Raw genomic sequence first — 56778 nt, 5'->3', positions numbered from 1 at the left:
AAGCTTCGTCTCCTGCGCCGTCGGACGGATGGACACGCCTTCGGCATAACAGTTTACGCATTTGCCGTTATAATGCCCTATGCACATACTACTCCTCGAAGATGACACTGTTCTGGCCGATATCTTGAAGGACTATCTTCAAGAGCAATATCAGGTAACGCATACCTACAGCATGAAAGAGGCAATGCGTCTTTGTGACGAGAACCGGTACGACCTCTATATCTTCGACATCAACGTTCCCGACGGCGACGGTATTACCCTCTTAAAAGAGCTTCGCGCCTTCCGCGATGAGACCCCGGCTATTTTCATTACCGCTTTTCATGACACAAAGCATCTTACCGAGGCTTTTCAGTCCGGCGGCAACGACTTCATCAAAAAACCGTTTGACCTTGAAGAACTGAACGTCCGCATCGACAACATCAAACGTCATTTCGGTCTGGACATGCAGATCACCCTCTCTGACGACACCGCTTTTGACCCGCAGACCCATACGCTGAACATCGCAGGTGCACTCCATAAACTCAGCGCCAAAGAGAGTGAATGCCTTCACTACCTCTATAAGAACCGCAACAGGGTCGTCAGCTCGGACGAGTTGCTGCAAAATCTCTGGGCCTATGATGAGATTCCCTCTGAAGACACCATCCGCACCCTCATCAAGCAGCTCCGCAAACATATCGGCAAAGAGCACATTATCAACATCAGAGGCGAAGGGTATCGCTATGAATGATCTCGAAAAACGCTCATTTTACTCATTTTTGAGTCTCTACGTCGGCTCCTCTTTTCTCTTTCTGGCACTGGCCGGTTTCTGGTATTACACCGCCCAGAAAAATGCCCTGCAAAACAACAACTATTTCCAGATGCAGCACTACAGCGACAAGGTGAGCGCGGCCATCATCAACGCGCACATGCATGGCGGCGGTCTGCACCTGCCTGCCCCGCCGCAAAAGACAGAGCTCACCCTGGTCTCGACACAGAACGACGTTGTTTACGGTGCACTGCCCCAGGATATTGAGACATTGAAAAATGACTTTTTGCTGCTCGACAACCGTACTATCCTCATCTCCGATGCCCCGCAGGAACACCTCAATATCAGATATGTCATCGTCGAGAGCACGACCTATCCCGAAGAACTCGAAGCGCTGCTGGCCTATCTGCTGCTGGTGATGATCGCTATTTCCCTCGGCATCGTCACTGTCGCATGGGTGCTCTCCAAGATCTTTATGCGTCCCATCCACCAGAAAGTCGAACAGATCGAACAGTTCATCCAGGACATCTCCCACGAACTGAACACCCCCGTCACCGCACTGCAGATGAGCTCAAAACGGGCCCTGCAGAAAGGGATCTATGACGAGAAGATCCTCACCAATATCGTCATCAGCACCAAACAGCTCTACAGCATCTACCGCTCACTGGCCTACCTCAACTTCGCTACCCCAAAAGAGGAGCCAAAAGAGCTTAACCTGCGGCCGATACTGGAGGAGAACATCGCCTACTACGGCGAACTGAGCCGTGCGAAAAAGATCGTCTTCAAAACCGAGTTGAGCGATGCCGCGCTGCGTATCACCGAAGAGAGGGCCGGGCTTCTCTTCTCAAACCTCATCGCCAACGCCATCAAATACTCCATGCCGAACACCACCGTTACGGTCACACTTAAAGAGCACCTCTTCAGCATCAAGGATGAGGGCGTCGGCATCAAAAAAGAGAAACTGGAGACGATCTTCAAGCCCTACGAACGGGGTTCGCAGATCGCCGGCGGTTTCGGGATCGGGCTGAGCATCGTCAAGCAGATCTGCGACGAATTCAAGATCGAGATCACTGTTGAATCGGAGTTAGATAAAGGGAGCTGCTTTACATTGACCTGGCAATAACTGTACCTCGCTATTCGCCACGCTGTTTCTCACCCTCTTTTGCCTTTTCAGGCACATTCACCTTCTCCAGGACCTTCTCAAGCGACCTGACCGTATTCATGATGTTTCCGACGGTCTCGGAGCCGGTAGAGACAATGGCGCGTACTTTCCACAACCCGTACCAGAGCAGGCCGAACAACACGGCGGCGATCACCAGCACCAAGATCAGGATCCTCGTCTCGATGCGGCTAAGCGTCGGGTCGATCAGATCGTTTTTAGACGAACTGAGCACCTCCTCTACATTCACCTTGGCATGGTCCAGAAGCGCATTGATGCCGCCCTGCACCTCTTCAAACTGTTTCGGCAGCGCATCGGCGACCTTGTTGATGGCATCGGCGTTGTTGTTCAAAGCTTTGGTCAGAGCGGTGATGAGCGCATGGTCCTGATCGGTAAAATCCTCTTTGTCGGAGAGCCGTTCGGTCAGTGCAGCGATCTGCTCGGAACTCTTTTGTATGGAAGCAACCGTCTCCTGAACACCCGCGACGGTGATCACCACCTCGATGCGGCTTGTCGCCGTGCTGTTGTGGTCGGCGGCCAGAGCGTCGGCCGAAACCAAAAGTATCAAACTGAAAAACAGAAGCGTGAAACGGTATCCCATAGATCTTCCTTTGATTTATCAAATTTTGCGTTCACGTTCATAACACCTTGAACAAGATTCATATTGGGACAATTCTATCACGTTTAACTTTGTCCGATTTTCAAGGCGTCCCCCTGTTTGGCGACAGCTTGCCTTGATCGTAAAACCTTCGCAACCCGCTTCGCCAGGGAGGGGAAGGTCGTCAGTTTGCCGCCGTAGACATGAAGCACCCTGTTCTGCCCGATGCGGTGGAGATCGAGCTTGTATTCGCGCGACATCCGGGTCGGGTCTTTTGCACTTTTGATGATCGGGCGGGTGCCGATGAAGACCTCTTTGATATCCTTGCTTGTCAGCGCTTTTTTCAGGTAGGCGTTGCTCTCTCTGAGCAGGTACTCGATATCCTCGTTGTTGACCTTTATCTTGTCCACCTCGACCGTTTCGCTGCGTTCCGTCGTGCCGATCAGCGTCGTCGCCTCTTCGGGAATGATGAAAAAGATCCGTTTGGATGCGGTCTCGAGAAAAAGCGGGTCGGGCACCAGCACCCTGTCGATGACGAGGTGGATGCCGCTCAGTTTTTCGATGGTGTAGGATGAGGGGAGCCCGAAACGGGCATTGACCTCGTCCACCCAAGCCCCGGTCGCGTTGACGAGCACCCCGGTCCGGACGGGGCCCCCGTCCAGTTCGATCCTGACCTCTTTATCATCTATCCTGATACTCTTTATCTCGGTATCTTCTACGATCTCCGCGCCACAGGCTTCCGCCTCATCGGCGATCCTGCATGTCAGGGCATAATCGTCTGTCTTGGCGTCGGAGTAGCGGAAGACCGCCTTGAGGTTGTCTGCCTTGAGCAGGTTGAACTGCTGCAGAAAAAGCGCTTTGTCGACCTCCTGCGCCTTCTGGCCGTGCCCCGCAAGAAGAGTGTAGAGCCAAAGACCCAGACGGATCATCCAAACCGGGCGTCGGGAGTGTTTGTAGAGAGGAAGATAGAATTGGCGCAGCCTCACAAGATCGGGGTAGTTCTCCAGGAGATATTTCCGGTCATGCAGGGCCTCTCGGACCAGGGAAAACTCGAAGTTCTCAAGGTAGCGCAGCCCGCCGTGAATAAGCCGCGACGAGTGTGACGATGCCCCGGATGCAATGCGCCTCTTCTCCAGCACCAGCACGCTCTTTCCCTCTTGCGCCAATGCTTTGGCAATCGCCGACCCGTTGATCCCGGCACCCAATACAACGACATCGTATCGGTCCTGCATCTTCCACCTCTTTTGGACAAAACTCATGTATGCCCATTGTAACCAAGATAAGGAGAGATACCATTGAATTATAATTGTACTCACGCAGCGCTATGAGACCTCTCACTATACTTGGAGAGTTGCATCAATATTGATACGGTGCGAAGATGTGCTATGATTCTGAAAATTCATTTCGAGGAGATCTTATGGACGATATCAGGTTCCCTTTTCTGGAACATATCGGAGCGCGGCTGATCCGCGCCGAAAAGGGGGAGGCCGAAGTCGCCCTCAAGACAGAGTCCTACCACCTTCAGCACATGGGCTTTGTTCACGGCGGCGTCATCTCGACGCTTATGGACAACACCGGCTGGTATGCGGCCGTCTCCAATCTCGATGAGGGGTTCACTTCCGTCACCATGGAGATCAAGATCAACTACCTCAAACCCGCTTCGGGTAAAGAGCTCAAAGCCATAGCAAAAGTGAAGCGTCAGGGACGGAGTACATCGTTCGTAACGATCGAGCTCTTCGACGACGCGAAACTCGTCGCCTATGCGACCGGCACCTACGCCGTTTTGCAGGAGCAGTAGAGGCCAAAAACGCCTATCTCCCTTTGGCCGCCTCTTCGGCAGCCTTCTTTTCCCTCGCTCTGTCCTTTTTGCTCTTGCCCTTTCCTTTAACAGGGGCCGGCCCCTTTACTTTTTTCGGCGCCTCGCCTTTGCGCTCAAAACCCGCTATCTGCTCGCGTTCAAGCCTGATGCCGCTGCGTTTTTCGATCAGGGCGAAGTGCGCCATGTCATCGTGGTCGATAAAAGAGACCGCTATACCCGATTTTCCGGCCCTCGCGGTGCGTCCTATGCGGTGGATGTAGTCTGCCGGTGAACGGGGAAGATCGAAGTTGACGACGCAGCTGATGCCGTCGATGTCCAGCCCCCTCGCGGCGATGTCGGTGGCGAAGAGGATCCGGATCTTCTTTGCCTTGAACTGCTCGAGGGTGTAGTTACGTTCCTCCTGATCGAGGTCGCCGTGAAACGACTGCGCCGAGAAGCCGTACTTCTTGAACTTCATCGCGATGTTGTCGGTGGCTCTTCGGTTGGCCATAAAGACCAGCACCTGTTCCCACTTCTCGGTATTGAGCAGATGCCTCAGCAGAGGCCCCCGGTTCTCGTGGTTGACCTCGATGACCCGCTGGAGAATGCTCTGTACCGTCGGCGTCTCCTCCTCGATCGTCACTTCGACGGGGTTGCGGGTGATCTTGGCGGCAATGTCGCGTATCTTCTGCGGATAGGTGGCCGAAAAGAGGAGGTTCCGACGCTTTTCAGGGATCGCTACCAGGACAAGGTCAAGCTCCTCGGCAAACCCGAGGTTGAGCATCTTGTCCGCTTCGTCCAGGATAAAGAACTCCAGATTAGAGAGGTTCATCTGCTTTTTTCTCAGGACATCGAGGAAGCGACCCGCGGTCGCCACAAGGATGTCGCACCCCTGCTGGACCCTGTAGAGTTGATCGCCGATGCTTTCGCCGCCGATGAGACTGACCACCTTCGGCTTTTTCGCCAAAAATGCTCCCATCGTCTCGAAAGTCTGCGCGACCTGAAGCGTCAGCTCCCTTGTCGGCGTCAGTACCAGTACCCTGATCTTCGCCTTCCCTTCACCTCTGCGTCCGGATAGAAGCTCCAGCACCGGTAGGACGAAGCTCGCGCTCTTGCCGCTGCCGGTCTGTGCCCTCGCCATCACATCATGCTCTTCAAGCACGAGCGGGATCACCTTCGCCTGAATCGGCGTCGGTTCGCTATAGCCGCTCGCCTGAAGCGCGCGCAGTATCGGCTCAGAGAGCCCGAAAATTGAAAACGGCATGGTGTCCCCTTATAATGTCTCGTTGATAGGCGAGAGGTCTATTTCTCTCCCCTTTTTGTATTTTTTCATGTACTCCACGATCATACCGTGAAAAAGGGCCAGTTCACGTGCGAGCCCGTCACTCTCCTTAAAGCCTTCCCTGCACCAGGCCTGAAGGTCGTGGTAGTCTTCGAACTCCCTTCCGAGAGCGGCCGCCAGCTGCTGTGTGTACTTGTCGACCACCATCACCGCGCGGCCGCAGCCGTAGCAGAGAATGGCGTCGGCGCTCTCGAACCCGATGCCGCGCTGTTCCAGGAGCCACTCCCGGTTCACCCCGCAGCAGAAATTTTCGAAACCGCCGAAATCCCCGATGATGTTTCGACAGAGACACTGGATATTTTTGGATTTTGCCTTGAAAAATCCGCTGGGTCTTATGCACTCTATCAGCAGTTCCATTGGCGCTCTAGCGATGGCCTCAAGGGAGAGAAGGTCATTGTTTCGGAGGTTGTCAAGCGACTGTTCGACTCGCTGCCACTGGCTGTTCTGCGTCAGGATGGCCCCGACAACGACCTCAAAGCTGTAGGCGTTCGGCCACCAGAACTCCGGCGACGCTTTCAGAAGGTCGAGCTTTTGCAGTGTCCGGTAGAGATCGTAGCCGCTCTCGATCATGACTCCGGCCACGCCTCGCTCTCCAGGCGCCTGCCGTCATCGAAAATCTTCAATTTTCTGGCGCGGACACACTTGCCCTCTTCGAGCTCCATGATCACGATCTGCATGATCTTTTTGCATTTATCCGGCACATTGAAATGGCCGCCGATCCCGGTCAGAAATCGCTGCAGAGGTATCTTTGGATCCATGCCGATGACATTGTCTCGGCACCCCGTCAGACCGATATCGCTCAGGTAGGCCGTGCCGTTAGCGATCTGAAAGTCGTCGGTGCCGACATGGGTATGCGTCCCGATGATACCGCTCACTTCGCCCTGCAGCAGCATCATCATCGCCCGCTTTTCGCTGCTGGCTTCGGCATGGATGTCGAGGAAGACCGCCTCAGCACCCTGCTCTTTGAGGCTTTCGACACTCTTTTGCGCGCAAATAAAGGGGTTGTCCACCATCGGCATCGTGTAATGGCCCATGATGTTGATCACACCGAGTTTGGTGCCGTTGACCTCGTAAAGCTTCATCCCGGTTCCGGGCGTCTCGTCAGGGTAGTTGTGCGGGCGCAGCAGTTCCATCTTCTCAAAGAGCGGCAGGATCTCTTTTTTATCGAAAGAGTGGTTGCCGCCAGTCATGACGTCGATGCCTGCATCAAAGAGCTCTTTTGCATTTTTTTCCGTGAGCCCGAAACCGTGCGAGGCGTTCTCGTAGTTACCGATAACGAAGTCGATACCGAACTCTTCGCGCAGAACTTTCAGATGCGTCTTGACCATCGAACGGCCTGGACGACCGACGATATCACCGATAAATGCCAGTGTCAAATTGTTACGACTCGGCATTTAGTGCCTCCCTGCATTGTGCTTTAACACTGATATGACTCGGCATTTATTACTGCCCTTTTGTAATGAACTGTTACTTCTAATCATAATCGTATTGTATCGACAGATGCGTTAAACTCCACTCGACTGCTCCAGCTATCGCAATTCCTGCTTGAGCTGCTCGAGCCGGTCGATGCGGTTCTGGGTACTCGGATGGGTGGAGAAGAGCTCTTTAAAAGAGATATCGTGCCCGCTGAAGGGGTTGATGATGAACATATGCGCTGTCTGTTGTGTGGCATGCGCCAGATCGCCCCTGCGGGCATAGTTGTCCAGCTTTGCAAGAGCGCGCTGCAGCCACTCGGGGTGCCCGGTCAGCCGAGCAGCCCCCTCGTCGGCAATGAACTCGCGGTTGCGGCTCACCGCCATCTGGATAACGGTCGCCACCAACGGCATGATGATCATCAGTGCGATCATTACGATCGGGTTTTGGCGGTTGCTGTTGTCACGAAAGAAGATCCCGAACTGCGCCAGCAGTGCTATCGCCCCGGCCATCGTCGCGGCAACGCTGCCGATGAGGATGTCGTAATGCCTGACATGGCTGAGTTCATGGGCCAGCACCGCTTCGACCTCCTCCTCATCAAGCAGCTCCAACAGCCCCTCCGTCACCGCCACGGCAGCGTGCGACGGATTACGCCCGGTCGCGAAAGCATTAGGCGTGCGGTCGGGAATGATATAGACCTTGGGCATCGGCACCTCGCCTTTGTGCGAGAGTCGCTCCACGATCGCATAGAGACCAGGCGCTTTGGCGCGGCTTACCTCGACGGCATTATAGTGGTGAAGCACCAGCTTGTCGGAGTTGTAATAGCTGAAGAAGTTCATCCCCAAGGCAATAAGAAAAGCGATTGTCATCCCCTGCTGACCGCCGAGCATTCCGCCCGCCCAGACCAAAAGCAGCGTCATCGCACCCATCAGAAAAAATGTTTTGAATAACTCCATTATCTCACCTCTTTTTCTATCCTATACCTGTATAAAATTTTACCAGAGAAGGACAAATAAGGACAAATGATGGACAAGGGGGCAACCGGGTTCCCCCTCTTAAAGTACCTTCGGTTTCGCCGTACGCAGGTAGTGCAGCACCTCTTTGATGATATCATCGTCGTCTTTGCTCGCCGCCTTCATACTCTCTTTAGAACCGTTGGCGTATTCGACGGTGATGTTTTGGCCATAGTTCATGATCTTGACGATCTTTTTCCCGATCGAAAGCAGTTTGATGACCATCAGTTCAAAGAACTGCTTGGTCGGCTCGTCTAGCTTGCCGAAACGGTCAATTGCCTCCTCCTCGATCTCGTAGATCTCGGTCGGCTCCTCGCACTGGCTGAGACGGCGGTAGAGTTCCAGACGCAGACGGTCCTCTTTGACCACCTCGTCCGAGATATAGGCAGAGATGGCCAGCTTGATGTCCACCTTGGCGCGCGCTTTCTCCTGCGTATTGCTCAGCTCTTTGATGGCGTCTTCGAGCATCTTCAGGTAGAGCGAATAACCGATGTTCTTGATGTGGCCGCTCTGCGCATCGCCGACCAGGTTCCCGCCGCCGCGTATCTCAAGGTCGTGAAAGGCCAAAATGGAGCCGCTGCCCAGGAAAGAGTTGGACTCCAGGGCCACGAGTCTTTTTTTCGCCTCGTCGGTCAGGTTCTCTTTGTTGTCGACAATGAAATAGGCGAAGCCCTCGGTGTGGCCCCGTCCGACGCGTCCGCGGAGCTGGTGCAGGTCGGCGATGCCGAAGCGGTCTGCCCCGTCGATCAGCATGGTGTTGACCTGCGGCATGTGGATGCCCGACTCGATAATCGAAGTGGCCAGCATCAGGTCGTACTTGCCCTCCTGGAAATCAAGAAGCGCTTTCTCGGTCTCGACGGCCGAGACCTGCGAGTGGAGCATCAGGATGCGCAGCTCAGGCAGAAGCTTTTTCAGCTCCCCCTCTTTGATCGGCATCATATTGATGTTGTTGAAGACGTAGAAGACCTGGCCGCCGCGACGGAGTTCGCGCAGGATCACCTCTTTGACCAGCTTCTCGTCATAAGCCTTGACAAAGGTGCGTACCCCCTGGCGTTCGCTCGGCGGTGTAAGAAGCTGGCTCATCGTCTTGATTGAGCTGAGCGCCTGGTTGAGCGAACGCGGGATCGGCGTCGCACTCATTGAGAGGAGGTGCACCTTCTCATAGAGCTGCTTGAGCTTCTCTTTCTGCTTCACCCCGAACTTGTGTTCCTCGTCGATGATGACGAGGCCGAGGTTTTTGAACTCGGCGCCAAAAAGGGCATGCGTCCCTACCACCGCGTCGATGCGCCCTTCTTTCAGTGCCGTCAGGGTCCCTTTTTTGACCTTCGGCGTGGAGAAACGGTCGAGCTTGGCGACCTTGATATCGAGCTCCTTGAACCGCTCTTCAAGAGAGTGATAGTGCTGCGAGCTCAGCAGGGTCGTCGGTACGATCAGTGCCGACTGGAACCCCGCCTTGGCTACGGCGAAGATCGCGTTCATCGCCACCTCGGTCTTGCCGAAACCGACATCCCCGCTCAACAGTCGGTCCATGATGTGGCCGGAGGCCATCTCCTCGAGTATCTCCCGGATAGACTGGTTCTGGTCGTCCGTATAGTCGAACCCGGCCATCGCCTGGAAGTTCTTGACCTCCTCGGCATCGTAAGCGATCACCGGCGCTTTGATCAGCGCACGCGACGCGGCAGTGTTGATGATCTCGGAGGCGATCTCAAAGAGCCGTTTCTTCACCTTCTCTTTAAGGCGTCCGAAACTCCCTTTACCCAGTTTGTCGAGCACCGGCAGTGCCCCGCCGCCCGCCATATAACGGTCAATGGTCTCCAGGTTCTCTACCGGCAGCAGCACCTTGTCGTCGCCTTGATACTTGATGGTGACAAAGTCCTTGACCCCGCCCAGTATCTCAGCCTGTTCGATCCCCTCAAAGATACCGACACCGTAGTCCTCGTGCACGACATAGTCGCCCTTTTTCAGATCATCGAGGATAATGCTGCTTTTGCGGCGGCGGCGTCTGGCAACCGGCTTGTTGAGCGAAATGACGATCTCCTCGTCGCTGATGACATTGAGGATAATGGGCGAATAGCGTATCTCAACGGCTGTCGTGTCGAAGATATTGGCCTGTTTGACCTGTGCTTCGTTACTGGCAATGATCGTCGTTTTTTTGCCTTTATGCACCGAGAGCAGCGTAGGGACATTGGTCACGGCCAGCTCTTTACAGTGCTGCTCCTCCGCCATGACATCTATCGCAAAGTTCTCACGCGGTACCTGAGGCTCGTTGATGATATAGACCTCATCCAACAGAGCCTCCATCGGCTTGATAAAGAGAGCCTTTTTCCCCTCTGTAAAAGTGTCTGCCAGAATATCAAGATACCAGAACCCGAGAGAAGCCACATCTTTGACAAAACTGTCGCTCCCGCTCTCCTCGCACTTTTTATTCAGCGCCTCGAACGCGGTCTCATTCAATGCGTACAGGGCGGGCGATATCTCTATGGTATCAATCGTATCGCCGATCGTACGCTGTTTTTCAAGGGTAAAGTGCTTGATCTCTTCGATCTCTTCATCAAAAAGGGAGATGCGGTAGGGGTTTTCGGAGTTCGGGGTAAAAATATCGATGATATCGCCGCGAAACGAGATTTCACCTTCGACCTGCACCATATCGACAAAGCTGTAGCCCCAGAAGAGCATCTTCTCTTTAAAGGCTTTGAGATCGATGGTCTGCGCGTATTCTATGCTCACTACCTCCAACAGTTCCGGCTTAGGCAGAGGGAAAAGCAGGGTTTTAAGCGGCGAGATGATCAGCGGTTTGTTGTTGGCGGAGTAATAGCTTCGAAGCGCTTTAAAAAGTTCCTGCATCTCCTCTTTGAAAGGACGGAGGTCATCTTCGTAACGGGCACGAAAATCGGGGAAGACCAGAACTTCGCGTTCAAAGAATCTCGCGACATCGGCTAAGTGGTGGCTCTCTTTTTCATCTTCGCAGATCAAAAGCTCAAGATCATCTATGTTGTTTTTACGAAACTGTTCGAACAGGCGGCTTTGGAGCATTTTTCTTCTTTATTGGGCAGCTAAAAGTATTGGTAACATTGTACCAAAGCTTTATTGCTATAGAAATTTCAAGGGCAAACAGTCAGCCAAGGTTAAAGTTTCCGCATATCCGGCAGGTCATTGACGCCGCTACGTCTATTGTTTACACATTCAGAAACAAGGTCGCCGCTGACCCCGCCTGCGACCAGCTCGAGCAGCGGTTCCCAGGGCACATGTTTCTCTTTTTTGAAGATCTCTTCATAGTTGCTCATCGTCCATTTGATAAACCAGTAAGGGTTCAATGCCCGCTGCATGAAACGGATCTCGTAGTGCAGGTGCGGGCCGTTACTGAGGCCACTGTTTCCGGTCAAACCGATCAGATCCCCCTTCTGGATCACCTGGCCGTGCTTGACATTGATCTTGCCCAAATGGGCAAAATAGCTCTTGAACCCATAGGAGTTGTCGATGATGATCAGCCGTCCGTAGCCGCTCGCCCGGTGGTATCCTGCGTATTCCACCACGCCGTTGGCTGTCGCATAGACCTCGGTAAAGAGCTTGGCTTTCATATCACTGCCCTTGTGAAACTCCCGTTTTCCCATGGTGGGATGGGTACGGTAACCAAACTTGCTTGTTATACCGTGATACTCGATAGGCGAACCGTTTGGAATGATGTCGAAGATAAGAGAACGCTCTTTCGAAGTGAGCTGAGCCACATTGACGCGCTCACTCAAAGGGGCATCATCGCGAACATCCATACCGATGAGTTCTTCTATAGATTCGAGACGCTCATCAAGCTGGGCGAGTTCGAGTTCTTTGTTTTGGATCGTCTTCTCCAGAACGAAGTTCTGTGCCTCGAGCATACCCTTTTTTGCCTCGATGCTGCCCAGCTCTTTGGTAAGATAAAAGACCGTATAGACACTCGCGATCAGCACCAAGATCACCGTGGCTAGTGTGTAAAAAACAAAATGTTTGACGCGTTTGTGAAAGGTGAACTCTTTGACCCCTTTGACGTCTTCAACAGTGATGGTGATGTTATGGTCCACACTCACTCCTTTTTAAAGCTGTATCCTGCGTAAAAAAGCCTCTGCTACACTGAAAGAGCCAAAGACCAGGTAGTTTTTGTTTTTATCTATTGTAGCGAACTTGGAAAGGGGGATACCTTCGGCTTTGATCACCGCATCGAGCCGTGATCGCTGCTCTATACGGACATCATCGACATCGATCAATTCGATACTCTCGATTATAGGCTTGAGTGTCCGTATGATGACGGCATAATCTTTATCGCGGTATGAGTTGTAGACCAGGGTGAACTTCTGCCCCTTCAGTGTCGAGGCGATCGCCTCGGCAGCCAGGACATTGTGGCCGACGTCAAGCAGCACATTCTGGCCTATTTTGGTGAGTCGTCCAAAAAGCGGTGCCTTGGCAAGAGCCGAAACATCTGCCTTGAACCCCAGGAGTTTCAATCCGCTCAGGGCCAGAAGAAGGTTATCTTGCAGATAGCTTACCAACCCTTCTTTTGAGGCTATTGAACGTATCTCTTCTTCTTCATGCTTGCTTAACAGGTCATCGATCTGCTTTGCATCACACCCCTTTTGCTGCGCGATCTCATAGTAGATCTTCTCAACTTCCGGATGGGGCTGTCTGGCTGAGATCGCAACATTCTGCATGGAACGAAACTTCGTTTTGGCAATACCCTCGATACTGTCGCCCAGAAAGGCCTGGTGGTCTCTGTCAATCGGGGTGAAGAGGGAAAGTACTTTTTCAAAGACGTTGGTCGCGTCAAACTCGCCCCCTAGTCCCGCTTCGAGTACCACATAGTCGCACTTTTCATAAACGACCATCGCCAGAAAGGTGGTGTACTCAAAATAGCTCAATGCATCGGCCTGCTCTTGTGTAAGAAGCCCAAAAAGCTTTTGATGCGCCGCTTCCAACACACGTTCATCTACATTCTCGCCGTTGAGCCAGATGCGTTCATTAAAACTCAGAATATGCGGTGAGGTGTAGTGACCGACATTTAGGCCGTTTTGTAAAAGCGCACTGGCCAAGAAACGGCCTGTCGTCCCTTTACCGTTGGTACCGACAACATGAATGATCTTTGGTGTTGCAAGCTGTTCTTTCAGAACCTGGTAGGTTCGGGGCATCCGCTCCAGATCAATCTCGTCATAGTAAAGCGGTTTACGGTCTAAAAATGGTTGCAGTTTCGGCATCACTCTGACTTTTGGCGTGTGCCCTCGGCCGCCACCTGCGCCACGAAACTGTCGAGAGCTTTCGTCGCACTGTTGGCTATCGCTTCAAAACGCTGCTGGTCGGTGATGATCGCATTGGGGCTGATCGAAAAATCGTAGTTTCCCACTGCTCTGTACATTTTGGTAAGCGCCTTGGTCTTGCGCATGACAGAGAGGTTGATGGTCGTCCGATAAGCGATGACATATCCGTTGGCGTCGAACTGCAAAGCGCTGAAACCGACATTTTTCAACTCGATTCTGAGATGGGTCTGTGCATTGCCACGGTTGCGGAGGTTTGTCTGAAAACGGCGTATGACCGCTTCATTCAAAGCGTCTTTAAGGACCACTGTGTTTTCAGGATCGGTCATCGATATGATGACCTGGGTACTGACCGATTCGCCCATCACTTTTTTAGATTCATGTGCACTCGGGTGGTAACCGCAGCCACTTAGTAGCGCCAAGAGAAGAGCATGAAGTATAAAAAGGAGCGTATATCGTTTAGAAAACACGCTGCTCCCCTGACCCATGACTTAGCCTTTTACGACGATGTTGACAAGCTTGTTCGGCACAACGATCTCTTTGACGATCTCTTTGCCTTCAAGCCATTTGGCAAGGACCTCTTTCGCCTGAGCGATAATCACCGACTTGTCGTCATTGACGCCTACCTCAATCTCGGCGCGGCGTTTTCCGTTGACCGCCACACCCAGCGTGACGGAATCAACAGTGAAGACCTCTTCTTTGACTGCATTGGGCACAAGGTTTCTGCGTTCAAACAGCTTGGTCGAGATCTCCCAGGCAAGATGCGGTACAATCGGCTCCAACACAGCACACAGTACCCAATACCCCTCTGTCCAGACATCTTCGTTTTTCTGGTCGTTAAGCGCATTCATCGCTTCCATAACACCTGCGATCATCGTGTTGAAGGTGTAACGTTCGCTGAATACCTCGTGCGAGCGCTGAAGTGCCTCATACACTTTTTTACGTGCTGCCTTTTCCTCTTTTGAGAGGGAAGCGTGATCGATCTCAGGCAGGGAACTTGTCGTTCTGGCATTCTCGCTGCGTTCTGAAAAACGTTTCAAAAAGCGGTAAGCCCCTTCAACCGCACTGTCGTTCCACTCCAGCTCCTGCGTCGGCGGTGCGGCGAAGAGTATAAAGAGACGGGCAGTGTCTGCCCCGTACTTTTCGATCAGGGCATCCGGATCAACGGTATTGCCCTTTGATTTTGACATCTTGGCACCGTCTTTAAGGACCATTCCCTGTGTCAGGAGTCTCTCAAAAGGCTCATCGGTGTCGATATAGCCGATATCACGCAGCGCTTTGGTAAAGAAGCGGCTGTAAAGCAGGTGCAAGATGGCATGTTCGATCCCGCCGATATAGTGGTCGACATTCATCCAGTACGCCAGTTCCTCTTTGTCGAAAGGCTTCTCCTGCTGGATCTTGGGACTCGCCGTATAACGAAGAAAATACCATGAGGACTGGATAAAGGTGTCCATCGTATCGGTTTCACGCTCTGCATCACCGCCGCATTTTGGACATTTGCAATATTTCCAGGTCGGGTGATGTTCAAGAGGATTCCCCTCCCCGGTGATCTCTGCATCTTCAGGCAGTGTCACCGGCAGGTTCTCTTTTTTCTCAGGGACAATACCGCAGCTCTCACAGTGGATCAGCGGGATCGGTGCACCCCAGTAGCGCTGACGGCTGATCCCCCAGTCTTTCAGACGGTAGTTGGTCACCTTTTTGCCGAGCTTCTCTTTTTCAAAATGGTCGATGATAGCCGCTTTTGCCTCGGCAGAGTTCATCTCGCTGAATTCCCCCGAGTTAAAAAGCATACCCGGCTCCGTCATGGCGGCGCCTTCAACAATGCCGCCCGCTTCTGAAGCGATCACAGGAATGATCGGCAGTTCATACTTGGTCGCGAACTCAAAATCGCGGTCGTCATGTGCCGGTACCGCCATCACGGCGCCCGAACCGTAATCCATCAATACAAAATTCGCAACCCATACAGGAATCGGTTTCTGCGTCAGAGGGTGGATCACTTCGATACCCAGCGCAACGCCGTGTTTGTGTTTCTGACGATCGATCGAACTGGCATTTTTCATCGCCTCGATCTCCGCAGCGACTTTTATATCGAGCATACCGTTCTCGATCATAAAAGTAACAAGTTCATGCTCCGGTGCCAGTGCCGTATAGGTGACACCGTAGATCGTATCCGGACGGGTGGTGTAGACATCAAAACCTTCGAACTTGTCGCGCAGCATTTTTCTGTCATGTTCCGCAAGCTGCAAGGTAAACTCAAGCCCGTTCGAACGGCCGATCCAGTTCTCCTGCATCGTGAGGACCTGTTTCGGCCACCCTTTTTCAAGCACCTTGAGATCTTCGATCAATTCATCCGAATAGTCCGAGATCTTCAGATAGTACTGATTCATCTCTTTTTTAACGATCGGCGTATCACAGCGCCAGCAGCAGCCGTCGACAACCTGCTCGTTTGCAAGAACCGTCAGATCGTGTGGGCACCAGTTCAGATAGGCCTTTTTACGGTACATCAGCCCTTTCTCGAAAAGATCAATAACAAAGGCCTGTTCAAACTTGGTATAGAGCTCATCCGAAGTAGCGAATTCACGCTCTTTTGAAAAAGAAAGTCCTAAAGAAGAGAGTTCCTTGCGCATATAGTCGATGTTCTCATAGGTCCATTTTTTCGGATGCACGCCGTTTTTAATCGCAGCATTTTCCGCCGGCATACCAAAACTGTCCCAGCCGATCGGGTGCAGGACATTCATCCCCTGCTGACGGTAATAACGGGCGAAGGAGTCGCCGATAGTATAGTTGCGTACATGCCCCATATGCAGGCGTCCGCTTGGAAACGGGAACATGCTTAAAATATATTTTTTCTCTTTATCAAAAGAGTCGTCTGGCTCAAAACTGCGGTTTTCATCCCAATATGATTGCCATTTTTTTTCGATCTCTGCAGGATTGTAGTGCAAAAAGTTCTCCTAAATATATAATAATTGTTCTCTTACCGTCAAAATCACTCCACTGTCTGTGAAGCCTTTGCCCAGAGGTATCAGCAAGGTACTAATGCTGCGTCGTAAAAGAACCTAGTGTTAAGGTAATCAAAGAAAGGCGTTCCTTTGATGATAAAATTTTAATACTCTTCTCTTGTTCTCGAGCTCTCTATCAGGACCAGTGCCATAGAGAAGATGTTGGCCAGAAGCGCACCGATCGCCAGGGCGATGGCCCATTTGACGTTGCCGGCCAATTCCAGGTAGACAAAGGCAGGGATCAGATGCAGATCCGCAACTAAAGAACTGGCAAGCAGTTCTGCTGCAAGCAGGTTGCGTACGCCCAGTTTCAAAATAGTCGAGACCAGGTTCAGACTTGCCGCTACAAAGAGGGCAACCGACGAATGTTCAAATAAAAAACCTGCTGTCGATGTTAGACTCATCAATGTAAAAAAGACGTATACTACTTTTCCCCAATCCATAACTTTCTCCTAAAAATTTCAGCTAGGTTGCCGTCGGCGGTGCTGTTAGCTATTAAGATAACTTTATCCGCTGAACTATGCCATTTAGGCATTCTTCAACGGCATATCATCGCCTCAGGTCCCGAGTGACTTCTTACAAAGTCCCCTGTTCAAATTGCGCACGCATCTTCTCTTTTTCCGCCTTGCGTCGTCTCTTTTCTGCCAGTTTTGAGTGGTAACTTCTAATATCAAATCCAAGCCACATCAAGATTGGTGATGCAACAAAGATCGATGAATAGGTACCGACGATGACACCGACAAGCAAGGTGAATGCAAATGAGTGAATGATCTCTCCGCCAAATATAAAGAGGGTCAAGACCACAAAGAATGTGGTCAATGAGGTCAGTGTGGTACGTGAAAGGGTCTTCGTGACCGATTCATCAATAACCTCACTCAACACAGCACTTTTTGCGTCAACTATCCCTTCACGTATGCGGTCAAATACAATGATCGTATCATTCAAAGAGTACCCTAAAATAGTTAAAAGTGCCGCCAGTACATCGAGGTTTACATCGATCTGCGTCAATGCGAGTGCGCCCAGGGCGATCGAGACATCATGCACCAATGCAAAGATCGAAGCGACCGCAAAACGCCACTCGAATCGAAATGCGACGTAGATCAAAATACCGATCATTGCCAGCAGCAGCGACATCACCCCTTTTTCACGCAGTTCGTCTCCGACTTTCGGCCCGACGATATCGACACGACGAATCGTGTAGTCACCCGTGCCTTTAAGCGCTTCGCGTGTCACATCCCCGACATCTTTGCTGACATCTTTAGAACTGCTCTTAAGACGGATGATCACCTCATCGGGTGAACCGAACTCCGTGATCGATGCGCCTTGAAACATCTCGTTGCCCGAGAGCTGCTCACGCATCGCATCGATAGGTGCCGTATTTTCATACTTTACCTGAACGATGGTACCGCCGGCAAAGTCGACACCGAAGTTCAATCCCTTGGTAAAAAGCAGTGCATAAGAGCTGAGGACAAGAATGATCGAAATGGCTATCGCCAATTTCGACCCGCCCATAAAGTTGATGGTCTTTGTCTGTTTAAAAAATTCCATTAACCTAACCTCTTTTTGCTGATACCAAACCAGAAGCTTGGATTTTTACTTTTATTGATCTTGCTTTCAAGCAGCGTGTAGATACCGTGTGTACCCAGGATAGCTGTCAGCATTGACGCCAGAATACCGATACTGATGGTAATGGCGAAACCTTTGATCGCACCGGTACCGTAAGCATAGAGCACGACGGCAGCGATCAGCGTGGTGATATTGGCATCCAGGATCGCGCGCATCGCATTGGCATACCCCTCTTCGATCGCTTTATGCAGCGATTTGCCTTCGTAAAGCAGTTCACGGATGCGCTCTGAGATGATGACATTGGCATCCACCGCCATACCGACGGTGAGGACGATCCCCGCCATACCCGGCAGGGTCAGGGTGGCCCCGAAAAGCGCCATCACCGCCAGAATGATAAAGAGATTCGCGATCAACGCGATATTGGCAATGACACCCGCCGCTTTGTAATAGACGATCATGAAGATGAAGACCAGAACAAAGCCGCCGATCAGGGCGATAAGCGAGTTACGAATACTCTCCGCACCGAGGCTCGGACCGACAGAACGTTTCTCCATCATATAGATCGGCGCCAGAAGTGCACCGGAACGCAGGGCGATCGCCAGGTCATTGGCTTCATTGACCGTATAGTTTCCGCTCACCTGGACATGGCCGCCGCCGATACGCTCATTGATCACCGGTGCCGAGTAGACCTGGCCGTCAAGAACGATGGCCATACGCTTTCCTACATTTTTACCGGTAAAGTCGCCGAATATCTGTGCCCCTTCGGAGTTGAGGGCAAAGTTGATGACTGGACGGTTGTTCTGGTCAAACGCTACAGTCGCATTGGTCAACATGCCGCCGTCAAGGATCGGGATCTCTTTAAGCAGGTACTTCTCATCCGGACGTTCTTTGTCCGGCAGGATCACATCACCGTACTGAGCGGCTTCTGCTGCACTCATGTTGTAGACGCGCATCGCGCGTTCCTCGTCTACAGCGATCAGTTCCAGTTTAGCCGCGCGCGAGATCAATTCGCGCGCCCGCTGTTCATCTTCCTGTGTCTTGATACCCGGAAGTTCGACCAGTATCTTGTCGGTTCCCTGGCGGGCAACGGTCGGCTCGGCAAGACCGAACTGGTCCAAACGGTTTCGGATCGTTTCGATCGCCTGAGAGATCGACTGTTTCTTCGTCTCTTCGACCGCTAGCGGAGTCAATGTCAACGCATAGTCTTCACCGCTGTGGTTGACGGAGACCCCCTCGATATCTTTCAGCATCAGATCGATCGATGCGGCATCATCGCTGTCTAAAATAGCGAAACGTACCTCATCCTCATTTGCGGAAAGCGTGTCGAGCAGGATATCATTATGGTCGGTATAGTGCTTGACACTCGCAGCTATCGATTTCATGCGTGATTTGACAGCCTCTTCGGTCTTGACACCAAGAAGCATATGCAGTCCCCCCTGAAGATCGAGTCCCAGCGTGATCTTGGCACCTTTTTCTGTCTGCAGTAGCGAAGGCACGGAGAAAAAGACGCCGAAAACAATAGCGCCGATCAGTATGACAAAACGAAAATTAAGCTTCATCCTCATACTTCCGTGCAACAGCATCTTTTACGATCTTAACGATGACATCATCATTCATCTTCACAGAGAAGAACGCCTCTTCAACCTTATAGATCACAACGATAAGTCCGCCGTTTGTGACGACTTTGTCACCTTTTGCGAGGTTTGCAAGCATCTCTTTGTGCTGTTTGGCTTGCTGCTGTTGCGGGCGAATAATAATAAAGTACATAATCGCGATTAAAAAAACGAACGGTAAAAGTTGGCCTAACATATCCATCGGTATCGATCCTTCGAAAAAAAATTAGTGCATTATACATTTTAAGACCTCTAAAAGAGATGAACCCTTTAAATCTCTGTATAATACGCGGATGAACAACACAAACAGTAATTTTTGGACACTGGGCTATACGCTTTTTCAGGGCCTTGGTATTGCACTCCTTTTTTCCTATTTTATCTACGCCGAGCACTTCAACCTGACCTTTGAACTGATCAACTCCATAACGGCCTTGGCCGCTTTCTACCTCTTTTTAAAAGCGCCGACACGTGTCATCTTAAGCGCCGGTTTTTTTATAGGCCTGCTCTGGTTCTACTGGATCGGCTACAGTTTCAAGTATTATCATGTGGGTTGGATGGCCCCCTTTATTACCCTCTTTTTTGCCCTGCTCTACACCCTCTTTTTCGGCGTATTGGCCTTGACAAAAAACCCGCTCTATCGCGCACTCATACTCTTTGCCATCAGTTTTGTCGAGCCGATGGACTGGAACTGGCTTCAGGCTGAGCTTCCTTTTATCAACACCTTTTTCGGCATCGAAAAGTGGCAATATGCCCTGATCCTTACAGCCCTCGCTCTGTTTCTCTACTTCTCGGAGCACAAAGAGATGCGTAAGTTCCGCTACGGCGCGCTTCTGCTGCTCGTCGGTGCGCTCAACTTCACCACTCCCGAGTACATCAAACCCGACCTGAAGATAAAACTGTATGCGCCGGAACTTCTGCAGGAAGAGAAGTGGCTGCCGCAAAACCGCCGGGCGATAGTGACGGAAAACATGAAGGTCATAGAGCATGCGATCCAGGAGAAATATGACCTCGTCGTACTGCCGGAGTCTGCTTTTCCGCTTTTTCTAAACAGCGCACCGCAGATCGAATCGCTGCTTCGCGACTACTCCCGGAAAATCGACATCATCACCGGTGCGCTCTATATAGAGAACAAACTGCACTATAACGTCAGTTACCACTTTTCAAAAGGTCGGGTCCAGATCGCAAAAAAAATGGTGCTGGTCCCTTTCGGCGAGTACATCCCCCTGCCGTCATTTCTGCGCCAATGGGTCAACACCACCTTTTTTGACGGTGCATCCGACTTTGTGACGGCCAAGGAGCCGAGCGACTTCATCGTCAAAGGGGTGACCTTCAGAAGTGCGGTCTGTTATGAGGCGACCTGCGAAGAGATCTATGAAGGCGATCCTGACTACCTGATCGCCATCAGTAACAACGGATGGTTTCACCCCTCTATCGAACCGACCCTGCAAAAACTGCTGATGCGCTTTTATGCCAAAAAACACCACAGCATCATCTACCACAGCGCCAATATGGGCGGAACCGGCATCATATGCGGAAACGGGGAACTTCAGTAAAAGGCAGTATTCCTTACCGTTTTACTCAGATTTACGCAACTTTAACCTAGGAAGAATTACTATACAGACAATTCTAAAGAGATTTTTCTCTGATACCTAAGGAAGTACCTTATGAACATCGCCAACAATATCACCGAACTGATCGGAAATACCCCCTTAGTCAAACTTAACCATCCTTCCTTGAAGAGTGGTACCACGATTCTGGGCAAATGTGAGTTTATGAACCCGACAAGTTCTGTCAAAGACCGCATCGGCTTCAATATGATCAAAGATGCCCTGGACAGAGGACTCATCAAGGGCAATACCCGTATCATCGAACCGACAAGCGGCAATACCGGTATCGCACTGGCCTCCATCTGTGCAGCACTGGGTCTGAAACTGACATTGACCATGCCGGAATCCATGAGTCTGGAACGCCGTAACCTTCTCAAAGCACTGGGTGCCGACCTTGTTCTGACTCCGGCGGCAGCCGGTATGAAAGGGGCGATCGACAAAGCGCAGGAGCTGCAGCAGAGCCTTGATGATGCCATTATCCTCCAACAGTTTCAGAACCCGGCCAATCCGGAAGTCCACCGTCTTACCACAGCCAAAGAGATCCTCCGTGATACCGACAAAAATATCGATATCTTTGTCGCCGCAGTCGGCACAGGCGGGACCCTCACCGGGACCGGTACCGTATTGAAAGAGGAGGTACCGGATATTCAGATCGTCGCCGTTGAGCCGAAAGACTCAGCCGTCCTTTCCGGCGGTCAGCCCGGCCCGCACAAGATCCAGGGTATCGGTGCCGGATTTATTCCGGAAATCCTAAATACCGCTATCTATGGCGAAGTGGTCAAAGTGAGCAATGAAGATGCGATCGAGACCGCAAAAATGGTTGCCCGCAAAGAGGGGCTTTTGGTCGGTATCTCGGCCGGTGCCAACGTCTATGCTGCGATGCAGGTAGCAGCACGTCCGGAGAACAAGGGCAAGACCATCGTCACCATCCTCTGCGATACAGGTGAGCGTTACCTGAGCACCGCACTTTTTAGTGAGTAGGAAGCTTCTAGAGACCATTCGCGTTGAGAATGGCCGGCCGCAACACCTCTTCTACCATCAGCAGCGTATGGACAACAGTCTGGAACAGCTGGGGTACAGCTGTCATTATGACCTTGCCTCACTGATCAAACCTCCGGACAAGAAAATGTACCGCTGCCGTATCATTTATGATGCGGAATCCTTCACTATCGACTATATCCCCTATCAAAAGAGAACGATCCGAAAACTGCAGCTCGTTCAGGCAGACGAACTTGACTACACCCTGAAATACGCGGACAGGCGCCCGCTTGATGTACTGTTTATGCGAAAAGGCGATGCCGATGATATCCTTATCGTCAAAAATGATCTGGTGACAGACACCTCTATCGCCAATATCGCTTTTTTTGACGGCCAGAGATGGCTGACACCCAAACACCCCCTTTTAAAAGGGACAACGCGCGCGCGTCTGCTCGATGAGAAGAAGATCTTTGAGAGCGAGATCCATCTTCACGATCTCGATAAATTTTCGCACTTTGCCCTGCTCAACGCCATGATAGGGTTTGAAGAGATCAAAAATGGTATAATTGCGCCATTAAAAAGCTAGGGGTTAACGATGTTGTACGAAATGATCAAAGATGAAAGCTATATGAAGTTGATGAGCAAGCATATTCAGGAGCTGCTTCTCTTTTTGTTCGAACAGGAACAGAACTTCGGCATTCTCTGCAAGATCGAACACCTCACCTTTGAACCCGATCTCCCGGAACATATCCGCCAAGAGTTCCGCCCGATGACCCTTTTCTTTCTGGCCGGCTACACCTTTGAAAGTGCCCGTCTCGATAACGATTCGCTCATCTTTGAAGCCGGCTTCGGCGAAGAGAATATCGGCAGTTTTGTGCAGGTACCGCTTTTGAGCATCATGCAGGTTATCGTTGATGAGACCCCGATCTTCGTCAATCTTGCTTCTCCGAAGGAAACGGCAAGCAACCAACCGCCACAGAGAGAGAACGGCATCGAGAATTCGATGGCAAGTTTTCTGTCCAACCCTGAAAATCAAAAGTTCATCAAAGAGTGATCTTCTAAAAGAGGCATCTTCTTTTCCTCCGTCGTCTTGCCTGGGCAGCTGTAATTAATAACGCACTCTAGTTCAATACCGGTCAAAAAGATCCTGTATCTGCGCTGTGTCGTGCCGGGTCGCGTAAAGCGGTTTTGTGTCTCCCCGACGCACGCGCTGTTCAAACGTACTGCTGATATCTTTGTAAAGCACACCCAGCGGCATCGGCATCGTTTCAAAAGCTTTTTCCACTGCTGCGCCAATATCGGTCACATCATGAGAAGCATCGAGAAGATAGGTGTTCTCTTTGAACCAGTGGTAGGTGTTTATCTTGTTGAAGGTGACGCAGGGCTGCAAAATGTCGACCAGGGCATACCCGGGGTGCAGGAATGCGGCTTTGAGTACCTCTTTGGCATGGGCGGCATTGCCGATGTTGACGCGGGAGACAAAGCCCGCCTTCAGTGCCAGGGCTACAGCAAGCGGGTTAAAGGGTTCGTTTCCCACCCCGTCGACCTGCACTTTGGTCGTGAAGCCTATCTGACTCGTCGGCGACGCCTGGCCTTTGGTAAGACCGTAAACCATGTTGTTGTGGACGATATGGACGATGTTCACATTGCGACGGACGGCATGGAGAAAATGGTTGCCCCCTTCGCCGTACATATCGCCGTCGCCCCCTTCGGCGATGACCGTCAGTCCGGGATTCGCCGCCTTGATCGCCGTGGCGACCGGCAGAGCCCTGCCGTGCAGCACCCCAAACATATTGACATCGATATAATAGGGCGTTTTCGCCGCCTGTCCGATGCCCGAGACGATGACGGTGCTGCCTCGCTCCGCCTGCAGCTCGTCGAGCACCTCTTTGATCAGTTTAAGAATGCCGAAATTGCCGCAGCCAGGGCACCAGGCGATATCGACGTTTTCACGCTCAAATGGATGGCTCATGACAGCTCCTTTACACGCTTGCTTATCGTTGCCGCAAGTTCGTCAGCAAAGAAGGCGAAGCCGTTGAACTGCAGCACGCTGCTATCGACGCTAATGCCGTAGTGCTGCAGGCGGTCGGCAAATGCCCCGTCGGCATTGTTCTCTATGACGATCCTGTGTGTGCACTCTTGCAGAAATTCCAGGTGTTCTGGATTAAGCGGATGCACCCAGCTGAAATGGACCTGCATCAGCCTAGGATCGTCCACCCTGCGCAGCGCTTCGGCAATCACGCCGCGGGTTGACCCCCAGCCGATCACCGCGATACGCCCCTCTCCGTAACGTTCTGGGGCAGAAGCTTCGGCGATCAGATCCGCCTCTTTGCGGGCCCGCTTCGAGACCATCTTCACCCGCAGAGAAGGATCCTCGGTAATCTGTCCGCGCACATCGTGCTCATGGCCGTCTGCACAGACCAGTCCGTCACCGAAAGCGGGAACACCCCGGGGGCTTACGCCGCTTTCGGTCTCAGCATAGCGCTGATAGGCATCATCCGTCGGCACGATATAACGGCGCTGCTCAAATCGGGAGAAGTCCACATCGCTGACCATCGTCATGGAGTCGGCAAGGTACTGGTCGCTAAGCACGATGACAGGCAGCTGGTAACGGTCCGCCAGTTCAAAAGCCAGGTAGCCCAGTTCGATGCACTCGCGCAGTGACCCCGGTGCCAGTATCAGACGCGGGAAGGGCCCGTGACCGGAGTGAAGGGCCATGTTCAGATCGCCCTGCTCGCTGCGCGTCGGCAGTCCCGTTGCGGGCCCCGGCCGCTGGGCAAGATAGATCACGGCCGGAGTCTCGCTCATGCCTGCAAGGCTCAGCGCTTCGCCCATCAGGGCAAACCCGCCGCCGGAGGTGGTCGTCAGCGCCCGTGCGCCTGCGTACCAGGCCCCCATTACCATATGCAAAGAAGCGATCTCGTCCTCGCTCTGTTCGACCGCGACGGGAAACTGCTTCGACATCGACGCCATAAAGTTGAGCACGCCTGTCGAGGGCGACATCGGATAGGAGGCGACGAAGTTGCAGCCGCCGATGAGAAATCCAAACCCCGACGCGGTCGTACCGTCCATCAGATGGAGTTTCGCCGTCTCACCGGGATGCGTTTCTGGCAGTGCCGGCAGCCCTGAACGATCCAGTGCCGCACCGGCTTTCTGACCGGAGCGCAGCGCCGCTTCGTTTTTGGTATCCCCTTTAAAATGCTCGGCAACGCTTTCGACCAGGGGCTGCAGGTCAATGCCGAACAGGCCGAAGACGGCACCGGCCGCATAGGTGTTGGCATAGTGTACACTGCCGAGCTTCTGGGCTTCCGCCTTCATCGGGAGCGCCGTTACCGCTTTTTCCTTTTCGTCCGATATGCCGTCCGCCACGATCACCGTCTTTTCGCTGCAACGCCACCTCGCATGTTCGAGGGCCGGCGCGTCGATCGCGATGAAGAGGTCGACATCCCGGCACGGCGCTTCCACAGGAGCATCGGAGATCCGTATCAGTACCGTATTGCTGCCGCCGCGTACGCGGGACATATACTCTTTGGTGGAGAAGAGGTAGTAGCCACTGCGTCTGAACGCATCGCTGAGGATCTTTTCAAGGGTGTCGATGCCGCTTCCCGCCGCCCCGCCGATCAATATGGCGACGCCACTCTGTTTACTGAAATCTGTTGTTTTAGCTTCATGCTGCAACCGCTGGATAGGCAGTAATGCCTGCTCTGAGGCAAAAGGCACCTCAAATCTGCCGGCACCAGGCAACTCTCCTGAAGTGTCTGGTAGCGGCGTTTCCGTAACGGCGGTTGCAGTCTTCTTCTCAGCCTCCGGACTGTCTCCCCAGGTGATCTTGCCGCCGTAGTACCCCAAAATGACAACAGTCATACCGGTAAACAAGACAATAGCATGGTAGATGATCCCTTCCACAGAGGCTTCGTAAACGATAGCCGGATCTTCCAGATAGAGGGTTATTCCCACTACACCGAGCAACAGCGTCAACGTCGCGACGATCAGCTTGACGATAAAAGGCCGGCGTGTGGAAAGGTCGTAATTGACCCACCAGCTCAGTAGTCCGGGGATCATCGCAACAAATCCCATCACGGTGGCTACGAAAAAGGTATAAAACACGCCGACGGCATAAGCCGTCTTGGGGTAAGTAAGGAAAAGCAGGTCCAAGCCTGCGGCAAAGATATGCAGTGCGATCGGAAAGTGGACAGTCATCGGGTGAGGATGGTACTTTCTGTACCACTGCTGCAGACGCTCTTTCAATGGGTCTATAGATGAAGGTTCATCCTGTTCCTCGGTTTTCTCTTCTTCCAGCATTGCCACAACCCGAAATGTGTTAAAAACTTCATCACCGTGCGGTGCACCGATCATCATTGGGGTCAGATCGGCACCTGCACTGTGCAACCCTTCATGATCGCCCTCTTTCCAAAAGGGGCTCTCCGTCACATCGTAGACTTTCCCTTTATAGCCGACATACGCTTTCATACCGTTACGGCCATTGTATCGTTTGAGTTGGTTTTGTGTCATGCCCTGTCCTTCACGATTAAATGGACGCGCTACACTCTACGAGAAGTGACATACCCTTATGACGGGGTATGTTCGTTTTCCTGCATCATATCCACATAGTCACACACTTCGTTGTCATCATTGCACGGCTGGCTGTAACCGGCAATCGGATCATTGGTCACCCGGACAAGATTATCCGATACGAACTCCCAGTTGACCAGTTTCCACCAGTTTTCCAGGTATTCGGGACGCGCGTTACGACAGTCGATGTAGTAGGCGTGTTCCCAGACATCGCACGTCAGAAGCGGCGTGCGGCCATGGCGTATCGGGGTATCGGCATTGGATCGCTGCTCTATCGTGAGCGTACCCTCATCTGTGATGACCAGCCAGGCCCATCCCGAACCGAACAGTCCTGCAGCTGCTGCCAGAAATGCCTCTTTGAAGCCCTCCATCGAACCGAAGTCACGATCGATCATATCGGAGAGTTCCACTGACGGAACGCTTTCTGCACCGGAGAGTCCATGCCAGTAAAAGTCATGATTGAAAACCTGCGCGGCGTTGTTGAAGATCGCGCCGTCCGCTTCTTTGATGATATGCTCAAGCGTCATATCGGCGAATTTGGTGTTTTCGATGAGAGCGTTGAGTTTGTTGACATATCCTGCATGATGTTTTCCGTAATGAAAGGAAACTGTTTCTGCAGAGATATAGGGCTCCAATGCACTCTGTTCATAAGGCAGTGTCATTAATGTATGTAGCATCTTCTCCTCCTTTTGGATTCAAGCTCTTTACATAATCCTACCTTATAATCTTAAAGCTTCCCACACAATAGTAAATTAGCTTGAAACAATAAGAGAAGTAGAGAGCAGAAGAAAAGGATAATAGTAGAAACGGGGAATTTCTGAGTGCATAAAGTCTAAGAAACCGTCATTTGACGTGATATCTTTATTAGCTGACAGGGCTGCCTGTATCAGAAGAGAGCCCTATATGCAAAGGCATGGACGCCTATTTTTTGCTATTGGTCACAATGGCAAATGTGAGATCGTTGATCTCATTATGTTTCTTGATGTAATCATTCAACTCATCGAGAGAAAGCACTTTGATCTTCTCCAGCTCTTTTAAACTTGAGCCAAGTTCCTGCCCCTTGTAATACTCTTGAAACGTACGGGATAAGCGCTGCGAGAGGGTCTCGACACGGAGTGGTTCTGAACCGAGCAGAAACTTCTTTGCCTGATCGAGCTCTTCTTGGGTCACACCCTTTTTAACGAAATCGGCTATCACCTCTTTGACAGTTGTTTCCGCCTCTTTTTGGGATTCCAGTTTTGTCTGCAGGTAACCTGAGAAATAGACATTGGAACGGGCTGTGTTCACACGGGCATAAGCCGAGTAGGCAAGACCGCGTTTGACCCGTATCTCTTCCATCAAGCGGCTTCCGAAACCGCCTGTACCCAGAATAAAGGCTGCTACACGCGCTTTATACTCGTCGCTGTCACCCACTTTCAGATCATAGGGCGAGCCGAAGTAGAGGTAGGCCTGTTCAGTGTCACGTTCCAGCACACTGTGCTGGCTCTCTTTATCCGCTTCTATAAAGGGTAATTCACTTGTCTTGCCTTTAGGAAGCCCCTTCAGCAGTGCATGCACCGAAGTTTTTGCCTCGTCCAAAGTAATGTCACCGCCAATCACGATAACGGCACGCGACAGGACAAGATGCTGTTTTAAAAACGTTTTAATATCGTCTAATTTTATTTTCTTGACATCCTCCACTCTGCCGCTTGAAGGATGCTCCAGGACAGTGTCTTTAAAGAGTTCCGCTTTGAGCGCATTTGAGGCAACATAGTCATAGTCATTCTCTTTACGGCTCAGCGAACCGATAGAGATCGCCTTCACCTTCTCTAAGGTCTCTTGACTGAGATTGGGATCGCGCAGCAGCATTTTGACATGTTTGACGCCGTATTCAAAAGACTCTTTGAGCGAACTCAGTTCAATGACAAATGTCTCTGTACCGGTGTGTGCACTCAAATGGACTGCTTTGGCGTCAAGGACTTTGGCAAAACCGATGCTGCCTAGTTTCGAGGTCCCTTCGTTCATCATCCTGCCGCTGATCTTGGCAAGACCCGGCAGCTTCCCATCTTCGATCGAACCGCTCTGCTCAAATACGAGCTGCATGGAGACCATAGGAAGACGTTTGTCTTCTTCATAAATAAGAGGGATCTTTACCCCCTCGACATCAATATAATCCACTGTCGAAGCCATCGAGATTCCTTGAATACATAGTAATAAAGATAAGATACACTTTTTCATTGTCATATTGCTCTAGGCAAATATTTCCAGCGTTTCGTAGGCGGTGTTTCGGATAGCCGGCGTTTCGCCGATATCTGCGATCAGCCGTACCATCTCGTCTTTTGCCATCCTGAACCCTGCGCCGGCACTTCGGACAACATTCTCTTCCATCATCGTCGAACCGAGATCGTTGGCGCCGTATTTAAGCGCCATCTGTCCGATATACGGTCCCTGTGTCACCCATGAACTTTGAATGTTCGGCACGTTGTCAAGATAGAGCCTTGAAACGGCAAGCAGACGCAGATAACGGTTAGAGGAGGGTTTCTTAATGTCGGGGATCTCTTCCATCAGCTGGGTGTTTTGGCCCTGAAACGACCACATAATGAAGGCACGGAAGCCACCTGTCTCGTCCTGAAGTTGACGCACAAGGTCCCAATGTTCGATGATCTCTTCATCGGTCTCAACCGTTCCGAACATCATCGTTGCTGTCGACATGATACCCAGTTTGTGAGCCTGGCGGTGCACGTCGATCCAGACCGAGGAGTCATGCTTTTTCGGAGCGATAATATCGCGGACCCTGTCGCTAAGGATCTCTGCACCGGCGCCCGGAATCGAGGAAAGGCCCTTCGCCTTCAGACGTTCCAATACCTCTTTGATCGAGATCTTTGAGATCTTGGCGATAAAATCGATCTCGATCGCCGAAAAAGCATGGATCGTTATCTGCGGGTATTTCTCATGGATATGGCCGACAAGATCTTCATAAAAGTCGATCTTCAGTTTCGGGTGCACACCGCCCTGAAAAAGGATCTGCGTTCCGCCGATAGCCACCAGCTCATCGATCTTCTGATCGATCTCTTCATGGCTTAGAACATAGGCATCGTCCTCTTTGGCATGGCGGTAGAAAGCACAAAACTTGCAGTCCACCCAGCAGACATTGGTGTAATTGATATTGCGATCGACGATGAAGGTCGTGATCCCCTTGGGGTGCAACTCTTTTTTTCTTGCTGAAGCCATCTTACCGAGTTCGATAAGATCACCGTTTTGGATAAGTTCTAACGCTTCTTCTTTGGTCATCCGGCTCACTGTTTACGTCCTGCCTCTGTCGTGATATTGTCTAAAGTAAAATTCATTTTATTGAGCAGTTTTCTATTGCTCAGGTTATGCTCTGAAACGAGCCACTCACCGTCTCTGTAAGCGATCTTGCTTTTCAGGTCTTTGTCTTGGTAGACCAGAATACGGATCGGAAGGTCAAGCCCCGCCTGCATGTTCTCTTGCAGCAGGGGTGTTCCCATCTTTGGATTGCCGAAGATGATCTCTTTTGACGGAGGCAGCTGCATGCGTACCTTGTTGGCGCCCGCCTGATGGTCAACAATCGCAAAGACCGTAAAACCTTTTTTTGTCACGATATTTTGGATCTTGCTAACCGTCTTTTCGACGCTGTTGGCCGAATTTTTGATGATAATATCATTGGCAAACAATGAAGCCGTCAATGCAGTCAGTAAGATAAATTTTCTCACTTCCATCTCCTTGGGTTTTTACGCTTAAAAAAGAGCCTGTATATAATATACCCGCCAATCAAAATTCCCACTAAGAGCTGCAACCAGGCTCCGATACGCAAGAGTTTGTTTAAGATACCGCCATGCTCTTTTTTGTCTATTTCGATGCCCGCCATCTCTACGGCATGCACCATTGCCGAGACAGCCAGATCGCCGTCAGGCATCTCTTTATGACATGACAGGCACATCCCTTCTCTGTCCACTTTGGAACGCTGCTCTTCATTGAGCGGCTGCGAAAGCTTCCAGTGGTGCCCGACGGTCTGCAACTGCGTGCCGTTCTCATCAATAAAACGTGAATAGTCATTTTTCAGATTCGCGATACGCGGTATCTGTCTCTGCACATTGGCCGGCAGCAGACGCCCGTCAGCCGTCATTAAATCGACAATTGTATCTTGGCTAGGATCAGCGTTGAGTTTGCCGCCGCCGATACCCAGCCCCAATGCCTTGGCCGACGTATGGCACGATTCGCAGGAGCGGGACGCTTTGGAGATGGTGTGCGGCTGTACCGCTGCCATATCGATAGCATTTTGACCTTCATCTCCCGCACCTTCAACATTCGGGATCTTGAAGATGTGGTTCTGCAAGAGTGCTTTGCCCTCTTTCCCGATAACAGTAATAGTCGTCTGACATCCCGGTATCGTCGGCGAGATACGTCCTTCGCCGTTTTGAGAAAGTGCCGGATCTTCCCAGCGTAGGAAGGACCTTGTCTCTGTCACCTCTCCGTCGACAAGGTACTCTTTAAGTGAACGCATGCCCCCCGTCGTTCCATGGATATCCTGATCATGCGAAGCCTCCAGGTAATCGGGATTCTGTTTGGAACCGGAATAGTCTATCTTGACATGGCAGCCGTAACACTGCGGTGCCCAGGTCGCATGGCAGGTATAACACTCCAGTTCATCCGTATGGGCTTTGATCTGGTCCATTGCCGCCAACGCTTCACGGGAGAGCTTTTTCTCCTTTTTCAGCGTTTTGAGCGGTGTCAATTCAATATCTCTGCCTGAGGCCAGGTGCATAAGCACTTTGTCACCTTTGCGGACCGCTTTTGTCAGGGGGTTGCCCCGGGCGCTTAAAAGGTACCCCTCGGGTGCCGCTTCGACAGACCCCTTCCTGAGGTATTCGGCAACTGTTTTAACGGTACCGCGAGGCTCGCCGACCTTGGCATTCTCGTTGAATTCGTCAGAGTAGCCCAGGGGAAGTTCCCACGGGTATTTTGAGGTCGTACCGTGACAGTCCTGACACTCGATCTCAACAGCCCCCAGATTTGCCCCGCTTAAAAAGCCGTCACCGTGCAGATCGTTTGAGGTGTGGCAGTCCTGGCAGAGCATCCCTTTTTTATAGTGGATATCCTCTTGCATATGCAGGTAACGCTTGCCATGGAGTTTCGGCTGTCCCTTGCCCTCTTCGTCAAAAGTTGCGTCATACTCCATCTCCATCAGCCCCTGGTAGGAGACCCCGATCCGCTTGCCCCGGTTGTGGCAGGTCGAACAGGTCTCAACAGGCACGCCGGAGTACTCGACCTCATGGACTTTGACCTTCGCCTTACGTGAAGATTGGATACTGTGCACAAGCAGGTGCCCCGGATTTTTCGATATCTGCTTATCGCCGCCTTCGTACAGACCCGAGTTTGAATAGGGAATGTGGCACGCGGCACAGCCGATGCCTCTGAAGTCACCGCGCTTTGAACGCCCCTTGCTGCCGGTATGACAGCGCAGACACTCCTGACGCAGATAGGTATAGACCGCCAGAGACGGATCTTTTTCGATCTCTTCGGCTGTCGGCGCTTTGGGAAGCTCTCCCGTCTCCCCAGGAAAGGCTTGCGGTTCAAGCGCAGAAAGCTCTTGCATATAGGCCTTATAAGCATCACTGCCCAAACGTTTGTGCGGATCTTCGGGATTGCCGGTAGCATAGGTGGCCACCGAGTGGTCGTAGCCCACTTTACCGCCGAAGCTCCAAAGCGCGCCCTGTATCTTACCCTGCTCGGTCATCATCAGGGAGTTCATCTGCGCATTGACCTGTTCTTTGTGACACATACCGCAGGTATTTTGGTTGATCCAGCTGCTGCCCGGTGCGGGGTAGTAATCTTTGGGACCTTCATGTTCCAAAAAATAGGCTACCGTACCTTTATGGGCCCGCTCTTTGACCATCGTGGTCGGGTCCCCGCCGTGGCAGACAATACAGTCATTGCCTCGATGGCCTGCTTTTTCCGCGACTTTGTAGATCTCTTCCATCATCTTGGAATGCGGGTCGCGGATATCTTCGATCCCTTCATGGCACTTGACACAACTGTTTGACGCGTAAAGTGCCGAAAGAGTCAAAAGTGTTGTGACAAGTAGTTTGAACATTATTTATCTTTGGAGATGGCGTCAAGCACCCCGTTGATGAATTTTGGTGACTGCTCGGTCCCAAAAGCTTTTGAGACCTCGATTGCTTCATTGATCACAACTGCGGAATCGAGTGAAGAATACATGATCTCATAGGCGCCTAAACGGAGAGTGGCCCGTTCTATCGAACCCAAACGCTCAAAATCCCACTCTTTAAGGTGTTTAACGATCGCCTTGTCAACACTCTCAAGGTGTTCCATCACGCCGCGAAAGAGGTCCAATGCGAACTCTTTTTGTTTGTTACGGATCTTTTTGTCTTCCAAAATCTCATCCGTGAAATCGGAAATGCTTTTATTACCGAGGTCAAAAGCATAAAGCAGACTTACAACCGCCATTCTGGCATGGTGACGTGTCGCCATTACGCTTCGATCGCTTCATAGAGGTTGATCATCTCGATAGCCGTTACCATCGCTTCAAAACCTTTGTTGCCGGCTTTGGTTCCCGCACGCTCGATCGCCTGCTCGATCGTGTCTGTTGTCAACAGACCGAAAGCGACCGGTTTGGCATATTTCAGCGATACCGTTGCAATGCCTTTTGTCGCCTCAGCCGATACATAATCAAAGTGCGGTGTCGCGCCGCGGATCACGGCGCCAAGGGCACAGACTGCATCGTATTTGCCTGTGGCCAAAAGGCGCTCGACCGCCATCGGAAGTTCGTAAGCACCCGGGACAAGAACCAGATCAAGGTCCGCTTCGTCACCGCCATGGCGCAGGTGGGCATCTTTTGCCCCTTCAACCAGACGGTCCGTAATAAGGTGGTTAAAACGTGCCGCGACGATCGCCACGCGCTTGCCTGGCTGTACTTGTAATTTGCCTTCGATAATGTTCATTATTGTCCTTTAATTGCTTCTTGGATTGCCAAGATCGTTTCTGTTGTTGTATACAAATTTTCTAATTTTAACATATTCGGCCCGTCACTCAGTGCACAGCTCGGATCGACATGGGTCTCAAAAAAGAAACCGTCCACGCCGACTGCCGCTGCGGCACGTGAAAGGTGCGGCACCATCGAGCTGTCACCCGAAGTCGTTCCGCCTCCGCCGCCTGGCATCTGAACCGAGTGGGTCGCATCGAAGATCACCGGTGCGAATTCGCGCATAATGACAAGCGAGCGCATATCGACCACCAGGTTGCCGTAACCGAAGCTCGAACCTCTCTCGGTCAGCAGCACCCCGTTTGCTTTGGCATTGTCGTAAGAGACCTCCTCGCAGCCGCGGGTCTTCAGCACCTTCAGTACCGAATACTTCATATCGGCAGGGTTCATAAACTGCCCCTTTTTGATATTGACGATTCTGTCGGTCTGCGCAGCAGCTACAAGCAGATCGGTCTGACGGCAGAGAAAGGCCGGGATCTGCAATATGTCAACCACTTCGGCCACCGGTTTGACCTGGTAAGACTCATGAATGTCGGTCACGATCTTGTAGCCGAAATCCTCTTTGACCTTTTGCAGGATACGCAGCCCCTCTTCGAGGCCCGGTCCGCGGTAGCTCTCCAAAGAGGTGCGGTTTGCCTTGTCAAAACTGGCTTTAAAATAGAAATCGATGCGCTCATCTTCCTGATAACGCTCCAGTTTTTTGGCGATCTCAAAGATGTTCTCTTCACTCTCAATAACACAGGGACCGGCCATTAATATCATTATTTCTCCTACAGTTGTTTATTGATTTTTTCAACCGTCTTGTTGGTAAAGTCGGTTATGGTGTTACCGGTATTATGCGCATAGATAAAATAGCCGCCTAAAGCGAGCAGAAGCAGCGCCGTGATAATACGGTTGCTGGTATAAGCCAAATAAGCGAGAATGGCGATTAGAACCAATCCGCCATAATACATTGTATTTGCATCCATAAAAGACCTCCTATTTTTTGACAACGAGAAACCCGCTGAAAATAATTAAGATTATACCCAAGAGTGTTATAAAATCTGGCAGTGCGTCGCCTAGAAGCAGACCGACCCCGATAGAGAACGGAATATTGGCATAACTCACGGCCCCGACAATGCCCGCCTTCGACTCGCCATAGGCTTTGGTCATATAGAGCTGTGCCAGGGTGGCAAAAAGCCCCATCCCGAGGACATAAAGCCAGATGATTCCCTGAGGCATCACAAACGTTCCCAGCATGAAATCCAGTTCGGGTGCATTGACATACGGTGAGACAGCGAGCAGCAGCAGCGGTCCGGCAGTGCCGACCCCCATAAACGAAAGCACGATCGCTCGGGTATCATAATACTTTTTCAGCTCTCTCACCGAGGTATAGGCCAGAGCCGCCCCCACCCCGCTGAAGATACCGAGCCAATCTGTTTTCGAGAACATAAACCCCGATGGTTTGGCAATAAAAACGATCCCGGCGAATCCGATAAAAACAGCCAGCCACGCTGTTTTTGGCAGTTTTTCCTGCAAAAAAAGCCAGGCAAAGATCGCGGTGAAGATCGGCGACGTTTTTGAAAAGGTCATTGCATCGCCCAAAGGGATATGCGCGATATTATAGAAAAAAGCCAACAGTGCCACAAAACCCATGAACCCTCTGAAAAAGAGCAGAAAAGGTTTGCCGCCCTCATGTTCCATCGGCTTTTTCAACACGGCATATCCGACCAGTGCAACACCGAACACATTACGAAAAAAGACCACTTCGAGCGAACTCATCGAATCACTGGCCAGCTTGGCAAAGGCGCCCATTACAGCAAAGAAAAAAGAGGCCATCAGCATATAGAGCACGCCGCGGTCCAATCCGGAGATATAGTGTTTCACATCACCTCTTTAGGGCACCTATGAAGAGGGACCCTTTATTTTTGGAAGTTTAACGACTAAAACGTTATAGTCTTGTTAGATTATCGATCTAATATTGACAACAAGGACATATCGTCATGAGAATTCTCTTTTTGCTTACAGTGATGATTTCATCGCTTTTTTCGATCGGCATACCGTCTCAATATGCTGCTATCAGCACCCCTCTTTTTGAGGCAAGAGCCGCTTTTTACCGCCTTCCTGCCGACGACTATGCCGTGCGCGAAAAGGTTCTGCAGTATGCGGTTATGTGCAACCAGGTGCAGGAGTTCGGCTATAAAAGCAGCCCAATGCATGACAGGCAGCTGCAAAAAGCCTATCTGAAAAAGCTTCACCAGCTGCAGTCACACTATGAGAAACTTTCTGTTTTCATGCTACGCGAACTCAACCGGGCCATTGACACAGACAACTACCCGCAGTTCCTCTCAATCGTCAACACTAAAATGGACACATTCTTTGAGGACCCGAACCTCAAAGAGCGCATCTACGCCTACTACTGCGCAAACCGTTTTTTTAAAAGCTCCCAATACCTTGACAAACGGATCAACGATGAGCGCCAGACCATCATCCACTACAATACCGCCCGAGAGAACAGATATGCCTACAGCAGCACACCCAACGCACGTTTCAGAGAAGTCCGTATCCTGACAACGTCTTTTTGTCCCTACTGCACGCGTACCAAGAATTTTCTGCGTCAAAACGGCATCAGATTTTCGGAGTATGATATCCACGGCAGTGAGAAGGGGAAAGCCCTTTACGAAAAACTCGGCGGCAGAGGGGTCCCCGTTCTGATCATCAACAACACCGTCATACACGGCTACAATGAGTCGAAGATGCAGAAAGCCTTGAAAGAATAAGAAAGTAAGAAGTAAAAACGGTGACAGGCGTCACCTGAGTGTTATTGCAGTTGTGAAACGATCTCTTTTTCGACCGTGTCGATCTTCTGTGTACCGTCAACACGAATATATTTGACAGCGCTGTTCACCGCCGCCTCTGCACTGTAGTAATCCACCAGCGGCTGCGTCTGTTCATGATAGACTTTCAGACGGTCCAGAACGATCTCTTCTTTATCATCGGCACGCTGGATCAGCTCTTCGCCTGTCTCATCGTCTTTGCCCTCTACCTTAGGCGGGTTGTAGACAATATGGTATGTACGGCCGGAGTTCTGGTGTACACGGCGTCCCGACATACGTTTGACAATCTCCTCATCCGGCACATCGATCTCGATGACCGCATCGATAGCAACACCCGCCTCTTTTAACGCATCTGCCTGCGGTACTGTCCGTGGAAAGCCGTCAAGCAGAAAACCGTTTTTACAGTCGGCTTCAGCAATACGCTCTTTGACCAGCCCGATAATAATCTCATCCGTGACCAGCTTGCCTGCGTCCATAAACTCCTTTGCCATCTTGCCCATCTCTGTCCCCGCTTTGATAGCCGCACGAAGCATATCGCCTGTAGAGATCTGAGGAATATCAAACTGTTTTGTTAAAAATTGCGCCTGTGTTCCCTTGCCGGCACCCGGTGCGCCCAATAAAATGATTTTCATTGTCTATCCTAATTTTTTAATGGCCTAATTATACAAAAAAATGCTGTTGGCACCTCTATTTAATCCCTATTGTTTTGATTTTGGCATAATTTCCAAAACATAATATAGGAAACAGATGTCAACAATAATAACATTCATCGTACTTTTTCTCATCTTTAACTGGATCTTCAAAAGTTACCAGCGTTTTCAGCGCCAATTCTATACACAGGGGCAGTTTCAAAGCACTGCGCTGACCTATGAGGCTGTCGCCCACTCCGAGCTTGGTGTCTTTGTCGCCCTCATCGCAAAGGTGGCCAAGGCAGACGGACGGATCCATGAGCTCGAAGCCGAACTTATCGGCAATATCTTCAATGATATCTCCAAAGCCTTTGGCGAATCGCACAAAGAGAAAGTACGCGAACTCCTGAAAGAGATCTTCAAACGCGAGAAAGAGATCATCCGCAATGTCGATACCCTGGCCGCAAGGCTTCAGGCCCTTACCCGCGGCGACAGGCAAAAGCGGTTGATGATGCTGACCTTCCTGATCAATCTTGCTTACATCGACGGTGAGCTCTCCCATGCCGAAGAGAACCTCATCATCAAAATCGCCGCCTTCTTAGAGATCAGCGGCAGTGAAGTCGAAGGGATCATGCAGCGTTTTGCTTCGATGTTCAAGGCCAATGCTTCACAGAGCAGCATCAATGATGCCTATGCTCTCCTTGGTGCTGACAGAGAAGATGACCTCAACGTGATCAAGAAAAAGTACCGCACCCTCGTCAAAAAGTACCACCCCGACATCATGAAGGCCAAAGGGGCCTCGGAAGAGTACATCAAAGACGCGACCAAAAAGGTACAGGAGATCAATACGGCCTATGAGATGATCAAAAAAGAGCGCGGCTAGCATTCTGCTGCGACAAGTCCCTCTTTAAAATAAAATAGCTATTATTTTGCATTCCAAATGCAGGATATACCATGGATACAAATAGAACGACGGACATTACAGACACCTTTGTCGAAGTCACCGATGTCACGAAGATGACACACGCCTTGCATGACAGTATTGAAGAGATTATCATCGCCAAACTTCCTATCCCTCAGGAGGTGGTCAACTTCTTCGCTATCACCCTTTTTGGGAACTCACTTGCAAAATGGGCCTCGGCACTGATCATCTTTTTACTCTTTTTGGCATTGCGCAAACAGCTCTCAAGGGCGGTAACCCTTCTTGCACTAAAATGGGTAAACAAAACAGAGACCGAACTCGATGATCAGATCTTCCATCTTCTTCAACGTCCGTTTGCCTTTGGGATGATCATCTTAGGCTTTAATGTTGCCTTCAGTTTTCTTACCTTCCACGAGGATGTTTCGACAACGATATCACATACCATAACAACCTTGACCATTGCCCTTTTGGCCTGGGTGCTTTATCGTATTGTCGCCCTTTTCCAAAGTTCGGATGAACTGATGGAAAAACGCATCAAAACCGATAACGGCATCACCCTCGCCAAGCTTTTGCTCACTATTTTAAAAGCAATCGTCCTGATCATAGCGGGAATGAACATTCTCTCCACATGGGGGATCAATGTCACCGGTTTTATCGCTTCACTCGGTCTTGTCGGTATGGCTTTTGCTCTGGCCGCCAAAGATACGGCAAGCAACTTTTTTGGCTCCATGGTCATATTTACCGATCAGCCGTTTAAGGTAGGCGACTGGATCAAGACCCCTGAAGTGGAGGGCACGATCGAGCATATCGGTATCCGTTCGACCAAGGTACGGACTTTTGCCCAGGCTCTTGTCAGTGTACCCAACGGCAATATCGCCAACACTGCGATCTTAAACTGGTCAGAGATGCATAAACGCCGTATCAAAATGACACTCGGGTTAACCTATTCAACCACATCGCTGCAGATGCGTCAGATCCTCGAAGAGATTCGGGAGATGCTGCATCATGACGATGACATCCATCAAGAAACCATCTATGTCCATTTTACAGAGTTTCAAGAGAGCGCACTTGGTATCTTCTGTTACTTCTTTACCAAAACAACGCAATGGGGCGAATACATGCAGGTAAGAGAACGTATCAATCTAGAGCTGATGGCGATCGTCGAGAATAATGGTGCCTCTTTCGCCTTTCCGTCTCAATCGCTTTATGTGGAAAGTATGCCCGAAAGCGTCATAAGTTAATGCCGGCTCATTAACCTTTAAGAGGCAAACTTCTATAATCTAGGCAATTTATTCCAAGGATAAGCAATGACAAAAATTTTAGTTTCTTCAACACTTGCAGCCCTTATGCTGGTTGTCTTTAGCGGTTGTGGCGGTGAAGAGCCAAAACCCGTAGCTGCACCGGTACCGATGGCCGAATGTACTATTGACAAAGCCGAAGCACCCTCTTGGGCATGCGGTATGGTCGATGGGTATGATGATATGATCACCTCTGTAGGAACAGCCAAGATGTCAAAAGCCGGCGCTGGTTTTACACGCAGAAATGCTATGGCCAACGGGCGTTCAAACCTTGCACAGCAGATCGAAACACTCGTCAAAGACAAGGTCGAGACCTTCACCCGTTCAACCGGTATCGCCGAAGGTGAAACCGTCGACACCGTCTCCAGCCAGGTCTCCAAGCAGGTAGCAAAAGTAACGCTTAACGGTTCCAAACAGCTCGCCTACTGGCAGCATCCTGAAAACAGTGACATCTACCTTCTTATGGGTGTGACCAAAGAGAGTGTCAACACTTCGGCCAAAGAGAGTGTTGTCTCAAGTTTCAAAAACCAGGATGCATTATGGCAGCAGTTCCAGGCTAAAAATGCACTTGAAAATCTTGAAAAAGAGTTTGAGACCAAATAAAAGAGACCCATCCCAAGCCCAAGGCTTGGGCCCACACACACTATTTTCCTCATTTCGCTATAATTACATCAACAATTCGTCAGTTTTGGGTTAGGGCTCTTCTCTCTTTATATGAAGAAACATAAAAGCAGTACCGATAACAGGTACTTTGGTTTTTATATTTAGATAATCGTATACACTCTTATCCTCCCGCCTCCCCGACTGGCCATTACATCTCAATTAAAGATATAACTTATGAAAAAACTTGCCATTATCGGCCGTCCGAATGTGGGCAAAAGCTCCTTTTTTAACCGTCTGCTCAAACAGCGTGATGCCATCACCTCTGAACAGGCGGGAACAACACGCGATATCAAACGCCGCATACTGGAGCTTGGCGATAAAGAGGTGGAAATCCTCGATACCGGCGGGCTTGATGAAGGAAACGAGCTTTTCGATGCCATCAAAAAGATGTCGATTAAAGCGGCCCATGAAGCCGATATCATCCTCTATATGGTGGATGGAAAAAGCCTACCCGAAGAAGAGGACAAAGCGTTCTTCTATGAGCTTCAGGAGATGGGTAAAACCATGGCGCTTGTCGTCAACAAGATCGACAACGACAAGATGATGGAGAAGGTCTGGGACTATTACGAGTTTGGCTGCGACAATATCTTCGGCATCTCCGTCTCGCACAACCGTCACATAAATGCTCTTCTGGAGTGGATAGAGGAGCAGCTGCCCGAAAAAGAGCCGGAAGAAGAGCGTCTTACCGAAGAGAGTCCTCTCCAGGAAGAGGAGGAGGAAGCTGCTCCCCTAGAAGAGGAAGAGGATTTTGACGACGACTTCTTTGAAGAGATCGAGGATGAGGACGACGGCTATTTCAACCCGTTGCAAGAATATTATGAAGGACTCGAAGAGGCCGAAGAATTTGAAGCCGAAGAGATGCTTGAGGACAAAGAGGCGATCCGCGAATACGACGAAGAGGCGCTCAACAAGATGCGCGTTGCGATTATCGGCCGTGTCAACGTAGGGAAAAGTTCTCTACTTAATGCCCTGCTCCATGAAGAACGTTCGGTTGTCAGCTCCGTAGCGGGTACCACCATCGACCCTATCGACGAAACGGTGGAATACAAAGATAAGGAGATCACCTTTATCGACACAGCCGGCGTCCGCAAACGCGGCAAGATCCTGGGAATAGAAAAATATGCCCTGATGCGGACCGAAGCGATGCTCGAAGATGCCGATATCGCCCTACTCGTCCTTGATGCTTCCGAACCGTTCAAGGAGCTTGACGAAAAGATCGCCGGGCTGATCGACCAGAACAGGATGGCCTGTTTGATCGTACTGAACAAATGGGATATCGTTGACGGTGAGAAATACCAGCAGATCGTACAGGATATACGGGACCGATTTAAGTTTTTACACTATGCTCCGATCATCACGATCTCGGCGCAGAGCGGCCAGCGCGTTCAGAAGATCTATGACAAACTGCTGGAGATCAACGAGAACTACTCACAGCGCATCTCAACGTCTAAACTTAATGAAGTGCTTGAATGGGCGCAACGCAAGCACCACCTCCCTTCGATGAACGGGCAGATGATACGCATCTACTTTGCGACACAGTACGACATCCGACCGCCGCGCATCGCGCTGATCATGAACAAGCCAAAAGGGTTGCACTTCACCTACCGCCGCTACCTTACCAACCAGCTGCGAGAGGCTTTCAACTTCGAGGGTGTCCCTATTCTTTTCAAAGCAAAGGCGAAAAACGAAAAGCGTCGTCTCAAACGCTGATCCGCGAACGCGTCTTAAAACGGTTTTACGACCACCATCGCGACGATCAGAAGCAGCAGGATCGTCGGCACTTCATTATAGATACGAAAGAATTTACCACTTTTTGTACAACTGTCATTCAGCAGCTTCAGACGCAGTCTTCCCAGAGAGAAGAAGTAGGCGATCAGGATCACGACAAAGAAGAGTTTCGCGTGAAACCAGCCGCCGGTAGCAAAGATATTGGTCGGGTAGATGACGATCAGCGTAATACCCGATAACAGTGTTGCCCAGAACCCCGGCACGCCGATATAGCGGTATATCTTCATCTCCATCACTTTTACAACCTCTATAAAGCCTTTATTCTCTGCATTTTCTGCATGATAGACGAAAAGACGCGGTAGATAGAAAAGCACTGCGAACCAGGTGACCATCGAAATAATGTGAAACCATAAAACCCATTGATACATTGTTATCCTTTAAAAGTTTTTCTCTAATGTAAGCATATTGTAGTTCGAACCGCCATGGACCCTGTTGAAAACACCGAATATGCCGGAACGGTGTTTAAGGGTATAGCCAAGATAGAGGTCTCTCAGGCTTTCGACATGCAGCAGTCGTCCCAGGTCCAGATCGGCAGAGATATCAAGATAATTCAAAAACTTCGACGTAGGGTCCAACGTACCATCGCCCTTTCGAGCATCGTCTATTTCCACAATCGGAACCTCGTTAGCAAGGGAAAGTCCCTCACCAAGACCCAAACGTACACGGTTTTGTAAAAAATCAATCTTCCAGTAGACTTTGACATAGAGCGTGATTTCTAAAATATCGTCCGCGTAACCGTTCTCGTCAAAGTACGAGACACCCCCTTTCAGGTACCAGTCCAATGGAAGGTCTGACATATTTTCAACAAAACACCAGCCGGCATCCAGATTGATTACGGACGTGTCTTTCGGGTAGCGGTTCCAATCACCGAGAAGAATCTCTCCAAGATCATTGCTGTCAGCAAAACCGCCGCCTAAACGAATCGAATATACCTGCTCCTCATTCACAATACTTCCTGCATGAAGTGTCATCAACAAAAGAAAAGGCAGTAATAATATAAAACGAATGGAAGACTCCTCAAAATAGTTGAGGAATTATAGCAAAAGAGGGCAAAATACCCCTGTCGAAGGCGTTTATATAAACTGCCCTACCCACTGCTTGATCTGCTCAGAACTTAATGCGCCGGAGACGCGATCAAGCTCTTTGCCGTTTTTAAAAATGATCATCGTCGGGATAGAGCGGATGGCGAAACGGGCAGAAGGTTCTTGGTGCTCTTCGGTGTTGAGTTTGGCAAAACGCGCTTTTAGAACAAAGGCTCGCGCTGCCTCTTCAAAAGCAGGCGCCATCATGCGGCAGGGGCCGCACCAAGGCGCCCAGAAGTCTACAACGACAGGAATATCGCTGTTTACAAGATGATGATCAAACGTAGACGCCTCAAGCTGGATCGGCTTTGTGTCAAGAAGAGAACCTTTGCACCCGCCGCAATTTGCCTTGTTATAAGACGCTTTAAAAGGGATTGCATTGACCTGGCCGCAATGCGGGCAGACAACTTTTATCTTATCCATAATAATCCTTTGCTTTAAACGTAGAGATATCTACAAGATTTTTTATATTAGTAGGTAAAATGACTGCGATATATATATTATCATTATTTCAACTGAGAGAAAGAACGGTTGACTTCGCACTTAGCAGTCTAAAGTCAACCTTTGTTTGCAGGATACGCAGTTTGGAAGATTATACTTCTTGTTCTTCGACTTCCAGATCTTTGATCGAAACAGTGCGGTGATCTGTATTTTTATCATGCATACGGCGGAGCGCTTTGCTAGCACGGTCGATCGCCACATCGATAGCCGCATCAAGATCGCGGTCACTTTGATTGATAACGATCGGCGTATTGTGTGCAATATGGAATTCAAATTCGACACCCACACCGTTTTTTTCTTTTGTCAAAACGACATTTGTAGTTGTAATATCCATACTGAATTTTTTAAATTGTTCGATTGCTGCCTCTATGTGCGCTTTTGTGCTGTCGTTTAAAGTAATATCTTTGGTACGAATTTGAACATTCATAATGAATCCTTTTATTTAATATTTTTAAGAATATCACATCTATTCTAATAAAAAATTGACAAAGCGTGGCTTGCGTTCCAAATAATAGTAAATAGAGGCTAATTGGCTATAATTTTGCAATTAGTTCAAGGAGTATATGTGCGTGTTTTAACTGGAATACAATCTTCTGGCGATCTTCATATCGGCAATTACTTTGGTTCAATAAAGCAGATGATCGATTCACAAGACAACAGCGAGGTATTTGCCTTCATTGCCAACTATCATGCAATGACCAGCGTGAGCGATGGTGAGCGTCTTGCCTCATTGACTATGCAGGCTGCAATCGACTTTTTGGCCCTGGGAATGGATCCGCAAAAATCGACCTTCTGGGTGCAGTCCGATGTCAAAGAGGTGCTTGAGCTTTACTGGGCGCTCTCTGCCTTTACTCCGATGGGACTTCTGGAGCGCGGTCACAGCTACAAAGACAAAACGGCAAAAGGTCTGGCAAGTCAGCATAACCTCTTCTCTTATCCTGTTCTGATGGCCGCTGATATTCTTCTTTTCAATTCAGAGGTCATTCCGGTAGGAAAAGATCAGATCCAGCATGTTGAGATGGCGCGTGACATCGCAACCAAGTTCAACAATCAGCATGGCGATATTTTCGTGATCCCGGAACACCGTGTCGATGACAATGTGGCAACCGTTCCCGGCATCGATGGTCAAAAGATGTCCAAATCCTACGGCAATACTATCAATATCTTCGGTGAAGAGAAAAAGCAGCTCAAAACAGTCAAGAAGATCGTCACTGAAGCCGTCCCCCTGGAAGAGCCGAAAGAGTTTGAAAACTGTAATGTCTACAATATCGCCAGACTCTTTTTGAATCCCCAGGAGCTTACCGAACTTCAGCAACGCTACAGACGCGGCGGCGAAGGGCACGGCCACTTCAAACTCTACCTTCATGATGTGATCTGGGAGTATTTCCGCCCCTATCGAGAGAAACGTGAATATTTTGAAAGCCACCAGGATGAAGTGCGTGAAATCCTTGCCTTTGGTGCAGCCAAGGCACGTAAAGTCGCCTTGCCTATCATCGAAAAAGTCCGTGAAGCGACCGGTATTACGTACTAAATCTTAATCTGCCCAGGGAGCGTAAGCTCCTTATCTCCTCTTAAATCTCTTTAACTATACTTCGCAAAATCATCAAGAAGGAAAAATATGTATAAAGTTATTATAGAAAGAGAGTGTGGCTGCGTCCGTCGTGCCAATATGTCACCGGAATACAGCTACGACGATAAAGACCTTGCCCTGATCGAGGCGGGGGAACTGGCACGCAAGATGAATGACGATTTCTGTGGTAAGCACCAGTTTGCCGTCAGACAAGAAGGTGAAAACTTTCTGATCACGATGCAGATGCGCGGTTAATCGTAAAGAGGGGTATCCCTCTTTAGAAGCGGATATTCGCTTTGGTAATAAACTTTTTCTCTCCCCACTGTTTCTCTTTCAATTTCAACAACTTTCTGATCCGATCATTCACCAATCTGTAAGAGACGGTAACGACAGCATTGCCTACGCCCTTTGGAATGTCAACAGCAAAGGTCCGCTCTGAATTTGCAGGGATCGAAAGATTTTTTGTCGCTTCGACTGCGAGATGCGGGATCGTGTCTTTACCGCGTTTGTCTGTATAGTGCTGCGTCAACGAGATCTGTTTACTCTCGACAACCGCACTTCCGGACTGATAGACGATATCAATAAGCAGTTCTCTTGCTCCGAAACCGGTCGGTATATTGTGCGGGTTTTCATTCACGAGTGTAAGTTTCAGCTTGTTACCCTCTTTTTTGCCGACAAGGCTCAAGGCACCTTCCCACATCGATGTTGTATGCGCGCCGGCAAAACGGTGTTCGCGGACCATGCGTTTTTTCGCTTTACCGTTTTCGGTAGCCAGGGTACTTGCCACCCCCTCTCGTTTTGGGCTCATATGGCAATCGGCGCACTGTTTCGTTGTCTCTTTGTACTCATCTTTGGTATTGGCAAAGACCAGACCGGTTTCCGAACGGTCGTTGGCATGACAGACAAAACAGAGTTTTTTGGAATCCTTGCCGAAAAAGTCACGATACTGGGTCTTGTGATACGGCGAATTTGCATCCTCAAACGGACCGCTCATAACCCCGACGGGGTTCCAGCTGATACGGTGGATCCCCCGTTTTTCAGGTGGCAGACCATCATGTACCTTGTCGATGTTGTGACAGACAAGACAGTTGATCCCCTCCGCAAGCGCATCGCTTGCAACCGCTTTGTTGACTTCTGAGCCTTTGTCCAGCTTCATCACCGCGGCGATCTGATAATCGATACCTGTCTCTGTTACGGCGATACGGGGATTATGGCACACTGCACACTGCACTTTGACCGCATTGATAGGTTTACGCGTTTTACGTTTTACATAATCCATCGAAGCACGAAGATACTCGTCGCTTCCGTAATGCGACTTAGCGTGATACGACGTGCTCCACTGTTTGACGATCGGCATATGACAACTTTTACAGCTGCTTGAATCGTGGTATTTTTGATTGAGCTCAGGGGCTGCTTCTGGTGCTGAACCGTAACTCAGGGTAGCCAGAAGAAGAAGCGAGAATCCGATTTTAAACATAATGTGTACCCTTAATTTTTCTTGATGATAAGAGTATACAATACCATAAGAAAGTTTTTCTTAAATTTATCGTTTATTATATGTTCTTATATCGTAAGATAACGATATGTAATTGATAGCTTTTTTAAGAGGGTCAATTTTTCACGGTTATAAAAGGAAAAGAAGCTTAGGAAGAGTGGCCGTCTAAATACCTTTTTCCGACGTATAAACCGGCGTGCGCGAACGGGCTTGTAAGCCGCTCCTTAACTGGGACCTACCGGTTTGCCTGCTTTTGATACAACCAGACCATCAGTCCTTTTTGCGCATGCAGACGGTTTTCTGCCTCGTCAAAGACAACGCTTTGCGCCCCTTCCAGAACAGCTTCACTTACCTCTTGACCGCGATAAGCCGGCAGACAGTGTAAAAAAAGCGCCTTTTTATTAGCAAGAGCCATCAGTGCTTCATCGACGATAAAACCTTCAAAAGCCCTGATACGCTCCTCTTTTTCATCCTCCTGACCCATCGAAGCCCAGGTGTCGGTTGTCACGACAGTCGCACCTTTGACAGCCTCCTGCGGGGAGTTGGTAAAAACAAGCTTGCCGCCGTTCTCTTGCGCGATTTTCTCAGCTTCGGCTTGAATACCGCTGTCGACCTCATACCCTTTCGGCGTAGCAACACGCAGTTCAAACCCGAGTTTTGCCGCCAGCATCATCCAGGAGTGGGTCATATTGTTGCCATCGCCGATATAGGCGACTACCGGTTCATCGGCACCCTTATGTTCGATCATCGTCATATAATCAGCCAACAGCTGTACCGGGTGGAAGGAGTCCGTCAGACCGTTGATCACCGGCACTTTCGAGTAGGAAGCAAATTCTTCCAGCATCGAGTGGGCAAAGGTCCGGATCATGACCATGTCGCACATGGACGAGATCACACGGGCCGTATCTTTAATCGGTTCACCCCGTCCAAGGTGAATATCGCGGTTCGACAAGAAAAGTCCTTGGCCGCCGAGCTGGAATATTCCTGTTTCAAAACTGACGCGTGTACGAGTGGAGCTCTTCTCAAAAATCATCGCAAGCGTCTTGTTCGGCATATACTGTTTTTGTTCACCGTTTTTAAGCTCGTTTTTGATCTGTAGACCTAAAGCGATGATCTCCAGGATCTCCTCCTTGGAATAATCTTTAAGTGTTAAAAAATGTCTCACTTTTTTCCTTCTTTTTCTAATATCACATCGCAACTCTCTGCTTTGCCAAAGTAGAAGCCTTGAGCGTATTCGATACCTAATTCCTGAATAATAGCATAAATTTGGGGCGTACTTACGAATTCTGCGATCAATTTGATATCAAGTGAGTGTGCCAGATCGACTATCCCTTCGACAATGCTACGGTTTTGGACATTGACATCAATATCTTTGATCAGAGAACCGTCTATCTTGATAAAATCGGGCATGATCTTTGTAAGATAGGCAAAATTTGAATAACCCGTTCCAAAATCATCGATCGATATCTTGCATCCCAATGCTTTGATCCTTTGAATGATCTTGATATACCGTTCTTGCAGCAGCTCTTCCGTTTCAACCAGTTCGATGGAAACACTGGATGCATCAACCTTATGCAGATGCAGACTGGTCTCCAAATAACGCAGCATGTCTTCATCCAGATCATCACGCGTCATATTAATAGAGATATCATTTTTACAATGGTGCATGAGCTCAAAGCTTTGATCGATGATCACCTTGGTCAACCGTTTCTCAAGCCCCATCTTCTGCAAGACAGGCAGAAACTCATAAGGCAGAACAATGTCCGACTCCTCTTCACGCAGACGGACCAATACTTCGAATTTAACGCGACTTCCATCTTTGGTAGAGACAATAGGTTGAAAATAGGTTGCAAATTGATTTCGTTCAAAAGCACTTTTAATGCGTTTTACCCATTCCAGGTTTGTCTTGTATTTGACTTTATAAGAGTCATCCCCGTCATAGACACTGTAACGTTGCTGATGTTTTACAGCATCTTTAACAGCTAATTCCGCCTGGGTCAGAATGGAACTGCTTGTCGATTTCTCACTGCTATTGGCCAGTCCGAAGGTAAAGGTCAACGGCATTGCGATGCCGTTGTAGTTAACCAGGTAGGTATTGCTCAAGGCTTCAACAACACGCGAAATATACTGCTGGTTGGCACATACGATCACAAACTCGTCCGAACCCATGCGATAGACCTGCAGTTTCATCAACGGATTCTTGGCCACCTCCTTGACCAGTCCTTTCAGTACCTCAGCCGCCTCTTTCAGGTAGATATCACCGACCACTTGTCCGAAAGAGTCATTGATAAGTGAAAAGTTATAGATATCGATATAGAGCAGCGTAAACTCTTTTTTCTCTTTTAAAGCCTTGTCCAGAACGCTCAACAACTTAACACGATTTGGCAGTGCGGTCAACGCATCATATTCATAGTTTTGGCGGATGATCTTGATCTGTTTGTTGATCTTCGTATTGAAAGCAAAGAGCTGCCGATAGACCTGCCCGAGTTCACTGGGCGATTTCAAAAGCAGAAACCGCTCTTTTTTCGTATCGTCCAAGCGGCTATTACGTAAAAAATTGAGCATTGTCCGCAATGCTACGTTGATATCCAAAAAAATAAAATAGGCGATCAATCCAACGATCATGATCGGCATGAGCAACATCGCGACATCCTGATAGAGCTTCATTTGATAACGCCCGATCTCCCGGCTTAACTGCGTCGAAAGAAAATCATACTCAAAATCAGAGATCAGCCGCAGATTTCGGATATGGGTCTTGGTCGTACGATTCCAGGATAGCAGGTCAAAAATATCGCTGGTTCCTTTAAAGATATGGTTGCGGAAGTTCTCTTTTTGAATATTCATCTCGACAAAATCGCCGTTACGATAGCTTGAATAGAGCTTGTTCAAAGCCAGAGTATCAGCAAAACGCCTGAAGTCATCAAGCGCGCTTTGGGCTTTGCCCTCAATGATCATGATGACTTCAAAAAGATCTTCAGTGACGATCCCCTCTCCCATCACTGCCATCGTCAGGTCTGTCTCCAGGGCACTGTACTCAATACCATTCATAATGTCAAAATAGGCCATAAACCCGTCACTGCTGTTTTGCTTTGTCATCAGGGCAACAATATCGATAAGATGTTTGATGATCCCATCCGTATAGAAGCGGACTGCTTCGGTTCCGTTCAGGTTCCCGGAAAGGATCTCCTGACGGATGGAAGGAAGTTTGGAAAGGGTCTGCTTGATAACCGTACGCTTCTTCTCATACCGGCACTGCTGCATAAATCCCTGCATCGATGCAAGCTTGTCTGTTGTCTTCTCAGCAGCAGTGTCAAATACTTTCGGGTCATGATCGACATATAAAAAATCAAGTGCGGCGCGTCTCTCTTCCTGAAAGAGCGTCATCAACTCCTCAATCGCTCTCGCTTTCTCCAGTGACTCCGATACGCTTATCTTTTGTTCATAAGCATCGTAGTTCATCGAGATGTAGGAAAGGTTCCAAAAAACAATCCCGGTAATCAGGAAGAGGATGATAAAACCGACTTTAAATTTGACACTAAAACGGCTCAGAAAGTAGAGTATGGTCTCGGTCATCTACGTCTTTTATCCTAGAAGCTTCGCTACTTCTTTGGCATGGTACGAGATGATGATATCTGCGCCGGCACGTTTGAAACTGATCATCGTCTCCATCATGACACGTTCATAATCGATCAGCCCTTTCTCACCCGCGTATTTGAGCATCGCGTACTCACCGCTGACATTGTAGATAGCCAATGGAAGACGGGTGTTCTCTTTAATATCCCGGATGATGTCGAGATAGGCAAGGGCCGGTTTAACCATAAGGATATCCGCACCCTGCATCTCATCGGCAATACTCTCATTGATCGCTTCACGGCGGTTGGCCGGATCCATCTGGTAGGAACCTCTGTCACCGAAAGAGGGTGTCGACTCGGCCACATCACGGAACGGACCGTAATAACCGCTTGCGAATTTTGTCGAATAGCTCATGATCGGCAGATTTTCATAACCGCCTTCATCCAGTGCTTTGCGCAGTGTCTCGATGATGCCGTCCATCATCCCCGACGGTGCGATCATATCGGCACCGGCCTTGGCATGGACCAAAGCCTGTTTGCCGGAGATCTCAAGGGTGGCATCGTTGTCTACCGTTCCATGGACATGGTCGATGATCCCGCAGTGGCCATGGTCGGTATATTCACAAAAACAGAGGTCCGTCACGACGAACATGTCTGGGTGCGCCTTTTTAATGGCACGGACCGCTTCGGCAATGATCCCGTGTTCGCAGAGGGCATCTGAACCGACAGAGTCTTTAACCTCCGGAATACCGAAAAGGATGATCGAGTAAAGTCCCAGATCTTTGAGCTCTTCACACTCTTTAACTGCCTCGTCGATACTCATCTGATAGACACCCGGCATCGACGCAACCTCTGTTTTGATCCCCTCTCCAGGACGCACGAAAAGAGGATAAATAAAATCATCTTTGGAGACATGCGTCTCACGTACAAGTGCGCGGAGATGGGGATTTAAACGGTTGCGACGAAATCGTTGGAACATAAAAAGCCTTTTAAAAACATGATTAATAGAACCACAACTAAATAGATTTTGGTATCCGCACAGGGTTTTAACAGTCGCCACAGGTCGAATAGCTCTTATTTAGGTATAATTCGGGTGCCTAATAGTAGCAATTCGATCATTAAAGTAAGTAGAATAAAAAGTATGAATATAAAAATTTCTGATGTAGCAAATCTTCCGTCGCGTTTCGGCGACTTTAAAGTCAAAGCGTTTAAAGAGGGGCACAAAGAGCATTTGGTCATCTTTAAAGAACCCCTTGATGAAACACCGATTGTCCGCGTCCATTCCGAATGCCTTACCGGTGATGCCATAGGCAGCCTGAAATGCGACTGCCGTGACCAGCTGGAGTTCGCGCTTAGCACCATAGAAAAAGAGGGCGGTATGGTGATCTACCTTCGGCAGGAGGGACGCAATATCGGCCTGCTGAACAAAATCAACGCCTATGCGCTGCAGGACAAAGGTTTCAATACCGTCGAAGCCAACCACCAGCTCGGCTTTGCGGCAGATGAACGCACCTATGAGATCGTGACCACCGTTTTGGAACACTTCGGCATCAAAAAGATACGTCTGCTCACCAACAATCCTGCCAAGATCAACTCTTTGGAGAACATCGAGATCATTGAAAGACTGCCGATCATCATCGATCCGAATATACACAATGAAGGGTACCTTCAAGTCAAAAAAGATGAAATGGGGCACCTGCTTTAAAGAAGCGCACCCTCTTCTCTTCCATTACCATTACGGTGATTATTGTTTCAAAATCATTACATAGCGGCGGAGATGAAGTTTTCTTTGAGCGCTTGTGTTATATGATAAAGATTCAAAAAAACATCTCTTTGAAGGCACTATCCGATGAAATTCCTGACTCTCTTTTTACTGTTCATTCTTCCTCTCTCCCTATTCGCAGACGACGCAGCGTGGTTTGCCGGTATTGACGGCGGTGTCACCGGTGCAAAATTTACAAGCAGTGATATCGACAGTGACTATGAATTTGGCCCGGAATACGGTGGGAAGATCGGTCTTCAGGAAAAAAATGCCCGTATCTACCTGGGGTATACCGCGGCAGACAATATTGACGGTAATATTACTTCCACAAACAATATCTATTTGGCACTTGACGGTATCAGTAACGAGTTTAATGTTATCGCCAAGTCAACAGCCAAATTCTTTTTCGGCATACGCCTGGGTTCAAACACCGCCGAAATTAATGACAAGTCCATAACAGCCTTTATGGGCGGCTTGCAGACAGGGTTCATTTTTCTACTGCCTGTTGACCTTGAGATCGAGCTTGCCTACCGTCACTACCTGACGTTGAGAGATAAAGAGACCAATTTTAATGCCGGCAGCATCTATGGTGCACTTAACTATAAATTTTATTCGTTCTAAGAAGCCGGCATGGATATACAAGCAGCACTGAAAAATGACAATATCGAACTTGATGAACAGTTCTTCAAGTATGTCGAACGCTACAAAGAGCACCTCAAAAAGTGGAACAAGATCCATAACCTTACCGGTGCAAAAAACGATGAGCTGATCGACAAGTTCATCTATGACGCGGTCTATCCGGTCTCTTTCCTGCCTGAAGTCAAAACCATTCTCGACATCGGTACCGGCGCCGGTTTCCCGGGGATGATCCTCGCCTTTGCCCTGCCCCAGACGGAGGTCATTCTGTGCGAACCGCTGCAAAAGCGTGCCAGTTTCCTGCAGTTCATCAAGGCCGATCTGGGGCTAAAAAATGTCACTGTCGCCAACTGCCGTGTCGAAGAGCTCGAACCGCGCCCTATCGAACTTGTCACCTCCCGTGCCGTGACCGATACGAAGATGCTGATGCAGTTGAGCAAGCCTTTTGTACACGAAGGAAGCCGACTGCTCTTTTATAAAGGGGAGAAGGTCTTTGACGAAGTCGATCCCGCGCTCAAACATCAGATCATTCAAACTAAAAAACGGCACTACCTCATCATTGAGATCTAAGGAGAAAAAATGTTGAAACTATTGCTTGTTATCGCTGTCATTGCGGCCGTCTATTTCTTCTTTATTAAAAAAAAGACACCGCTGACCAAAGAGCGTAACGAACATAACAAGAAAGAGAAAGATGAGGATGAAACGATGGTTGCATGCGAGACCTGCGGCACCTACATCAGCACCAAAGAGGCGATCGTCTCTTCGGGTAAATTCTACTGCTCTGAGCAGTGTCGAGACAAAGCCTAAGGAGTCACAATGCTTCTCTTCGGACATCCCTACATCGGTTTTGAACCTTTTTATCATATCGATGAGATCGCCAGTATCGCTCTTACACCGCCCGGCAGCACACTTTTTCTTCATTTTAAAGAGGAAAATCTCGATATTATCATGCATATGCAGGAGAACAACCTCGCCTTTGCCATCGGGGTTGCCGATCTCAGTGAAGTGGTGTTTGCCCACAACCTGGGTGCAAAATATATCATTGTCGGTGAGGCACTGGCAAAATCAGCACAAAATACAGCAGAAAACTATCTGTTTGATGCCAAGATCCTCTGTCGCCTAGCCGACACCGATTCCCTTGAAGAGAAGATCATCGAAGGGATCGACGGGGTTATCTTTCCCGAAGCGATAATCAAAATAAGCGGTTGACATGCGTTATGCTCTTCTATTGGCACTGCTACTGTTTTTGAACGGCTGTTCGACCCGTTCTGCAACCGGCAAGCCCTCTTCGCCTAATGTTCATGTCAACTACAGTGATCTGGACAAACTCTATCCCTACCACAACGAATGGCACCTGACCCCCTACAAATTCGGCGGTTTCGGGCCCAACGGGATCGACTGTTCCGCCTTTGTACAGAGGGCCTATAAAGATCTCTTCCACATCAATCTTCCGCGCACCACAAAAGCGCTGGCTAACTACGGTAAGAAAACGTCTCGCAGCCAGATCCGCACCAGTGACCTGGTCTTTTTCAAAACAGGTTACAACACCCGCCACGTCGGCATCTATCTCAAAGAGGGCGACTTTATGCACGCCTCTTCAAAATACGGCATCATTATCTCAAATTTAGATGACCCCTACTGGCAAAAACATTACTGGATGACAAGAAGAGTAAAATAGCGCCATTGCGGCGTAAAGTGGGTGGAAAGAAGTGACGCTACCCAAGAAGGCAGACCCCGTCCACACCAACGCTGTTGTTACACAACCACCCGTTCAATCTCTGAATGAAGCCCCACAAGGATCTCATAACTGATCGTTCCCGCGGCTTTGGCATATTGGTTGGCATTATCAAAGATCAGAAGCTCGTCCCTCTGGCCCGTAAACGTAGTGTTGTCCATAGAGACACGCCCGAGCAGTCTCTCGCCCTCGGGTGTTGCATAATTGTTCGAAGAGACCCGGTGCAGGCCATCGGCATAACCGACATCATAGGTCGAGACCACCATCGCCTCTTCGGCCCGGAAAGTTGCATTATAACCAACATGCACGCCCTTGCGAAGTTGACGGGTACTGATCTTTTTCGCTACCAATGAAAGCACCGGTTTCAGGTCAGGCTGTTCGAGTGTAGGGGCCATCTCCAGGCAGCCGTACGCCGCTATGCCGACGCGGACCATATCTTCGTCAAACTCTTTATAGCGGAAAGCGGCAGCCGAGTTGGCCGAATGAAAACGCGGGGTCTCAAAACCGTATTTTGTTTTCAGTTTCAAAATATCAGATTTAACTTTTTCAAAATTTTTTCGCTGCCAAAACCACTCCGAGCTCAATGCATCTGCGCTGCGGTTGTGGGTAAAAACACCTTTGAGCAGCAGCCCCCTCGCACTGATAGCTTCCACGGCTGCAGCGACTTCATCCATAGTAACGCCGTTGCGGTGCATCCCCGTATCGACTTTGAGTTCGACCCGGCAGCCTTTTGGCATCTTTTCTATCTGTTCAAGCGAATTGATCGCAAAAAAGAGTTTGTCGTCAACCGCATATTCGTGCCCGCCCAGGATCAGAATATGATCAAAATAGGGCAAAATCGACTGCGCTTCGGTGACATTGTGCACCACCGCGTCTCGTACACCGTATTCGTGTGCAAGTTCTGCAATCTCGAACAGTCCATGACCGTAAGCGTTGTCCTTCAGAACGACAGCGATTTTAGAAACACCACCAATTTTTTGTGCGATAATGTCAAGATTATGAAAAAAAGCCTCGCGGCTGAGTCGAATATATGCCATGCGGGATTATAACAGGCAAATGCCAAATAGGAGATATAAAGAATGCGCATCACCGAAGCAAAAAACAGAGGGGTCAAAGCGGATAGAACATACCTGCCGGCCGAATTTGAAGAGCAGTCCTTCGTACAGCTCATCTTCCCCCACTCGGGCAGCGACTGGGCGCCCTATCTGGAAGCGGCCTCGGAGACATTCGTCAATATCGCGACAGCGATCGCCCGCTTTGAAAAGTGCCTGATCGTCTGCGATGAGATAGAGAAGGTAAAATCCTATTTTTCTGCAACGGACAACATCGACTTCATCACCTGCGAGACAGACGACACCTGGGCAAGGGACTGCAGCGGTATCACTGTGATCGAAGGTTCGGAGCCGACGGTGGTCGACTTCACCTTTACCGGATGGGGCGGCAAGTTCGACGCCTCGCTCGACAATGCCATGACCGCAAAGATCGCCAACTATTACGGTGCCAACTACAAAAAAGAGCGGCTGATCCTTGAAGGCGGGGCCATCGAGTCAAACGGCGAAGGCGTGCTGCTGACCACTACAGAGTGCCTTCTAAACCCAAACCGCAATGTCAAACTGACCCAGAAGTTCGAGATCGAGAACATTCTGAAAGAGGTGCTCGGAACCAAGAAGGTCCTCTGGCTTGACCACGGCTACCTTGCCGGCGACGACACCGACAGCCATGTCGACACACTGGCCCGTTTTGCGGACAGGGAGACGATTCTCTACGTAAAATGCAGCGATGAGGAAGATGAGCACTATGACGCCCTCTCAAAGATGGAGAGAGACCTTCAGGCATTGCGTGACCTTGACGGAGAACCTTTTAAGCTCATCCCCCTTCCGATGACCGATGCCATTTACTACGACGGCGAACGGCTTCCCGCCACCTATGCCAACTTCCTCATCGTAAACGGTGCGGTGATCGTGCCGACCTACAGCGACCGCCATGACGAAGAGGCGCTCTCTGCGATCAAAAAAGCGTTTCCGGAGCGGGAGGTCGTCGGGGTGGAGTGTTCCGTACTGGTCCGCCAGCACGGCTCGTTGCACTGCGTGACAATGCAGTTTCCCAAAGAGGTTACTCTGCAGATTCCATAACGGAAGACGGTGTGTCACCCTTTTCATAGAGCAGCGAAAAACCCGTGTACATAAAATAACCCGAAGCGAGCGCTGCCAGTATGATGAAAATGATGCGTTTGGTTCTGTCTGATCTGTTCATGAAAGAAATTATAGCAGATCGGAACATCGTCGCTGTTGCACTGCGCTTTTTCTGACTATTTCTGCTTTCTTAACACTAATGTAACACTTTTTTTCTATCCTGCATCGAACTTATTGATAGATTATAATTTAAGGAACAAAAATGAAAAGAATTGTCTACCTTTCTCTTGCCTGTGCAGCTATGCTTAATGCTGCAGAGGTCGAGATCGATACGATCGCTGTAGAAAGTACCACACTCGAGGATGTCAGCGGCGAAGAGATCAAATCTGCCGATGCGGCTGTAGCGCTGTCATACAAAGTGCCAGAGGTCTCGCTCGTACGCCGAAGCGGGATCGCCAATGATATCATCCTGCGCGGACAGAAAAAGGACAACAT

Annotated in this window: 61 protein-coding genes (2 of these 61 running past the window's edge); 23 read left to right on the top strand and 38 right to left on the bottom strand. The window is 49.9% G+C overall.

Annotated features, from left to right (window positions below; translation table 11 throughout):
• The 3 genes in view from WCY20_RS02590 to WCY20_RS02580 are tightly spaced (at most 30 nt apart) and all read left to right on the top strand, a layout consistent with a single transcriptional unit that may run on beyond the window.
• A protein-coding gene (locus WCY20_RS02590) for a heavy-metal-associated domain-containing protein (protein ID WP_345976758.1) crosses the window boundary here: on the top strand, positions 1-49 show its 3' end. The gene continues 239 nt to the left of window position 1, outside the view; the window shows 49 of its 288 coding nt (coding positions 240-288); its start codon lies beyond the left edge, outside the window; its stop codon occupies positions 47-49.
• Between the two features lie 30 nt (positions 50-79).
• On the top strand, positions 80-727 hold the full coding sequence (locus tag WCY20_RS02585; protein ID WP_345976756.1) for a response regulator transcription factor: 648 nt from the start codon (positions 80-82) through the stop codon (positions 725-727).
• Positions 720-1868 (top strand): HAMP domain-containing sensor histidine kinase, encoded by a 1149-nt coding sequence (locus tag WCY20_RS02580; RefSeq protein WP_345976755.1) that lies wholly within the window; start codon positions 720-722, stop codon positions 1866-1868. The genes WCY20_RS02585 and WCY20_RS02580 overlap by 8 nt, the downstream gene beginning before the upstream one ends.
• Before the next feature lie 10 nt (positions 1869-1878).
• Here WCY20_RS02580 and WCY20_RS02575 read toward each other — a convergent pair whose 3' ends face one another.
• Both WCY20_RS02575 and WCY20_RS02570 read right to left on the bottom strand, forming a co-directional pair.
• Positions 1879-2505 carry a hypothetical protein gene (locus tag WCY20_RS02575; RefSeq protein ID WP_345976753.1) on the bottom strand — a complete coding sequence of 209 codons (627 nt, stop codon included), beginning with the start codon at positions 2503-2505 and terminating at the stop codon, positions 1879-1881.
• 83 nt (positions 2506-2588) lie between these two features.
• A complete protein-coding gene (locus tag WCY20_RS02570) occupies positions 2589-3761 on the bottom strand; it encodes a glycerol-3-phosphate dehydrogenase/oxidase (protein ID WP_345976751.1) in 1173 nt (390 codons plus the stop codon).
• Positions 3762-3919: 158 nt separating this feature from the next.
• On the opposite strand from WCY20_RS02570, the gene WCY20_RS02565 reads away from it, so the two are divergent.
• Positions 3920-4300, top strand: coding sequence for a PaaI family thioesterase (locus WCY20_RS02565; RefSeq protein WP_345976749.1), 381 nt, complete (start codon positions 3920-3922; stop codon positions 4298-4300).
• Positions 4301-4313: 13 nt separating this feature from the next.
• Here WCY20_RS02565 and WCY20_RS02560 read toward each other — a convergent pair whose 3' ends face one another.
• The 13 genes from WCY20_RS02560 to yajC form a co-directional block, all read right to left on the bottom strand.
• Positions 4314-5564, bottom strand: coding sequence for a DEAD/DEAH box helicase (locus WCY20_RS02560; protein WP_345976747.1), 1251 nt, complete (start codon positions 5562-5564; stop codon positions 4314-4316).
• 9 nt (positions 5565-5573) lie between these two features.
• A complete protein-coding gene (locus WCY20_RS02555) occupies positions 5574-6212 on the bottom strand; it encodes a 3-methyladenine DNA glycosylase (protein WP_345978206.1) in 639 nt (212 codons plus the stop codon).
• The gene (locus tag WCY20_RS02550; RefSeq protein ID WP_345978204.1) at positions 6209-7018 is read right to left on the bottom strand and encodes a TIGR00282 family metallophosphoesterase; all 810 of its coding nucleotides are present in this window, start codon (positions 7016-7018) and stop codon (positions 6209-6211) included. The genes WCY20_RS02555 and WCY20_RS02550 overlap by 4 nt, the downstream gene beginning before the upstream one ends.
• Before the next feature lie 153 nt (positions 7019-7171).
• The gene (htpX, locus tag WCY20_RS02545) at positions 7172-8011 is read right to left on the bottom strand and encodes a zinc metalloprotease HtpX (RefSeq protein WP_345976745.1); all 840 of its coding nucleotides are present in this window, start codon (positions 8009-8011) and stop codon (positions 7172-7174) included.
• 99 nt (positions 8012-8110) lie between these two features.
• On the bottom strand, positions 8111-11101 hold the full coding sequence (locus WCY20_RS02540) for a DEAD/DEAH box helicase (RefSeq protein WP_345976743.1): 2991 nt from the start codon (positions 11099-11101) through the stop codon (positions 8111-8113).
• A 92-nt stretch (positions 11102-11193) separates the two neighbouring features.
• On the bottom strand, positions 11194-12123 hold the full coding sequence (locus WCY20_RS02535; protein WP_345976741.1) for a M23 family metallopeptidase: 930 nt from the start codon (positions 12121-12123) through the stop codon (positions 11194-11196).
• Positions 12124-12135: 12 nt separating this feature from the next.
• Positions 12136-13287, bottom strand: a complete 1152-nt coding sequence (locus WCY20_RS02530) for a bifunctional folylpolyglutamate synthase/dihydrofolate synthase (protein ID WP_345976740.1) — start codon at positions 13285-13287, stop codon at positions 12136-12138.
• Positions 13287-13766: an LPS assembly lipoprotein LptE gene (lptE, locus tag WCY20_RS02525; protein ID WP_345976738.1), complete on the bottom strand. Its 480-nt coding sequence runs from the start codon at positions 13764-13766 to the stop codon at positions 13287-13289. Before lptE ends, WCY20_RS02530 begins: the two co-directional genes overlap by 1 nt.
• A gap of 69 nt (positions 13767-13835) precedes the next feature.
• Complete coding sequence (gene leuS, locus WCY20_RS02520) at positions 13836-16286, bottom strand: leucine--tRNA ligase (RefSeq protein ID WP_345976737.1); 2451 nt, start codon at positions 16284-16286, stop codon at positions 13836-13838.
• Positions 16287-16447: 161 nt separating this feature from the next.
• Positions 16448-16786 carry a DUF6394 family protein gene (locus WCY20_RS02515; RefSeq protein ID WP_345976736.1) on the bottom strand — a complete coding sequence of 113 codons (339 nt, stop codon included), beginning with the start codon at positions 16784-16786 and terminating at the stop codon, positions 16448-16450.
• Between the two features lie 133 nt (positions 16787-16919).
• On the bottom strand, positions 16920-17891 hold the full coding sequence (gene secF, locus WCY20_RS02510; protein WP_345976735.1) for a protein translocase subunit SecF: 972 nt from the start codon (positions 17889-17891) through the stop codon (positions 16920-16922).
• Complete coding sequence (gene secD / locus WCY20_RS02505) at positions 17891-19468, bottom strand: protein translocase subunit SecD (RefSeq protein WP_345976733.1); 1578 nt, start codon at positions 19466-19468, stop codon at positions 17891-17893. The genes secF and secD overlap by 1 nt, the downstream gene beginning before the upstream one ends.
• Entirely contained in the window at positions 19458-19724 is a 267-nt protein-coding gene (gene yajC, locus WCY20_RS02500; protein ID WP_345976731.1) for a preprotein translocase subunit YajC, read from the bottom strand. Before yajC ends, secD begins: the two co-directional genes overlap by 11 nt.
• A 91-nt stretch (positions 19725-19815) precedes the next feature.
• Between yajC and WCY20_RS02495 the strand changes: the two genes are divergently transcribed.
• The 4 genes from WCY20_RS02495 (at position 19816) to WCY20_RS02480 (ending at position 23161) form a co-directional block, all read left to right on the top strand.
• Positions 19816-21075: an apolipoprotein N-acyltransferase gene (locus tag WCY20_RS02495; RefSeq protein WP_345976730.1), complete on the top strand. Its 1260-nt coding sequence runs from the start codon at positions 19816-19818 to the stop codon at positions 21073-21075.
• A gap of 111 nt (positions 21076-21186) precedes the next feature.
• Positions 21187-22110: a cysteine synthase A gene (gene cysK / locus WCY20_RS02490; protein ID WP_345976728.1), complete on the top strand. Its 924-nt coding sequence runs from the start codon at positions 21187-21189 to the stop codon at positions 22108-22110.
• Positions 22103-22693 carry an aminotransferase class IV family protein gene (locus WCY20_RS02485; RefSeq protein ID WP_345976726.1) on the top strand — a complete coding sequence of 197 codons (591 nt, stop codon included), beginning with the start codon at positions 22103-22105 and terminating at the stop codon, positions 22691-22693. Before cysK ends, WCY20_RS02485 begins: the two co-directional genes overlap by 8 nt.
• A 9-nt stretch (positions 22694-22702) precedes the next feature.
• The gene (locus WCY20_RS02480; protein ID WP_345976724.1) at positions 22703-23161 is read left to right on the top strand and encodes a hypothetical protein; all 459 of its coding nucleotides are present in this window, start codon (positions 22703-22705) and stop codon (positions 23159-23161) included.
• Positions 23162-23233: 72 nt separating this feature from the next.
• Here the strand turns inward: WCY20_RS02480 and WCY20_RS02475 are convergent, their stop codons facing one another.
• From WCY20_RS02475 to WCY20_RS02420, 12 genes are all read right to left on the bottom strand, one after another.
• A complete protein-coding gene (locus WCY20_RS02475; RefSeq protein WP_345976722.1) occupies positions 23234-24079 on the bottom strand; it encodes a thiamine pyrophosphate-dependent enzyme in 846 nt (281 codons plus the stop codon).
• Entirely contained in the window at positions 24076-26619 is a 2544-nt protein-coding gene (locus WCY20_RS02470) for a 2-oxoacid:acceptor oxidoreductase subunit alpha (protein WP_345976720.1), read from the bottom strand. Before WCY20_RS02470 ends, WCY20_RS02475 begins: the two co-directional genes overlap by 4 nt.
• A 56-nt stretch (positions 26620-26675) precedes the next feature.
• A complete protein-coding gene (locus tag WCY20_RS02465; protein WP_345976718.1) occupies positions 26676-27356 on the bottom strand; it encodes a superoxide dismutase in 681 nt (226 codons plus the stop codon).
• Between the two features lie 244 nt (positions 27357-27600).
• On the bottom strand, positions 27601-28848 hold the full coding sequence (locus tag WCY20_RS02460) for a pitrilysin family protein (protein ID WP_345976716.1): 1248 nt from the start codon (positions 28846-28848) through the stop codon (positions 27601-27603).
• A gap of 60 nt (positions 28849-28908) precedes the next feature.
• Positions 28909-29949: a dehypoxanthine futalosine cyclase gene (locus WCY20_RS02455; RefSeq protein WP_345976715.1), complete on the bottom strand. Its 1041-nt coding sequence runs from the start codon at positions 29947-29949 to the stop codon at positions 28909-28911.
• Positions 29950-29954: 5 nt separating this feature from the next.
• A complete protein-coding gene (locus WCY20_RS02450; protein WP_345976713.1) occupies positions 29955-30392 on the bottom strand; it encodes a DUF302 domain-containing protein in 438 nt (145 codons plus the stop codon).
• Positions 30389-32773 carry a multiheme c-type cytochrome gene (locus WCY20_RS02445; protein WP_345976711.1) on the bottom strand — a complete coding sequence of 795 codons (2385 nt, stop codon included), beginning with the start codon at positions 32771-32773 and terminating at the stop codon, positions 30389-30391. The genes WCY20_RS02450 and WCY20_RS02445 overlap by 4 nt, the downstream gene beginning before the upstream one ends.
• A complete protein-coding gene (nusB, locus tag WCY20_RS02440) occupies positions 32773-33171 on the bottom strand; it encodes a transcription antitermination factor NusB (protein WP_345976710.1) in 399 nt (132 codons plus the stop codon). Before nusB ends, WCY20_RS02445 begins: the two co-directional genes overlap by 1 nt.
• A complete protein-coding gene (gene ribE / locus WCY20_RS02435) occupies positions 33171-33641 on the bottom strand; it encodes a 6,7-dimethyl-8-ribityllumazine synthase (protein WP_345976708.1) in 471 nt (156 codons plus the stop codon). The genes nusB and ribE overlap by 1 nt, the downstream gene beginning before the upstream one ends.
• Complete coding sequence (gene kdsA / locus WCY20_RS02430; RefSeq protein WP_345976706.1) at positions 33641-34444, bottom strand: 3-deoxy-8-phosphooctulonate synthase; 804 nt, start codon at positions 34442-34444, stop codon at positions 33641-33643. The genes ribE and kdsA overlap by 1 nt, the downstream gene beginning before the upstream one ends.
• 8 nt (positions 34445-34452) lie before the next feature.
• Positions 34453-34650, bottom strand: coding sequence for a hypothetical protein (locus WCY20_RS02425; RefSeq protein WP_345976704.1), 198 nt, complete (start codon positions 34648-34650; stop codon positions 34453-34455).
• A gap of 10 nt (positions 34651-34660) precedes the next feature.
• A complete protein-coding gene (locus tag WCY20_RS02420) occupies positions 34661-35548 on the bottom strand; it encodes a DMT family transporter (RefSeq protein WP_345976702.1) in 888 nt (295 codons plus the stop codon).
• 116 nt (positions 35549-35664) lie between these two features.
• On the opposite strand from WCY20_RS02420, the gene WCY20_RS02415 reads away from it, so the two are divergent.
• Positions 35665-36441: a glutaredoxin domain-containing protein gene (locus tag WCY20_RS02415; RefSeq protein ID WP_345976700.1), complete on the top strand. Its 777-nt coding sequence runs from the start codon at positions 35665-35667 to the stop codon at positions 36439-36441.
• 41 nt (positions 36442-36482) lie between these two features.
• On the opposite strand, the gene adk is transcribed toward WCY20_RS02415, so the two are convergent.
• Positions 36483-37130: an adenylate kinase gene (adk, locus tag WCY20_RS02410; RefSeq protein ID WP_345976698.1), complete on the bottom strand. Its 648-nt coding sequence runs from the start codon at positions 37128-37130 to the stop codon at positions 36483-36485.
• Positions 37131-37245: 115 nt separating this feature from the next.
• Here adk and WCY20_RS02405 point away from each other — a divergent pair, with 115 nt between their 5' ends.
• From WCY20_RS02405 to der, 4 genes are all read left to right on the top strand, one after another.
• Positions 37246-38010 carry a TerB family tellurite resistance protein gene (locus WCY20_RS02405; RefSeq protein ID WP_345976696.1) on the top strand — a complete coding sequence of 255 codons (765 nt, stop codon included), beginning with the start codon at positions 37246-37248 and terminating at the stop codon, positions 38008-38010.
• Between the two features lie 71 nt (positions 38011-38081).
• Complete coding sequence (locus tag WCY20_RS02400; protein WP_345976694.1) at positions 38082-39290, top strand: mechanosensitive ion channel family protein; 1209 nt, start codon at positions 38082-38084, stop codon at positions 39288-39290.
• 66 nt (positions 39291-39356) lie between these two features.
• Positions 39357-39950, top strand: a complete 594-nt coding sequence (locus tag WCY20_RS02395) for an LPP20 family lipoprotein (protein WP_345976693.1) — start codon at positions 39357-39359, stop codon at positions 39948-39950.
• 234 nt (positions 39951-40184) lie between these two features.
• Positions 40185-41720: a ribosome biogenesis GTPase Der gene (gene der, locus WCY20_RS02390; protein WP_345976692.1), complete on the top strand. Its 1536-nt coding sequence runs from the start codon at positions 40185-40187 to the stop codon at positions 41718-41720.
• 14 nt (positions 41721-41734) lie between these two features.
• Here the strand turns inward: der and hemJ are convergent, their stop codons facing one another.
• The 4 genes from hemJ to raiA all read right to left on the bottom strand — a co-directional run bounded on the left by hemJ (position 41735) and on the right by raiA (position 43808).
• Complete coding sequence (gene hemJ / locus WCY20_RS02385) at positions 41735-42166, bottom strand: protoporphyrinogen oxidase HemJ (RefSeq protein ID WP_345976690.1); 432 nt, start codon at positions 42164-42166, stop codon at positions 41735-41737.
• A 9-nt stretch (positions 42167-42175) separates the two neighbouring features.
• On the bottom strand, positions 42176-42745 hold the full coding sequence (locus WCY20_RS02380) for a hypothetical protein (RefSeq protein ID WP_345976688.1): 570 nt from the start codon (positions 42743-42745) through the stop codon (positions 42176-42178).
• 126 nt (positions 42746-42871) lie between these two features.
• A complete protein-coding gene (trxC, locus tag WCY20_RS02375) occupies positions 42872-43303 on the bottom strand; it encodes a thioredoxin TrxC (RefSeq protein ID WP_345976686.1) in 432 nt (143 codons plus the stop codon).
• A gap of 169 nt (positions 43304-43472) precedes the next feature.
• Positions 43473-43808: a ribosome-associated translation inhibitor RaiA gene (raiA, locus tag WCY20_RS02370; RefSeq protein WP_345976685.1), complete on the bottom strand. Its 336-nt coding sequence runs from the start codon at positions 43806-43808 to the stop codon at positions 43473-43475.
• A gap of 138 nt (positions 43809-43946) precedes the next feature.
• On the opposite strand from raiA, the gene trpS reads away from it, so the two are divergent.
• Complete coding sequence (trpS, locus tag WCY20_RS02365) at positions 43947-44912, top strand: tryptophan--tRNA ligase (protein WP_345976683.1); 966 nt, start codon at positions 43947-43949, stop codon at positions 44910-44912.
• Positions 44913-44999: 87 nt separating this feature from the next.
• A complete protein-coding gene (locus WCY20_RS02360; protein ID WP_345976682.1) occupies positions 45000-45206 on the top strand; it encodes a hypothetical protein in 207 nt (68 codons plus the stop codon).
• A gap of 22 nt (positions 45207-45228) precedes the next feature.
• Here WCY20_RS02360 and WCY20_RS02355 read toward each other — a convergent pair whose 3' ends face one another.
• The 4 genes from WCY20_RS02355 to hemB all read right to left on the bottom strand — a co-directional run bounded on the left by WCY20_RS02355 (position 45229) and on the right by hemB (position 50997).
• The gene (locus tag WCY20_RS02355; protein ID WP_345976680.1) at positions 45229-46428 is read right to left on the bottom strand and encodes a multiheme c-type cytochrome; all 1200 of its coding nucleotides are present in this window, start codon (positions 46426-46428) and stop codon (positions 45229-45231) included.
• Positions 46429-46681: 253 nt separating this feature from the next.
• On the bottom strand, positions 46682-47611 hold the full coding sequence (gene argF, locus WCY20_RS02350; protein ID WP_345976679.1) for an ornithine carbamoyltransferase: 930 nt from the start codon (positions 47609-47611) through the stop codon (positions 46682-46684).
• Entirely contained in the window at positions 47608-50019 is a 2412-nt protein-coding gene (locus tag WCY20_RS02345; protein WP_345976677.1) for an EAL domain-containing protein, read from the bottom strand. The genes argF and WCY20_RS02345 overlap by 4 nt, the downstream gene beginning before the upstream one ends.
• Positions 50020-50028: 9 nt before the next feature.
• The gene (hemB, locus tag WCY20_RS02340) at positions 50029-50997 is read right to left on the bottom strand and encodes a porphobilinogen synthase (RefSeq protein ID WP_345976675.1); all 969 of its coding nucleotides are present in this window, start codon (positions 50995-50997) and stop codon (positions 50029-50031) included.
• A gap of 162 nt (positions 50998-51159) precedes the next feature.
• On the opposite strand from hemB, the gene ribA reads away from it, so the two are divergent.
• From ribA to WCY20_RS02310, 6 genes are all read left to right on the top strand, one after another.
• Positions 51160-51723, top strand: coding sequence for a GTP cyclohydrolase II (ribA, locus tag WCY20_RS02335; RefSeq protein ID WP_345976673.1), 564 nt, complete (start codon positions 51160-51162; stop codon positions 51721-51723).
• A 144-nt stretch (positions 51724-51867) separates the two neighbouring features.
• Entirely contained in the window at positions 51868-52401 is a 534-nt protein-coding gene (locus WCY20_RS02330; protein WP_345976672.1) for a hypothetical protein, read from the top strand.
• A gap of 9 nt (positions 52402-52410) precedes the next feature.
• Positions 52411-52986 (top strand): 16S rRNA (guanine(527)-N(7))-methyltransferase RsmG, encoded by a 576-nt coding sequence (gene rsmG / locus WCY20_RS02325; RefSeq protein ID WP_345976671.1) that lies wholly within the window; start codon positions 52411-52413, stop codon positions 52984-52986.
• Positions 52987-52995: 9 nt separating this feature from the next.
• A complete protein-coding gene (locus tag WCY20_RS02320; protein ID WP_345976670.1) occupies positions 52996-53223 on the top strand; it encodes a PP0621 family protein in 228 nt (75 codons plus the stop codon).
• A 9-nt stretch (positions 53224-53232) separates the two neighbouring features.
• Positions 53233-53625, top strand: a complete 393-nt coding sequence (locus WCY20_RS02315; RefSeq protein ID WP_345976668.1) for a hypothetical protein — start codon at positions 53233-53235, stop codon at positions 53623-53625.
• A gap of 1 nt (position 53626) precedes the next feature.
• Positions 53627-54094: an NlpC/P60 family protein gene (locus tag WCY20_RS02310; protein WP_345976666.1), complete on the top strand. Its 468-nt coding sequence runs from the start codon at positions 53627-53629 to the stop codon at positions 54092-54094.
• Between the two features lie 77 nt (positions 54095-54171).
• Here WCY20_RS02310 and WCY20_RS02305 read toward each other — a convergent pair whose 3' ends face one another.
• Entirely contained in the window at positions 54172-55188 is a 1017-nt protein-coding gene (locus tag WCY20_RS02305) for an alanine racemase (protein WP_345976665.1), read from the bottom strand.
• Between the two features lie 42 nt (positions 55189-55230).
• On the opposite strand from WCY20_RS02305, the gene WCY20_RS02300 reads away from it, so the two are divergent.
• A complete protein-coding gene (locus tag WCY20_RS02300) occupies positions 55231-56283 on the top strand; it encodes an agmatine deiminase family protein (protein WP_345976664.1) in 1053 nt (350 codons plus the stop codon).
• Here WCY20_RS02300 and WCY20_RS02295 read toward each other — a convergent pair.
• On the bottom strand, positions 56264-56404 hold the full coding sequence (locus WCY20_RS02295) for a hypothetical protein (protein WP_345976662.1): 141 nt from the start codon (positions 56402-56404) through the stop codon (positions 56264-56266). The genes WCY20_RS02300 and WCY20_RS02295 overlap by 20 nt on opposite strands.
• A 141-nt stretch (positions 56405-56545) precedes the next feature.
• Here WCY20_RS02295 and WCY20_RS02290 point away from each other — a divergent pair, with 141 nt between their 5' ends.
• A protein-coding gene (locus WCY20_RS02290; protein WP_345976661.1) for a TonB-dependent receptor crosses the window boundary here: on the top strand, positions 56546-56778 show its start. The gene runs 1792 nt beyond the window's last position; 233 of the gene's 2025 nt are visible here — the first part of the coding sequence; its start codon is at positions 56546-56548; the stop codon falls past the right edge of the window.

It is taken from the genome of Sulfurimonas sp. HSL3-7, assembly GCF_039645985.1.
Taxonomy (GTDB): domain Bacteria; phylum Campylobacterota; class Campylobacteria; order Campylobacterales; family Sulfurimonadaceae; genus Sulfonitrofixus; species Sulfonitrofixus jiaomeiensis.
The sequence above is the reverse complement of the archived record's forward strand: the minus strand, read 5'-3'. Positions and strand labels throughout refer to the sequence as shown.

Bases quoted from the DNA above. Each gene is read 5' to 3' on its own strand.
- raiA (WP_345976685.1), bottom strand. From the start codon at position 43,808: ATGAATGTTCAAATTCGTACCAAAGATATTACTTTAAACGACAGCACA.
- nusB (WP_345976710.1), bottom strand. From the start codon at position 33,171: ATGGCGACACGTCACCATGCCAGAATGGCGGTTGTAAGTCTGCTTTAT.
- WCY20_RS02300 (WP_345976664.1), top strand. From the start codon at position 55,231: ATGCGCATCACCGAAGCAAAAAACAGAGGGGTCAAAGCGGATAGAACA.
- kdsA (WP_345976706.1), bottom strand. From the start codon at position 34,444: ATGATATTAATGGCCGGTCCCTGTGTTATTGAGAGTGAAGAGAACATC.
- yajC (WP_345976731.1), bottom strand. From the start codon at position 19,724: ATGGATATGTTAGGCCAACTTTTACCGTTCGTTTTTTTAATCGCGATT.
- ribA (WP_345976673.1), top strand. From the start codon at position 51,160: ATGAATATAAAAATTTCTGATGTAGCAAATCTTCCGTCGCGTTTCGGC.
- secD (WP_345976733.1), bottom strand. From the start codon at position 19,468: ATGAAGCTTAATTTTCGTTTTGTCATACTGATCGGCGCTATTGTTTTC.
- WCY20_RS02560 (WP_345976747.1), bottom strand. From the start codon at position 5,564: ATGCCGTTTTCAATTTTCGGGCTCTCTGAGCCGATACTGCGCGCGCTT.
- WCY20_RS02565 (WP_345976749.1), top strand. From the start codon at position 3,920: ATGGACGATATCAGGTTCCCTTTTCTGGAACATATCGGAGCGCGGCTG.
- WCY20_RS02575 (WP_345976753.1), bottom strand. From the start codon at position 2,505: ATGGGATACCGTTTCACGCTTCTGTTTTTCAGTTTGATACTTTTGGTT.
- hemB (WP_345976675.1), bottom strand. From the start codon at position 50,997: ATGTTCCAACGATTTCGTCGCAACCGTTTAAATCCCCATCTCCGCGCA.
- WCY20_RS02355 (WP_345976680.1), bottom strand. From the start codon at position 46,428: ATGTTTAAAATCGGATTCTCGCTTCTTCTTCTGGCTACCCTGAGTTAC.
- WCY20_RS02475 (WP_345976722.1), bottom strand. From the start codon at position 24,079: ATGAGCCATCCATTTGAGCGTGAAAACGTCGATATCGCCTGGTGCCCT.
- WCY20_RS02515 (WP_345976736.1), bottom strand. From the start codon at position 16,786: ATGGATTGGGGAAAAGTAGTATACGTCTTTTTTACATTGATGAGTCTA.
- WCY20_RS02585 (WP_345976756.1), top strand. From the start codon at position 80: ATGCACATACTACTCCTCGAAGATGACACTGTTCTGGCCGATATCTTG.
- rsmG (WP_345976671.1), top strand. From the start codon at position 52,411: ATGGATATACAAGCAGCACTGAAAAATGACAATATCGAACTTGATGAA.
- ribE (WP_345976708.1), bottom strand. From the start codon at position 33,641: ATGAACATTATCGAAGGCAAATTACAAGTACAGCCAGGCAAGCGCGTG.
- WCY20_RS02465 (WP_345976718.1), bottom strand. From the start codon at position 27,356: ATGCTACATACATTAATGACACTGCCTTATGAACAGAGTGCATTGGAG.
- WCY20_RS02315 (WP_345976668.1), top strand. From the start codon at position 53,233: ATGCTTCTCTTCGGACATCCCTACATCGGTTTTGAACCTTTTTATCAT.
- WCY20_RS02395 (WP_345976693.1), top strand. From the start codon at position 39,357: ATGACAAAAATTTTAGTTTCTTCAACACTTGCAGCCCTTATGCTGGTT.
- WCY20_RS02470 (WP_345976720.1), bottom strand. From the start codon at position 26,619: ATGACACAAAACCAACTCAAACGATACAATGGCCGTAACGGTATGAAA.
- WCY20_RS02360 (WP_345976682.1), top strand. From the start codon at position 45,000: ATGTATAAAGTTATTATAGAAAGAGAGTGTGGCTGCGTCCGTCGTGCC.
- WCY20_RS02330 (WP_345976672.1), top strand. From the start codon at position 51,868: ATGAAATTCCTGACTCTCTTTTTACTGTTCATTCTTCCTCTCTCCCTA.
- WCY20_RS02415 (WP_345976700.1), top strand. From the start codon at position 35,665: ATGAGAATTCTCTTTTTGCTTACAGTGATGATTTCATCGCTTTTTTCG.
- WCY20_RS02495 (WP_345976730.1), top strand. From the start codon at position 19,816: ATGAACAACACAAACAGTAATTTTTGGACACTGGGCTATACGCTTTTT.
- WCY20_RS02345 (WP_345976677.1), bottom strand. From the start codon at position 50,019: ATGACCGAGACCATACTCTACTTTCTGAGCCGTTTTAGTGTCAAATTT.
- htpX (WP_345976745.1), bottom strand. From the start codon at position 8,011: ATGGAGTTATTCAAAACATTTTTTCTGATGGGTGCGATGACGCTGCTT.
- WCY20_RS02425 (WP_345976704.1), bottom strand. From the start codon at position 34,650: ATGGATGCAAATACAATGTATTATGGCGGATTGGTTCTAATCGCCATT.
- WCY20_RS02580 (WP_345976755.1), top strand. From the start codon at position 720: ATGAATGATCTCGAAAAACGCTCATTTTACTCATTTTTGAGTCTCTAC.
- WCY20_RS02570 (WP_345976751.1), bottom strand. From the start codon at position 3,761: ATGAGTTTTGTCCAAAAGAGGTGGAAGATGCAGGACCGATACGATGTC.
- WCY20_RS02530 (WP_345976740.1), bottom strand. From the start codon at position 13,287: ATGCCGAAACTGCAACCATTTTTAGACCGTAAACCGCTTTACTATGAC.
- der (WP_345976692.1), top strand. From the start codon at position 40,185: ATGAAAAAACTTGCCATTATCGGCCGTCCGAATGTGGGCAAAAGCTCC.
- WCY20_RS02555 (WP_345978206.1), bottom strand. From the start codon at position 6,212: ATGATCGAGAGCGGCTACGATCTCTACCGGACACTGCAAAAGCTCGAC.
- WCY20_RS02305 (WP_345976665.1), bottom strand. From the start codon at position 55,188: ATGGCATATATTCGACTCAGCCGCGAGGCTTTTTTTCATAATCTTGAC.
- WCY20_RS02320 (WP_345976670.1), top strand. From the start codon at position 52,996: ATGTTGAAACTATTGCTTGTTATCGCTGTCATTGCGGCCGTCTATTTC.
- hemJ (WP_345976690.1), bottom strand. From the start codon at position 42,166: ATGTATCAATGGGTTTTATGGTTTCACATTATTTCGATGGTCACCTGG.
- WCY20_RS02445 (WP_345976711.1), bottom strand. From the start codon at position 32,773: ATGTTCAAACTACTTGTCACAACACTTTTGACTCTTTCGGCACTTTAC.
- WCY20_RS02400 (WP_345976694.1), top strand. From the start codon at position 38,082: ATGGATACAAATAGAACGACGGACATTACAGACACCTTTGTCGAAGTC.
- WCY20_RS02295 (WP_345976662.1), bottom strand. From the start codon at position 56,404: ATGAACAGATCAGACAGAACCAAACGCATCATTTTCATCATACTGGCA.
- WCY20_RS02480 (WP_345976724.1), top strand. From the start codon at position 22,703: ATGTTGTACGAAATGATCAAAGATGAAAGCTATATGAAGTTGATGAGC.
- trxC (WP_345976686.1), bottom strand. From the start codon at position 43,303: ATGGATAAGATAAAAGTTGTCTGCCCGCATTGCGGCCAGGTCAATGCA.
- WCY20_RS02460 (WP_345976716.1), bottom strand. From the start codon at position 28,848: ATGGCTTCGACAGTGGATTATATTGATGTCGAGGGGGTAAAGATCCCT.
- WCY20_RS02310 (WP_345976666.1), top strand. From the start codon at position 53,627: ATGCGTTATGCTCTTCTATTGGCACTGCTACTGTTTTTGAACGGCTGT.
- cysK (WP_345976728.1), top strand. From the start codon at position 21,187: ATGAACATCGCCAACAATATCACCGAACTGATCGGAAATACCCCCTTA.
- WCY20_RS02455 (WP_345976715.1), bottom strand. From the start codon at position 29,949: ATGACCAAAGAAGAAGCGTTAGAACTTATCCAAAACGGTGATCTTATC.
- WCY20_RS02405 (WP_345976696.1), top strand. From the start codon at position 37,246: ATGTCAACAATAATAACATTCATCGTACTTTTTCTCATCTTTAACTGG.
- WCY20_RS02540 (WP_345976743.1), bottom strand. From the start codon at position 11,101: ATGCTCCAAAGCCGCCTGTTCGAACAGTTTCGTAAAAACAACATAGAT.
- adk (WP_345976698.1), bottom strand. From the start codon at position 37,130: ATGAAAATCATTTTATTGGGCGCACCGGGTGCCGGCAAGGGAACACAG.
- secF (WP_345976735.1), bottom strand. From the start codon at position 17,891: ATGGAATTTTTTAAACAGACAAAGACCATCAACTTTATGGGCGGGTCG.